Consider the following 56,946-nt stretch of genomic DNA (forward strand, 5'->3'; position numbering starts at 1 on the left):
CCAGCAGCCCGTCACCCTGCGCCGGGGTGGCGGGCTGCTGTCATGCTCAGACCTCACACGCTTCCGCTAGGGAGCCGCGCAACCCCTCACGGGCCCCACACACCACCTCGACCCCCTCGAAGCCTCGAGGAGCCACAGGGGGGTGGGGGTGAGCCGACGCGGCAAGGAAGGCTGCCGGACCAGCCGTCCTACCGGGCGCGGTCCTTGCGATCTGGACTCCCCTGACCCCTGGCGGGGCGACTCTCGGGCGGCCATGGGCCGCGCGGACGGCGGCGTTCGCCCGTTGGCGCACCCGGCACGTGGTCAGTGTTCTCGGCTCTGCACACGTCGCCATTGTTGTACCTAGCCCAGCGACGGCCATGCACGTCGGTGAACTCGATCCAGCACGGCATGGGCACCAACTGCCTCGCGGACAACTCCAGTGCATCGCCAGGAGCCAGTTCCGCCCTATGGCCGAGCCCGTGAACTGGCGCTTCCTCACTGATGCCCTCGGTCCATACCCACAGGTCATGGACGGGGTCGTCACTGCGGTTAGCGACGTGAACCACGACCTGTTGCTCCGTTCGGGTACCCCGGCTGACGTTCGGGTCCACTACCACCACCGGCTTACTGCCATTCCAGATACCAACCCGGCGCACCTGGGCTTCCAACTCAGCCCGTTCGCGCCGCTCTGCCCGCTTCGCCTGCTCTCGCAGTTGGTCATCCAAATCCCGCTGCGCACGTTCACGGTCAGCCCGCTCGCGGATTCGCTCTCGCCGCTCCAGCAAGTACAGCCCCGCAGGCACCGCCGCCGCCGCGATGGTGCCGACGGCTGTTGCAACTGCCCACCCATCCATGGTGCAGAGCCTAGAGCCTAGAGCCGCATGGCGAGGGAGGACCGCGTCAGGTGGGCCACGCCTCGGCGATGGCCTCCAGGTCCATCCCCTGCCGTGCCTCCTCGGGGATGAGCATGGTGTGCACCAGCAGCTTCACCAATTGGTCGTCCTGCAGACGCTCGGCCAGCAGCTCCACGGCTGCCCGCGCGATGAAGGTGTGCTGCTCAGGGCGGTCAAGCCACTCGTACAGAATCTCGTAGTTCACCTCGCGGGCGACGTCTGTAGTAGTCATGGTGGTTCCTTTCGGGTTGTGCAGGTGGCCCGTTGCCGCCTGCACAACCCGAGACTGCACCAACTGCGCGGGCCCGTACAGCGTCTCTTGGAGATAGGAGTTTGCCTTGACAGCAAGCCGTTCAGGGCTACCCCGGGCCGCGATTTAATGTGCCTGTTCCGTGCCAGGTGTTGTCGCCCCACTGACGAGCACGTTCAGCCCGCTGGCTACGGACGCGTGCAGGAACGCGGCGGCCTCGTCCGTGAGTGACCCGAGTCCGACCAGATCGGTCACGCGGCGAGCCCGGACCAGGAACTTGCGGATGTTGACCGCCCAATGACGGCGGGTGACATCCGGGATCACGACGTGCAGGCGCTCGCCACCGGGGAGGCTCGCATCCACGAACGGGGTACTCAGGTCCAGTCGACGCCCAGACGTGCGCAACATGCGCTCGACCAGGTCGCGCACCTCCTCTTCGGTCAGGAGCGTGGTCGTCAGCTCGGGGCGACCACGGCGAGCCACGAAGACCTGGTTGGGGCCGTTGATCCAGATCTCCTCGACCTCCGGGTCGTCAAGGTAGCGCTGCAGCGGACCCAGCCCTGAGATCGCGTCGTGGAGCTGCTTGGATGTCAACTCCAGGTCGGCCAGCCGCGGGACCAGCCCACGCATGGACCGGTCCTCGTAGTCTGCGACAGCATCGGCGATGAGTGTGCGCAGATCGGCATCATCCGCGGCCGGGTCGAGTCCTCGACGGCGGATCAGTTCCCGCACCTCGGACTCCAGCAACGCCGTCCCGTTCGCCATCACTCCCCCTCTACGCTCCCGCCGGCACCCGATGACGTTCCCCACACGCTAGCGACTATCCGGATCTCCCGGGTGTGCTTGTGGAAAAGGTCCGTCGAATGGAACGCCCGTCGCGTCACGGCACGACAGTGACCATGGGTCGCGGGAAGCCGTCTGGGCCGCCCCGCGGTTGCTGGACGGGGAGGGCCCCAGAGTTCACACCGGAACGCGGGCGAGCTTGTCCGGGTTGGCGATCTGGCGGATCGCCCGGATGCTACCCGCGGAGTCGAGATCGACCGCCACCAGATCACGACGCGGCCCCAGCCGCACGTCGAGGACGGACTCGCCGTTCACGTCCAGAACCGTCACGCTCACCAGCGGAGGTGGGCTCCCGGCCGTGGCCTTCGCGAACACCCCGGCCATGAACCGGGCGATCCGCTCGCCGCCGTAGATCGGATTCAGGGCTGCACGCACCCGTCCGCCACCGTCGGTCCAGAGGATCGCATCATCGGTCAGCAGGTGCAGGATCTGGTCGATCTCCCCGGTCTCGATCGCCTGAACGAGCTCGGCGAGTACCGCCGGTGTGGCAGCAGGCGGGATGCTCGCGCGGGAATCGATCCGCAGCCGGCGCTCGGCACGCGAGATGAGCTGTCGGACGGCGGCCGGGCTCCGCTGAAGGATCTCGGCGATCTCGACGGCGCTCATACCCATCGCGCGGTGCAGGACGAGTGCTGCCCGCGCTTCCGGGCGGAGCTGCTCGGCCATGTGCAGCAGCGCGATCGAGAGCAGCTCCCGGTCGGCGACGACCTCCTCCGGCAGCCGGTCCGTGGCGACCGGTTCCGGCAGCCATGGACCGGCGTAGTCCTCCCGCGTGGTGACGACCTGCCGGAGACGGTCGATGGATCGGCGTACACACACCGTGGTCAGCCACGCCGGCCAGATGCGGACCGTACCCTCCCGTTCCGCGCGGACCGCCGCCAGGGCAACCTCGGACACCACGTCCTCGGCGAGACCGTAGTCCCCGAGCATCCGGTAGGCGATGCCTGTCAGGCGGTGCTGCTCACGGCTCCATGCGTCTGCGGCCGGCGAGGCATGGGTCATGCAGGCCACGGTACTGCGCACCTGCCGGGCTCATTCCACCGGGTGCTTGGCGTCGACCGGAGGTGCCATCTCGGTGGCGATGGCTAGCCGGTTCCAGACGTTGATCGTGGCGATGGCGAAGACGATCCCGCCGAGCTCGCCCTCATCGAAGTGCGCGGCCGCATTCGCCCAGATCTCATCGGTGACCGTGTCCGGACCCAAGCGGGTCACGGCGTCGGTCAGTGCGAGCACCGCTCGCTCACGGTCGTCGAACAAGGTGGGTGAGTGCTCCCAGGCGGAGACGGCGAAGAGCTTGCGAACCGGGATGGAGCGCTGGCGACCGTCGGTGGCATGCATGTCGACGCAGTAGCCGCAGCCGTTCAGGACCGAGGCGCGCAGTTTGATCAGGTCATACAGCACCGGGTCGACGGCCTTACGGGCGTAGCCTTCCAGGCCGATCACAGCCGCATAGCCGAGCTTGTTCGTCCGCGCCAGGTCGAGACGGGTCATGGCAGTTCCTCTCATCGTTGGTGCCACGTGGTGGTGACACCTGAGGTGTCGGAGGAGAGGGCCGGAGTGTGACAGTGACATGGGTGCCAGGGCTCGACATGGGTGCGAGATCGCTGAGCGCTCGGCTGCGGACGCTACGCGGTGATGAGCAGTCACGTACTGACTGCTCATCACCGCACAGCACCTCATTCGGTACGACTTCCACTCCTGGGCGCTCTGGAACTCTGATTGACGAGCCCTCGCACGTCCACCACACCCCCACCGCTTGACCGCACCGGACACATCTGCCTACTCTTTCTTCACCACTTAACAAAGGAGTGAAGATTGGCTCGGACGGCGGCACGCACCGATGTGACCCGCTCAGCGGTGCTCGCACACATCGGCGCCCACGGACCCACGTCCCGCGCTGAACTGGCGCGTGCGCTGAGCGTCTCCCCCGCGCTCATCACCGGTGCGACCAAGCGGCTCATCACCGACGGCCTGCTCACCGAACTGGACCACTCCCCCTCACAGGGGGGACGCCCGGCCCGGCTGCTCGGGCTGGCGGCCGAGAGCGGGCGCGCGATCGGGATCAAGGTGGTGGCCGACCACATCACCCTCGTCGAGGTCGGTATCGACGGCACCGTCCACCGGTCCGCCACGCGCCCCTACGACGCCGCGGTCGGAACGGCGCTCAGCGACCTGGCCACCATCACCGTGTCGTTCATCGCCGAGTGCGCCCCCGGCCCGCTGCTCGGCATCGGCGTCGGCGTACCCGGCACCGTCGACGAGCAGGACGCCGGCACCGTCGACTCCACCCAGCTCGGCTGGGTGCGCGTGCCGGTCGGAGACACCCTTCGCCGGGCGGTCGACCTGCCGGTCCTGGTCGAGAACAACGTCAACGCCCTCGCCATGGCCGAAGCGCTCTACGGCAGCGGCCGCGGTCTGGGTCACGCCCTCGTGGTCACCATCGGTACCGGTGTCGGTGCCGGCCTCATCACCGACGGCGACGTGCTGCGCGGCTGGCGCGGAGGTGCCGGCGAGCTGGGCCACATGCCCGTCCTGACCGACGGGCCGGCGTGCGTGTGCGGGAGCACCGGCTGCCTGGAAACCCTGATCAGCGAACGCGCCCTGCTGCGCCGGGCCGCCACCGAAGGCGTCCTGCCCGACGACTCCGGTATCGAGGCCTTACACGCCAGCGCCAACTCCGGCGACCCGATCGCCGTGGACATCTACCGCAGCGCCGGCACCCACCTCGGCCGCACCCTCGCCGGGGTCGTCAACCTGCTCGACCCGGAGGCCGTGATCGTGCTCGGTGAAGGCGTCACGGCCTGGGCGCATTGGCAGGCCGGATTCGAACCCGCCTTCCGCGCCGCTCTCATCCCGCACACCCGCCACGTGCCCGTCACCGTCGAGACGTGGCAGGACGACCGGTGGGCCCAGGGTGCTGCAGCCCTGGTGCTGTCCACCCCATTCGACGCCGTCGGCCGTTCCGGTGAGCAGGGTCGCCTTGTCCGCGAGCGCCTCGCCATCGGCGAGGCACCTGCCGGCGCAGCGAGTACAGCCGGCCCCGCCGGGAACGGAGCGTGAAGCGATGACTGCACCCTCCGCCGTCGGGATCTCGCGCACCACGCGCCCACTCGCGCCGCCTCGGCGCACCAGGCGCGGCAGCCGGCTGCGCTACACCCTGACCGTGCTGGCGTTCCTGCTGCCCAGCGCCCTGCCGCTGCTGGCATTCACCATCTACCCGATGATCGGGGCGTTCTGGACAAGCCTGCACTCGTGGAACCTGATCGGGGTGATGGAGTGGGTCGGGCTGGAGAACTACACCACCCTGCTCACCGATGACGCGACGAGGCGAGTGTTCGCGAACACGCTGTACTACGTCGTCGGATATCTGCCGCTGGTCTACATCGGTGGACTTGCCCTGGCGCTGGCCCTGAACAGCCTCATCCCGGCCCGGAACCTGCTGCGCGGGATCTACTTCCTGCCGGTGGTCACCAGCTGGATCGTGGTGGCGCTGGTGTGGCGGTGGCTGCTGAACCCGTCGGTGGGCGTGGTGAACGCGATGCTCGGCGGGCTGGGGATCGACGGGCCCGGCTGGTGGACCGACCCGTACTGGGCGATGCCCTCGATCATCCTCGCCTCGGCGTGGAAGGACCTCGGGTTCGTGATGATCATCCTGCTCGCGGGCCTGCAGGCGATCCCCACGGACGTGCAGGAGGCGGCCATGATCGACGGCGCCGGGCGATTCCGGCGCCTGCTGAACATCACCCTGCCGCTGCTATCTCCCTCCACCTTCTTCGTGGTGGTCATCTCCCTGATCAACGGCTTCCAGGTGTTCGACCAGGTGTATGCGATGACCGGGGGCGGGCCGGCCGGCTCCAGCACCGTGGTGGTGCAGCAGATCTATGACCTGACGTTCCGGTACAGCTCGGCCGGCGAGGCTTCGGCACTCTCCTGGCTGCTGTTCCTGCTGGTGCTCGCCGTGACGGTGATCCAGCTGATCGGACAACGGAGGTGGGTGACCTATGCCTGAGCGCATCCGCCGCATCCTGCTGACCGCCGTGGTGGCCCTCGGCGCACTGGTGATGTTCTTCCCGTTCGCGTGGACAGTCAGTACCTCCCTCTCCCCCGGTGTCGGACTCGATGCCACCCCGCAGCTCATCCCGGATGACCCGACCCTGGCGGCCTACCGCGAGCTGTTCGCGAACACCCCGTTCGCACGCGTGATCGCCAACTCCCTCGGTCTGGCCATCACGACGACGGCCCTTCAGCTGACCACGAGCTCCCTGGCCGGCTACGCCTTCAGCAGGCTGGCCTTCCCGGGGCGCGGCCTGGTCTTCGGGCTGTACCTGGCCACGATGATGATCCCGATCCAGGTGCTGATCGTGCCGTTGTTCGTGCAGATGCGCAGCCTCGGCCTGGTGGACACCTACCTCGGTGTGCTGCTTCCCGGGGTGGCCAGCGCGTTCGGGGTGTTCCTGCTGCGGCAGGCGATGAACTCCGTGCCCCGGGAGCTGGACGAGGCCGCCACCATCGACGGCGCCGGACACTTCCGCATCTTCGCCCGCCTGGTGCTCCCGCTCGTGGGGCCCGCCCTGGCGAGCCTCGCGGTCTTCGCATTCATGAGCAGCTGGAACGGCTTCCTGTGGCCGCTGATCATCCTGCGCTCCGAACACCTGCAGACCCTGCCGCTGGCACTGGCCGGGCTGCAGGGGCAGTACACCACCCAATGGGACGTGATGATGGCCGGCTCGGTCGTCAGCGTGCTCCCCATGCTCGCCCTCTACCTGTTCGCCCAGAAGTACGTCATCCAAGGCGTCGCGGGCACCGGACTGAAATGACACCTACCCCCTGCCTCACCCTGAAGAATCGAAGGAGATCCTCATGACCCGCACCCGCTGGATGGCCGGCGCCGGCATCGCTGCCGCGCTCGGCCTGACCCTGACCGCCTGTGTCTCAGGCAGCACAGACGACCCCGCCACCGAGCCTGCCGGCACCACCGACGATGGCCCGGTGACGATCACGTACACCAACTTCATCTCCGCCGGTGGCAACGAGGAGAACCTCGACACCATCGTGGATGCGTTCGAGGCCGAGCACGAGAACATCACCGTGGAGGTGACCACACTCCCCTACGCGGACTACTTCACGGCACTGCAGACCGACCTGGCCGGCGGCACCGTGGCCGACGTCTTCGACATCGAGTTCGCGAACTACGCCTCCTACCAGGCCAGCGGGGTGCTCGCCCCGCTGGCGGACGTCGACACCAGCGTCTACCAGACCTCCCTCGCCGAGGCCTACGCCACCGACGGTACGCAGTACGCCCTGCCCAGCTCGTTCTCGAACGTGGTGTTGTTCTACAACAAGGACCTCTTCGACGCCGCCGGCCTGGACTACCCCACCGCTGACTGGACGTGGGAGGACGAGCGAGCAGCCGCCGAGGCACTCACGGACGCCGACGCCGGGGTGTGGGGCGACTACCAACCGATCAGCTACCACGAGTATTACAAGGCCGTGGCGCAGGCCGGTGGGCAGTTCTTGAATGAGGACGGCACTGCGGTCGCCTTCAACTCGCCCGAGGGAATCGCCGCCGCCGAGTGGCTCGTGAACAAGTCCGGCACCACGATGCCCACAGCCGAACAGGGCGCCGGCACGCCCGACTTCGACAGCGGGCTGTTCGCAGGCGGCGAGTTGGCCATGTGGCACACAGGCATCTGGATGTTCGGCGCCCTCGCCGAGGCCGACTTCGCCTGGGACATTGCCGTCGAGCCCGGTGACGCCCAGCAGGCGAGTGCCCTGTTCTCCAACGCCGTGGGCGTCTCGGCCTCCTCCGAGAACCAGGCCGCTGCCGCGGAGTTCGCCCAGTTCCTCACCAGCTCACCCACCACCGTGGACGTGCGCCTGGAGTCAGGCTGGGAGCTGCCCCCGATCGCCGATCAGGCCCAGCTGGACACCTACCTCCAGCAGGAGAACCCGGCGAACCGGCAGGCCGTGTTCGACTCCCTCGACCAGGTGGCACTCGCCCCCTCCATCGGTGACGGTCAGGCCGAGATGCAGGACATCGTCACCGAAGAACTCACCGAGGCCGCGGCCGGGCGCACGAGCGTCGAGGAGGCACTGGCCTCGGCCGAGGAACGCGTGAACGCCCTCCTCGGCTGACCCCGCCCGTACCGACCCGACGCCGGGTGCCCTCCATTCCCGCGAGGGCACCCGGCGACCCCGTGGAGACATGCTGATGACCACCACTGCCCATGCCCCGCTGCTGGATGCCTCCCTGGCGCTGATCACTTCGCTGCAGGAACCGGGCGGCGCCTACCCGGCGAGCCCGACCTTCTCCGCCTACCGTGGGTACTGCTGGTTCCGGGATGGTGCGTTCATCGCCGACGGCGTCTCTTCCGCCGGGGAGGTGGCCTCACCTTCGGCGTTCCTGGACTGGTGCGCCGGGGTGGTCGAGGCCCATCGCACCCCGATCGAGCGGGTGGTCGCGGCCGCCGCGGCCGGTGAGCCGGTGCCGCAGGAACAGATGCTGCCGACCCGGTTCACGATGGCCGGCGCCCCCGGAGCGGACGAGTGGTGGGACTTCCAACTCGACGGGTACGGCACCTGGCTGTGGGCCGCCGCCGAGCACGCCGCGCGGCACGGGCTGGATGTCACGCGGTGGCGGTCGGCTGCCGAACTGACCGTGGACTACCTGCTCAGCTCCTGGCAGCGGCCCTGCTACGACTGGTGGGAGGAGCACGCCGAGCAGGTGCACGTCTCCACCCTGGGGTGCATCGTGGCCGGGTTGCGCGCGGCCGCCGACTCGGGCCTGGTGACCGGAACCCGGGCTGATGCTGCTCGCGATGGGGCGGATGCGGTCATGGAGGTGATCACCACCCGTGGGGTCGCCCACGGGCACCTGACCAAATGGCTCGGCACCGACGCGGTGGACGCCAGCCTGGCCGCACTGATCGGTCCGCTCGGAGTGATCGACCCGGAGTCCGAGCTCGCTGCGGCCACGATCGCCGCGATCGAGGAGCAACTGTGCACCGACGGCGGTGTGTACCGCTTCCGGGCCGACACCTTCTACGGTGGCGGCCGGTGGCCATTGCTGTCCTGCTTCCTGGGCCTGGCACACGCCCGGGCCGGGAACACCGCACGGGCCGGAGAACTGCTCGACTGGGCGGTCGGAACCGCGACTGCGGACGGTCTGCTGCCCGAGCAGGTGGACGGGCACCTGCTCGCACCGCACTACCGCACCGAATGGCTCGACCGCTGGGGGCCCGTGGCCACACCTCTGCTGTGGTCCCACGCGATGGTGCTTCGCCTCGCCGCAGCACTCTCACCCGCAGAATTGAAGGAGAACGCATGATCCGGCACCGCCCACTCGGCTCCGGCCACCCCTACGCCCACGACACCGAACAACGCTCCCCCGTCCAGCCGGTGGCCGCGGAGCTGGTGCGCCTGGGCGTGCGTACCTCCGCCGAGGTCGCCGCCGTGGAGCTGGAGTACCAGGTCGACGACGGACCGGTCACCACGGTCTCCCTGGCGCGGGTCGCCAGATCCTCGCGTGGGCAGTCCACCGACGGCGGCCACCTCGCCTCCGCGCAGGCCCGTCAGGCCCGCCAGGCGGGCGGGTGGCAGACCGAGATCATCGCACCGGCCATGGGCGCCACGCTGCGCTACCGCTTCGTCGGGTACACCGGAAGGGGCACCGACGGCACCATCGGCGGCGGCACTGACGGCATTGACGGCACCCAGCGGACCCGGTACCACAAGTGCCGGGTAGCCGCCTGGCGTGACGTAGACGGCGATGCCAGCGACAACAGTGGTGACGTGCTGGACCTGGCTGGGGACGCCGTCGGGATCCTCCCCGGTACCCAGGTGCTCGACGACGGCGAACGGGTGCACCAGGTGCGCTTCGCCCTCCCGCTCGCACCCGGCGAGCACGTGACCGGCTTCGGGGAGCGCTACGACGCCCTCGACCACCGCGGCACGTCACTGGATTCGGTGGTCTTCGAGCAGTACAAGAGCCAGGGCGCGCACCGGCGCACCTACCTGCCGATGCCGTTCGCGCACGTGGTCGGCGGCGCCGGGTGGGGCTTCCATGTGCAGACGTCACGCCGGGTGTGGTTCGACATCGGCGAAGCGAGCCCGGACCGGCTGACCATCACCGCGGAGGTGGATGCGCCGTCGGGGACCACGCCGTTGCTGGGTGTGGCGACCTACGCGGGCGAGCCGGCCGCCGTCCTGGACGCCTTCCTGGACGAGGTAGGCCGCCCCACCGAGCTGCCGGACTGGGTGTTCCGGCTGTGGGCCAGCGGCAACGAGTGGAACACCCAGGCCGAGGTGGAGCGGCAGCTGGCGCTGCATCGCGAGCACGAGATCCCCGTGGGCAACGTAGTGATCGAGGCATGGAGCGACGAGCAAACGTTCACCGCCTTCCGCAACGCCGAGTATGAGGTACGTGAGGACGGCGGGCCGATGCGGCTGGCGGACTTCACCTTCCCGGCGGACGGCGCCTGGCCGGACCCGAAGGGCATGGTCGACGCCCTGCACGCCCATGACGTGCGGGTGCACCTGTGGCAGATCCCGCTGATCAAGATGCGCCCGCACCCGGTCGGTCAGGCGAAGGCGGACGCGCGGGCTGCGATCGAGGAGGGTGTGCTGGTCCGGGAGGAGGCCCCAGACGGGACCTTGCGGCCCTACCGGAACCGGGGCTGGTGGTTCCCGCTCGGGCTGATGCCGGACCTCACCGACGAGCGGGCCGCCGACTGGTGGACCGCGAAGCGCCGGTACCTGGTGGAGGAGGTGGGCATCGACGGGTTCAAGACCGACGGCGGTGAGCATGCCTGGGGGTCGGACCTGGTGTACCTGGACGGGCGGCGCGGCGACGAGGGCAACAACACCTTCGCGACCGGGTACGCGGCTGCCTACGGACGGCTCCTGGAGTCGTGCGGGAAGGCGCCGGTGACGTTCAGCCGGGCCGGGTTCACCGGGTCGCAGGCTCACGGAGCGTTCTGGGCCGGGGACGAGAATTCCACCTGGGAGGCGTTCCGGTGGTCGATGCTGGCCGGGCTGAGCGCCGCGGCCTGCGGGATCGTCTACTGGGGCTGGGACATCGCCGGATTCTCCGGGCCGATCCCGGAGCCGGAGCTGTACGTGCGGGCGATGGCGGCGAGCGTGTTCGTGCCGATCATGCAGTACCACTCCGAGTTCAACCACCATCGCACGCCCTCGGTGGACCGCACGCCGTGGAACATCGCCGACCGCACCGGGGACTCCCGCGTGATCGACGAGGTGCGGGCGCTGGTGGAGCTGCGCGAACGCCTGGTGCCCTACCTGGCCGCAGCGGCACGGCAGACCGTGGCGACCTCCCGTCCTCTGATGCGGCCGCTCTACTTCGACCACCCGGGGGACGCCGCCGTGTGGGAGCACCCGGTGCAGTGGCTACTCGGGGACGACCTGCTGGTAGCACCGGTGCTGGAACCGGGCGCGCGGACCTGGCCGGTCTACCTCCCAGAAGGGGTGTGGGTGGACGTGTGGTCCGGGCGGGCCCACGACGGCGCAGCGACGGTGGATGCCGACGTCTCCCGGCGCGACCGGGTGCCGGTGTTCGTGCGGGAGGCCGGGTGGGAGGGGCTGCGGGAGGTGTTCTCGGCGCCAGCTGCCGAGCGGCCTGTGTAGACGAGGCACGGTAGACGAGCGGCACGACCCCTTCTACCATTGTAGAACTGCTATCTACCATGGTAGAAGGAGTGACCGATGAGCCTGAACATCAAGAATGAACGGGTGCATGAACTCGCACGCGAGGCAGCACGGCGGGCTGGCACGAGCCAGACAAGCGCGATCGAGGCCGCCCTGGAGCAGTACCTCCGCAGCTTCGACGCGACAACGGCAGCGGCAAGATCCGCAGATCTGGACTTCCTGCTCCACGACGTGCGCACCCGCCTGCATGCGGCGGGCGCTTCCCTCTCGACTGACGACCTCTACGACGATCAGGGCCTTCCCCGATGATCGTCGACACCTCAGCGATCGTCGCGATCCTGCAAGGCGAGGAGGAAGAATCCGCCTTCCGGGAAGCCCTTGCAGCAGCCGAGCACGCCTACCTTTCGGCCGCGAACTATCTCGAGCTCGCCATCGTCACCGACCGGATCGGTGATCCCGTCCTTGGACGCAGGCTCGATGAAGTGCTCGACACGCTCGACATCACTGTCGTGGACGTCACGGCGGAGGACGCCAGGACGGCACGCCAGGCGGCCCGCGACTACGGGCGTGGTTCAGGACATCCAGCTCGGTTGAACTTCGGCGACTGTTTCAGCTATGCCCTCGCCGCGCGTACCGGTGAACCCCTGCTGTTCAAGGGAGACGACTTCTCCCGTACTGACCTTCGCCCTGGTGCTCCGCAGCCCTGAGCGCTGCAGCGCCCGGTGTCGTCGCACCCGCGCCGGGAAGGAGACGTCGGCTATCACCCCGTCGCACCCCGCCATCCCGGTCGATTCGGCCCGCCGCCATCGGGATTCCGATACCGTCGGGAGAACCCGACCCGGAACGTGCGATGACGAACCAGCCCTATCAGGTCCACGAGTATCACGAGCAGACGGCGCGAAACTATGTGAGCGCTGGGCGCTTCAAAGGTGAAGTCGTCTCGATCCGTGGCGGACCGGGCGCAGTGGAGGTGAGCGGCGTGCAGGGCACGATCACCACCATCGCCGGCGACGGGGAGATTCTCCAGCGCAAGGGCGACGCGGGGCCCCGGTTGCGTGTTTTCGAGACGCCGCTGCACCCGGAGTCGCTCACCTACGGCCGGGTCCGGCACGACTTCTACGGCATTCCCCGCTGGGCGCGCAACCTACGGACCATATGGATCGTGGTGCTCGTGCTCGCAGTCCTGACGCTGAACGGGATCGTCGTGGGCGAGATCGGCGCCAATGTCCCGCTTCCCTGGGCAGTGGCCATGGTGGCGGCTATTGCGATCGGCGGGCTACCACTGCTGCTGAGCATCCGGGCCACCCGCCGGGGTCTGGCCGATGCAGATCCGGTCGAGCAGGTGATCGACGTCTTCGAAACGTCCGGGATGCCCATGGAGGACGAGGCGACGGCCTCGCTCTACCGGGGAACCACCTGGACGTTCTCGGGGCCCATGCGCGTCTATGACTACACCCTGCACCGGTTTACCCGGGCCGGCTTGGTCGGCAGTCAGCTGATACCTGGATTCGCCGGCTACGTCCTCGGCTTCGCACCGCTAGCCGCGATCGCCTTCGGAATCTCCCGGATCGTCCCGGACGAGTCATGGCGGACGGTCGCCGCGGTCGTCATCGGGATCGGTCAGCCGATCTGCGCCGTGCTGATCTGGCACCTGCTGCTCTGGTGGGTGGCGAGAACGCGCTACCACTCGCCACTCAAGGAACGCGCCGTCGCCTACTACCGGCGGCCGCAACGATCGACAGCGGCCTGGCTCGGCATCTACCTGCTCCTCACCGGTGCCCTGGTGCTGGCCGCCTGGTAGGCCACCGCGAATCGTGCATCCACAGGTGGTTCAACAACAGGCCACGAGCACGACCGTCGTCTCCGGGCTCACCACGGTCGCAATCCGGCCCGGGATGCCGCCTCGGCTTCGCGGCGACGGGATCGAATCACCTCAGGCGTGTCGCGCCCGGTGTCGCCGCACGGCGGCCCGGTTCGCGCACCGTACCGAGCAGTAGCGTTGTCTGCCGTTGCGCGTCACGTCCACCACGACGGCGGAACACGGGTCTCCCGGGACCTCCCCCGCCGCGCATCGGCTCAAGCGATGCATGCCGCGAGTGGTCAGATGCAGGGCGGTGCCCACGCTGATCACGGCCGCCAGCACATGCGGCAGGGAGTTGCCGTCGTCGCGGTAGTGCAGATGCCAGCCCTCGTCGTCGTGATCGGTCAGGCGAGGGTAGGCGGTCACAGCGGCCATCTGAGCATTCAGGGTGGCGGCGCGGCTGTCCTCGTCCGGAGCGTCCACGACCTCCAGCCACTCATCGATCACGAGCCGGGTCCGGGCGTGGTCGTCCGGAGCTTCCGGGAACGGCTGGGTCATGCCGAACTCCCGCGTCCGGGCCTCGATACCGGCGCGGTCTGCAGGCCAGTCATTGGCGAGCGAAGCAGCCAGCACCACCGCATACTCGCCGTAAGGGTTGAGATGCATAAGGACATTACATCAGGCTTGCTCCATGACCACCACACCAGCCATGATCCAGATCAATCAGCCACTCACCCAGCACGAGCACGGCTGGCATGTCGAGTCCCGCCACACGACCACGATGGGCACCGTGCTCTACGTGCGCTGCGGCTGTGGCGCGCGTCGGGTGGACCTGCAAGGACCGGGCGAGCCGGCGCCGTCGGGGATCAGCGCGACCATCGAGAGCTGATGGTCTCCAGGGGGTCCGAAACTCAGGTTTGATACCAAGAAGGGGCCGAAAGTTCGGCCCCTGGGCGGGCCGGGCCATCGCCACCCGTCGACCCCGAGCCATCTACGCTCGATCAGCCACGTCCCCGGGCCCGAAACTCGGGGTTGAACCCGAGAAGGGGTCGATTATTCGGCCCGTGGAGGGTCGGTGGGCAGAGCGCCGGCGGGCCGGGCGGCTGGGCGGCCAGTCGGTCGATCAGGCAGGGCCGACCGTCCGGAACCCGGCATTCGACATCGACGAGTCCGGCGTGTTCGAACTGCGGGCGGCGTTGCGGTACCGGTTGCAGTAGGAGTCGTGGCACAGGAACGACCCGCCGCGCATGACGCGCGCCTGCCCGTGGTCGGGACCGGCCGGGTTCTCGGCCGGCGACTGGGCGTAGTAGCGCGGGTCGAACCAGTCCGCGCACCACTCCCACACATTGCCCACCGTCTGCCACAGTCCGTACGCATTCGGTTCGAAGGTGCGCACCGGCGCGGTCGTGAGGAAACCGTCCTCCACCGTGTTGTCGACCGGGAAGCGCCCCTGCCAGATGTTCGCGCGCCACTGCTTCTTCTCCCCCGGGAACCTGCTCCCCCACGGGTACCGCTTGCCGTCCAGGCCACCGCGTGACGCGGCCTCCCACTGAGCCTCCGTCGGTAGCGCCCGACCGGCCCACCGGCAGTACGCCTGGGCGTCATTCCAGGAGATGTGCACAGCCGGGTGATCCTCGCGCCCTTCCCAGGTGGAGTCCGGCCCTTCCGGGTGCGCCCAGTCGGCGCCCTTGACCCCGAGCCACCACGGGGTACCCGCAGCCTGACCCATGATCGCTTCCTGCGGCGCCGCGAGCGCCAGGTGGAAGACCGCGGAGAACCCGAACGTCTCGGCCTCGGTGGCATACCCGGTGGCCTCGACGAAACGTGCGAAGTCAGCAGTCGTCACCGAGGTGGCATCGATCGAGAAGGCCTCCAAGGTCACCGGGTGCACGGGCGTCTCACCGTCGGCGGGGTAACCGACACCGTCAGCGTCTCCCATCTGGAAGGTCTGCGCCGGCACTGCACACTGCTCGACCGAGTGCTGGTCACGGCCGGCGCCGGGCACCACCTCCCCACGGTCGCCATCGTTGGGAGCTCCTGGCGTCTCGCGCGCCGGTGCGCAACAGGTCTTCGGCTGGTCCACGTCGTCCTTGCTCATCGGTTGAGATCCTACGACGTGCGTGCGGAGCACCTCAGCGCAGTCTCACGATCCCGGGCGTACGCGCGCCACCCGACGGCGGAGTACAGCTCCACGAGTTCGTCACGGCCCAGGGTGGTCGCCCCGCCCGCACTGATCTCCATGCTCGCCGAGGTTATCCCTCCCCGGCCGAACCCCCGGTCGCCAGCACCCGGCGCAGCCCACGCTCCCCCGCAGCCATCACCCGGGCATGCGACCACGCGAAGAACGGCGCGACCAGAGGTTGTGCGTGGCGCATCCACGCGCGCTGCACCTGAACGTCCCAGACGATGGTCATCGCGGTGGCATCGCCGTCGCTACGTGCTGACCAGCAGCCGATACCGCTCAGGTCGCCGACCACACGAGCACGGGCCGACCGTCCCGGGAGGGAGGAGGTGATCTCGGTGCCGAACACCAGCCGGTAGCCCACGTCGAGGGTCAGCTGCACCCGCATACCCTCGCCAGCGTCGTCTCCCGATCGCACCAGCACGACGTGGCGAAAGCAGCGCCACCATCGCGGCCACGATTCGACGTCACTGAGCACCGGCCACACTGACTCTGGTGGTGCATCGACGTGCCAGGTGGTGACGAACCGCGGCATCGGAACCTCCTGTCAGAATTCACACCTGTGAACCATGCTGACGCACGACCGCGATGACTACGATCTCAGCCAGCGTTGCCATCGCGGCCCGTCCGAGCGCTCCGTCTGCCCTGACAGGGCGAATGCCCCTCAACTCGTGCGATTCTGAAGCCATGTGCGGTCGATATGCCTCGTTCCGGGAGGCGCAGGCGTTGGCGGATGCGTTCGACGTGGAAGAGATCACCGAGCGCGCCGCGCAGTTGCCGGCAAGCTACAACGTCGCACCCACCGACGGCGCGCGCATCGTGGTCGATCGCGTGCCGAAGCCGGCATCCGAGGCTCCCGACGACGCTCAAGCCCGCCAGCCGGCCCCTCCTCCACGACGCGAGCTGCACGTGGCCCGGTGGGGACTGGTGCCCGGGTGGGCGAAGGACGTCAGCGTAGGCGCGCGGATGTTCAACGCCCGCAGCGACAGTCTCGCGACCAAGTCAGCGTTCGCGAAGTCTTTGCGCGGCCGGCGCTGCGTGGTGGTGGCCGACGGCTACTACGAGTGGTTGAAGGAAGACGTGCCTGGGCAGCCCAAGCCGAAGCGCACTCCCTTCTACATCCACCGCAGCGACGACCAGCCGTTGGCGTTCGCCGGCCTGTACGCCTGGTGGCCGGACCCGGCCAAGAGCCGCGATGACCCTGACCGGTGGGTGCTCTCGACCACCATCGTCACCGAGGATGCACGCGGTGGCCTGGAAGAGATCCATGACCGGGAGCCGGTTGTCCTCTCCCAGGAGGCGATCGGGCCCTGGCTCGACCCAGCCATCACCACGCCGGACGAAGCACTCGCCGCCTTGACGCTCCCCACTCCGCCGCTGAGCTGGTACGAAGTGGACTCACGAGTGGGGTCGGTGCAGAACAACGACGCGAGCCTCATTCAGCCCTCCTGACCCATCAGCACCGACGTGCTCCTACCAACTCATGCGGCATCGTCCAACGTCATCGGCAGGATCCTGCCGGCACAGGCGACGAAGAGGGCCTGCACCGGGATGCCACACGTCCGGGCCTCCCCTCGCACCGCCTCGTTCCACTCACGATCCGCGGGCGTGCGGTGGGGCGTGCCTGGTCGCTCCAGCATGGCCACCATCGACCCGCCAGGGGCGATGGTGGCGAGCTTCACTTCCACCAGCTGCAGCAGATTGGCGACGAAGACCGGATGCGGCCCCGGCTCGACGTCATCGATCGCGATCAGCTCCGGCAGCGACCGTCCGTCGCGATCGAGCAATAGCAGCCACAAGGTGGAGCGGGACGAGCCTCCCTGGTGGATGAAACTCGCCCAACGCGCGAGGTCAGCCTCGGTCAGCAACCGCTGCGCAGGTCCCAGGCCGAGGTCCGCGGGGTGGGTGAGGTCGGGCAAGTCAGTCGGATCAGTGGGTTCTGGAATCTCCTCGTTCATCGGCCCAGCATCGAGAGACATCGACCACGCTCGCTGCCGACCATTGGGGGGTTGTGGACACGGCTGCACCCGTGGGCCCACTCACGGCGGCTGGCGTCCGCCCACGGTCGGACGCCGGCCCATGCCGGGCACGCCTACGCTGACAAGATCATGACCCCCGTCGACCCGCCCCCCAGCCTGCCCGTACGGCGATACTCACCGTTCGCCGTCGATCTGGTGGCAGCATTCGTGCTGACCGGGACCCTGGGCATGCTCTCCCTCGCCATCGGAGTGTCGACCAGTGTCTCCTGGCTGGGCGCAACCGTCAGCGTGCTCACCAGCATCGGAATGCCGATGGCACTGGCATGGCGGCGCACCCGGCCGGTGGCCTCCGCCGTCGCGGTCTACGCGATGGCCCTGCTTCACGTGCTCAGTGGCGTGATCCTCACCGCCTCCGACCTGACCATTTTCGCGGCGCTATACGCCGTCACCGTCTACGGTCCACGCTGGGCGCGCCGCACCGCCCTCTACAGTGCGCTCTTCGGATGCGCGATCGTCACCGTCTGGTTCACCATCTACAACGGCCCCTCCAGCCTGGAGGCTGCGGTCTTCAGCAGCACCACGGTCTTCGGACTGCTCGCGGCGATGGTGCTCAGCTCCTGGGCGCTGGGCCTGGTCCGGCGTACCCGGGTGCAGCAGCGCGAGACCCTCGCCGAGCGTGCCGCGCGCCTGGAGATCGAGCGGGACCAGCAGGCGCAGATCGCCACCCAGGCCGAACGCGCCCGGATCGCCCGGGAGATGCATGACATCGTCGCCCACTCGCTGTCCGTGGTGATCGCCCAGGCCGACGGCGGCCGCTACGCCGCCGCACACGATCCCGAGGCGGCGGCGAAGGCCCTCACCACGATCTCCGAGACCGGCCGCGCCGCGCTGGCGGACATGCGCAAGATCCTCGGCGTGCTGCGCAGCGATCAGGCCGACGGTCCGCTCACGCCGCAACCGGAGTCGCAGGACCTGGAGTCGCTGGTGGAGCAGGTGCGCGACGCCGGGCTCGCGATCTCCCTGGTCCGGATGGGCCAGTCCCGGCCGCTGCCACCGGGAGCGGGACTGACGGTCTACCGGATCGTGCAGGAATCGCTGACCAACATCCTCAAGCACGCCGGGCCGGACGCCCATGCCACCGTTCTCGTCCAGTGGCAGCATGCCAGCCTCGTGCTCCAGATCGACGACGACGGCCGCGGTGCGGCCGCAGGCTCCGACGGCGCCGGGCAAGGGTTGCTCGGGATGCGCGAACGTGCCGGGATGCTCGGAGGCACCCTCAGCGCCGGACCGCGCCCCGGCGGCGGCTTCCGGGTCCGGGCCGAGATCCCCGTCCCAGCCGCACACCCGCAGACCTGGCACACTCCTGCACAGCAGGCACCGCTCGGCCACGAGGGCAACCCCCAGGCCGGACCACCCGAGCAGCACCCCACCTTCCAGCACGACCAGCAGATCGACCAGCAGATCGACCAGGACAGAGAGGACAACCGTCCATGACCGACGTACCACCCTCCGCACCGATCCGGGTGGCACTGGTGGACGACCAGCAACTCGTCCGCGCCGGGTTCGCCCTCGTCATCAACTCCCAGCCGGACATGGACGTGGTGATCGAAGCCGGAGACGGTGCGCAAGCAGTGCGACTGCTGTCAAGCCACGAGGTGGACGTCGTGCTCATGGACGTGCGGATGCCGCAGATGGACGGCCTGGCCGCCACCGCCGCGCTCACCGACCCGGCCACCACTCGCGTGGGAACCGCGCCGAAGGTCGTCATCCTCACCACCTTCGACCTGGACGAGTACGTCCTGCGCGCCATCAAGGCCGGTGCCAGCGGGTTCCTGCTCAAGGACACGCCGCCGGAAGAGATGCTGACCGCCATCCGCACCGTGCACCACGGGGAGGCCGTGATCGCACCCTCGAGCACGCGCCGTCTCATCGAGCACCTCGCGACCGTGCTGCCGGATGAGCAGAAGGCACCGGCCGCCGTCCTGGACACCCTCACCGACCGGGAGCGGGAGGTCCTGACGCTCATGGCCCGCGGACGCTCCAACACCGAGATCGCCGCCGAGCTGTTCGTGGCGGAGGCGACCGTGAAGACGCACGTCGGGCGTGTGCTGGCCAAGCTCGACGCGCGCGACCGGGTCCAGGCCGTCGTGACCGCCTACGAAACGGGTCTGGTCAGTCCGGGAGCCTAACCACCGACCACGAGGGTGGGGTGTCGCACCGCCGCACGCTCGTGAGACGCAGGCCAGCCTCGCGGTCTGACGTGCGCTCCCCTGGGGTCAACCCACAGGATGATCCGAGAACCCACCCACAGCCAGACGCGCCCGCACCGGCCCGGCACCTACGGTCGAAATATGACCACAACACCACCGCCCGCTACCCCGGGCACCCCCGTCAGCGACGCGAGTGCCGTGAGCGCCGTGAGTGCCCGCCACCTCACCAAGGTCTACGGCAGCGGAGATATCGCCGTGACCGCTCTGGACGACGTCTCCATCCAGTTCGAGTCCGGCCAGTTCACGGCCATCATGGGTCCCTCCGGCTCCGGGAAGTCCACCCTCATGCACCTCCTCGCAGGTCTGGACTCGGCCACCTCCGGGCAGGTACTGCTCGGGCGGACCGACTTGACCGCACTCGGAGACAACGAGCTCACAAAGCTGCGCCGTGAGCGCATCGGTTTCGTCTTCCAGTCCTTCAACCTGCTGCCCATGTTCACCGCCTACCAGAACATCACCCTGCCCTCCGAGCTGGCCGGGACGAGCCCGGACCAGAACTGGCTGGACACCCTGATCGACACCTTCGGCATGCGTGACAGGCTGACGCACAAGCCGCACCAGCTCTCCGGCGGGCAGCAGCAGCGGGTCGCGATCGCGCGAGCCTTGAGCACCCGGCCGGACGTCATCTTCGCCGACGAACCCACCGGCAACCTCGACTCCCGCTCGGGCGCGGAGGTGCTCTCGTTCCTGCGCCGCAGCGTCCGCGAACTCGGGCAGACGATCGTCATGGTCACCCACGACCCGACGGCCGCAGCCTACGCCGACCAGGTGGTGCTGCTCGCCGACGGGAAGATCGCCGGAACCATCGAGTCCCCCACACCCGAGTCGGTCATGTCAGGGCTGGACGCACTGCGCACGATCGATCAGACGGCGGTGGCCGGCTGATGCTCAGGCTCACCCTGCACCAGATGCGCGCCTCGGCCGGCCGGCTGGTCGCCGCGGGGATCGCGATCATGCTCGGGACGGCTTTCGTGGCGGCCAGCCTGCTCGCGACGGCAACGATTGAACGCACCACCTACAACTCGGTCAGTTCGTCCTATTCCGACGCCGATCTCGTGGTCGTCGCATCCGGCGGTCTCACCGACGACGAGCTCGCCTCGATCGCCGCGGTCGAGGACGTTGACGCCGTGCACACAATGGCACTGCTGGGAGCCGAGGCGAGCGGTCCCAGCCGCACCGAGTACGTCACCCTCGGCGGAGCAGCCCCCGACAGTTCCCTCGAATCGGCCGATCTGGCCGAGGGAGAACTTCCGACGGCGCCTGGTCAGGTGGCGCTGACCACCGCCGTGGCCGAACGCCTGCAGGTGGGTATCGGGGACGAGATCTCCTCCTCCGTGGAGCAGTGGGAGGCCGATCCGGACTCCCCCGACGGCGGAACGAGCCAGTCGCAGACCGCCACCTTGACCGTGGTCGGCTTGCTGAACGAGCCCGATGCGTTCCTGTTCAATCGTGCCTCGGCTCTCATCGAGCCCGATCAACTGAGCGAGCTGCTCGCCCTGGCCCGGGGCGGGGAGCCGGCGCACTACGAGCTGACCCTCGCCCTGGCCGCCGGTGCCGATCTGGAGGAGGTGCGAGACGCCGTCGGTGGCCTGGTCGACCCGAGCGCCCACGTGCGCACGGTCGAGGAGCAGGCGAAGATCACGACCGCCCAGCTCACCGGCAACGACCAGATCATGACCGTGCTGCTGCTCGGTTTCGCGACTGTCGCCCTCGCCGTGGCGGCCCTGGTGATCACGAACACCTTCCAGGTGCTCGTCGCCCAGCGCACTCGCACCCTGGCGCTGCTGCGATGTGTGGGGGCGGCGAAGGCGCAGGTGCGCCGCTCGGTGCTGCTGGAGGCCGCGATCCTCGGCACTCTCGCTTCGATCGCCGGGATTGCGCTCGGTAGCGGCCTGGTGGCCGCTGGGCTCGCAGTGCTCTCCACGCTCGAGCTGGACGTCCCCATCGACTCCGGGCTGACCCTCAGCCCGGCCGTGATCCTCGCACCGCTGATCACCGGCGTCCTCGTGACGACGGCCGCCGCGCTGGTCCCCGCCCGCATGGCCACCCGTGTGGCTCCACTCGCCGCACTGCACCCGATGGAAGGCCGGGACGCCCCCAGTGCCGGGCGGGCGCGGGCAGTGCTCAGCACTGCACTCCTCGTCGGCGGTTTCGGTCTGCTGGCCCTGGCCATGGTCGTGGTCCGCTCGTCGGGGTCGGACTCCGAGGACACCATCCTGCTGGCGCTGGGGGTCGGCCTGCTCGGCGGGATCGTCTCCCTCGTCGGCCTGCTCGTGGGGAGCGTATTCGTCGTGCCTCGCCTGATCCGGCTCGTCGGGCGGCTCGCCGGGCAGGGAGTCACCGGGAAGATCGCGATCGCGAACTCCGTGCGCAATCCGAAGCGGACCGCGTCGACCGCGAGCGCCCTGCTGATCGGGGTGGCCCTGGTGACGATGATGAGCACCGGTGCGATGTCCGCACGCGAGACCCTCACCAACGAGCTCGACTCGCGGTTCCCCGTGGACCTGAGCGTGGCCACGGGAGAGTCCCTCTCGGACGTGCAGATCAGCGCCGTCGAAGGAGTGGACGGGGTCACCGAATCGGTGCTGCTGAGCCAGAGGGATGTGGATGCTGCGAACGAGGACGGCACCAGCACGTGGCTGACCGTCGCGGCAGTCGAGGATGGCGAACTGCAGAACGTGCTGCGCGATCCTGCCGCGGCACAGCCGGAGCCCGGGATCGTCGTGGTACCGAGTGAGATGGCCAGCTGGCAGGGCATCGAGGATGGGGACCGACTCAGCTTGAGCGGGTCCGGTCCCGAGGCAGGATCGACCGAGGTGACGGTCACCGCCCGGGTGACGGGTCTGGACGGGATGGTCGCGCTACTGGACCCGGCGACCTTCGCCGAATTCGGCGAGGTGGCACCCGCCTCGATGCTGTGGGCACGACTTGCCGACGATGCGAACGAACGTGATGCCGTGCGCAGCGTGCAGTCCACCCTCACCGACCTTTCGGAGAGCGTGGAGGGGTTGCAGGCACCGGAGATCAGCGGTGCAGCGGTCGAGCGCGCCGCCTACGGGCAGGTCGTGGACACACTCCTCGCGGTGGTGGTCGGACTGCTCGGAGTGTCCGTCGTGATCGCCCTGGTGGGCGTGGCCAACACGCTGTCGCTGTCGGTGATCGAACGACGGCGGGAGTCGGCCATGCTGCGCGCCCTCGGTCTGACGAAGGCTCAGTTGCGGGGCATGCTGGCCCTGGAGGGAGTACTGATCGCCGGCGCCGGAGCGCTGATCGGTGCGATCGCCGGACTGCTGTACGGCTGGGCGGGCTCGACCGTGATGCTCAGCTCGGTGGCCGAGGTCCCGCTCATGGTCCCCTGGCGCGACCTGGCCCTGGTGGCCGCCGTGGCACTGGTAGCCGGCCTGCTCGCCTCGGCTCTGCCTGCCCGGTCGGCGGTGCGCACCTCCCCGGTGGCGGCACTCGGGGTGGAGTGAGGTCGGCCCGGTCGGCGCCGTGCCATACCCGGCGCGGCGCCGACCGGTTCACGTTGGACAGTGGATCGTGGCCTTCAGGCGCGGGCGGGCACGCTGTCGGTGATGGCGGCATCCGTGGTGGCTCGGGCACAGTGGCTGCAGCAGAACATCGTTGCGTTCACGGCCACACCGTGCCCGATGATCGTGGTGCCGCAGTGAGCGCAGCGCGGAGCCATCGCCTGAATCGCGCACTCGAAAGAGTCGAAGACACCCCGGGTGCCGTCAGCGGCAGTCACGGTGAAGGCCTGGTCGTAGTCATGACCACAGGTCGTGCATTCCATCATCGTCCCCATTCTGTCGATCGGGTACATGCGCCACGATACGACCACCGCTGAACGGATGCAGAGGGGCACCCGAGGTGGCGGGGTCTGGGATTGCCGCACACGGGAGGGCGGCCTATCGGGGCCACCGCATCCAGTCCTGGTGCGAGATCGGGCGGGTCTGGTTAGCGTGGACAGGGCACGCACTGACCAACCGCGCTCCAGCAGCGCCGATGGGAGTGGACAAGATGCACGACCCGAGAACTGCCTACCACTCCGGGGAGTTCCCCGGGCAACGACAGGACTCACCGGGCAGTCACGAGGCGATGAATCCCGTACCCGACAGTGGTGCCGAGACGTACGTCGGGCACGGGCGTCTTGCCGGCCGCCGCACCCTGATCACCGGGGCCGACTCGGGGATCGGACGAGCTGTGGCGATCGCGTTCGCCCGCGAGGGCAGCACCCTGGCCATCAACTACCTCCCCGAGGAGTCCGACGACGCAGCCCGGACGGTCCACCTGATCGGCTCAGCCGGCCCGCCAGTCGTGCAACTGCCCGCCGATCTCCGTGACGAGAGCGCCAACACCGAAGTGGTGGCCCAGTCGCTCGATGCCCTCGGCGGGCTGGATGTCCTGGTGCTCAACGCCGGATATCAGCACGACGTCGACGACATCACCGCTCTGGAGACCTCCGAGATGCGCCGGGTGGTCGAGACGAACTTCATGGCACCGCTGATCACGATCCGCGCGGCGGCCGAGCATCTGAGCCCGGGCTCGTGCATCATCATCACGACATCGATCCAGGCGTCCGACCCCAGCCCTGGCCTGGTTGACTACGCGATGACCAAGGCGGCCCAAGTCGCCCTGGTGAAGGCTCTGGCCCAGTCGCTCGGTGAACGCGGGATCCGCGTGAACGGGGTGGCCCCTGGGCCGATCTGGACGCCGCTGATCCCCAGCACGGGCTGGTCGGAGGACCACGTGGCCTCCTTTGGCCAGGACACCCCGCTGGGCCGCGCCGGGCAGCCGGCCGAACTCGCCGGCGCCTACGTCTACCTGGCCTCCGACGACGCCTCCTACACCAGCGGCTGCATTCTCGCCGTCACCGGCGGCAAGTCGCTGTAGCACGAGAGCAGCAGCACCACGAGGAAAGGAGTGACATGCCCGAACGCGATGTACCTTCATCGATCAAGAATCCCGAGATGTACGAGGAGCTCCGGGAGGACGGTGCCTCCAAGGAGAAGGCTGCACGGATCTCCAACGCCGCTGCCCAGGAGGGCGAGTCGGAGGTCGGGCGCCGCGGTGGCGAGGCCACCGACTACCAGGACCGCACCGTTCCCGAACTTCAGGACCGCGCCAAGGAGCTCGGGCTATCAGGCTACTCGGACATGACGAAGGACGAACTGATCGACCTGCTTCGCGACCACTGAGCCCGAATCGCGCGAGGTCGATGGTGCGTCATCCACAACCCGGTGCGCTCCTCGCGGCCGATGCCCTGGACTGCGCGGATCGTGTGATGTGTGCCCGCTCTTGAACGCCATCATCTCGCCGTCGTCTCCGGCCCTGGTCTGGGCTGGGTAGTGCCGCTGGGCGCCGAACAGGTCATCGTGGGGCGGGCGGGGCATGTGGACCTGTCCGTACCGGACCCACTGCTCTCGCGAGAGCACCTGGGCGCGCGGGATCGAGGAGGTCGGGTCCGCGTGCGTGACCTCGGTTCAGCCAACGGCACGATCCTGCGGCCCGCGCGCCGGTCCTCGCCCGGGTCAGCCGGGTCGCCCGGGTCGGCCGGGTCAGCACGGTTGGCGCGCAGGCGGCGCCTGGGTCCCCGGTGGCAGTCCACCCCGGTCGGGAGCCTGGTGATCGCTGGGGCCACCGTGCTGCAAGTCCGGGCCCATCCCGCGCTGCGCGACCTGCCCGAGCCTGAGCAGCCTGTCTCCGACGGTCTGCTGGGCCGGTTGCTGCTGCCCGTGCTGATCTCGCTGACCATGATCCCGCTACTGCTGTCCGGTGGAGGTGGTGGCTGGCGCATCCTGCTCATGCTCGCGATGCCGCTGGCCATCGTGGCGGCCGCGCTCTGGCCGGTACTACGCGAGCGGGCACGCCGCCAGCTGCGGCGGCCCGGTCCAGACCCCGTCCCGGCACCTCGGGTGGCGTTCGCCGATCCCGCCGAGGCGCTCGCCTGGCCCGGCGCGGCCCCCGGGCCTGCCGAGCCGGGCTGGGAGCTCGGGAACGCCGACGAACGCGCACCACGCCCCACCCGACCGGGCCGGGCGCTCTCGCCCCGGCGCCTCCGCCTCGCCGAGGCACTGCGGCACTGTCAACCGCCGGGAGTCGGTCAGGGCCTCGCCCTCGTGGGCGAACCGGCAGCGGTGCTCGGCCTCGGACGATGGGTGGTGGCGCGTACCGCTGCCACGCGCGCTTGCGCCGTCCTTGCACCCGAGGGCTGGGGCTGGGCGGCCCCTCTCGCCGAGCGCACTCCCGACGGCGACCCCTCGCTGCGGGTGCACGACCTCACCTGTACCGGGCTCTCACCGACGTACGACCCTGACGCCGCTCACCTGGTGCTGGCGGCACGGCTGACCGACGTGCCACCGTGGTGCACCACCGTGATCGCGGTCCGACCAGCTCACGACCGGCTGGTGAGCGAGCAGTGGGCGGATGAGTTCGCGGCGGCGCTCGCCGCGCACCTGCCGGACTCCGGGCAGCTGCCCGCGCAGGTCCATCTGGGCACGATCCTCGGCCCGGCGGAGCACACGCACCTGCTGGACAACTGGTCCCGGAGCCTGCCGGGCCTGCCCGGGATCATCGGGATCGGGCAGCAGGGTCCCGTCGAGCTCGACCTCGCCCAGGACGGACCGCACGCACTGGTGGCGGGTACCACCGGTTCTGGCAAGTCCGAGCTGCTGGTGGCGTGGATCCTTGCGATCGCGCACGCGCGCTCACCCCAGGATGTCTCGTTCGTCCTCATCGACTACAAGGGTGGCGCCACCTTCGGCCCACTCCGGACGCTGCGCCACGTCGTCGGTCTCGTCACCGACCTGGATGCGGCCGCGACCGCACGGGCGCTGGCGAGCTTGCGAGCGGAGCTGCGCCACCGTGAGCGACGACTCGCCGCGGTCGGCGCGAACAACCTGACCGACTACCAGCGGCTCCGACCCGACGGATCCGAGGCGATCGGCCGGCTGGTGGTGGTCGTGGACGAGTTCCGGGCGATGGCCGATGCCCACCCTGACCAGCTCGATGCGCTGGTCCGCCTGGCCGCTCAGGGGCGTTCGCTCGGGATCCACCTCGTCCTGGCCACGCAGCGACCGGGGGGCGCGATCACCGCGGACATGCGCGCCAACCTCACCGCTCGGCTGTGCTTGCGGGTGCTCGAGGAGTCTGACGCCCAGGATGCGATCGGAGAGTCGACGCCTGCGCGACTCCCCCGGATCCCCGGGCGCGCGGTGCTGCGCACGGAGGGTAGGCAGGTGCTCCAGGCCGCGTGGTGCGGACCGGCGGAGACGGGCTGGTTGACCGAGCGGGTCGCGCAGCTGAACGCGGCCGCCGAGGCGCTCGACCGGCGGCAACCCTGGCGTCAGGGGCGCCGATCGCCATGGGCGCCGCCGTTGCCGGAGCGCTGCACGTCCGCCGAGCTCGCCGGCCACGCCGGATCGGCACCAGCGGGCGCCCGGTTCCCGTTGCCGATCGCCCGGACAGACGTGCCTGAGGAGCAGCGCTTGGGGACCTGGTACTGGCCCGGTGGCACCCTGCTGATGTCCGGGCCGGCAGGGACCGGACGCACCACCGCACTGCAGACCGTGGTCGAGACATCGCTTCGCGCGGCCACCGCCACACACGTGATCGCTGAGGGAGCGGACAACTGGGACGGCGCATCGGCGCCGGCGGCCGGGACCTGGTGCGACCCGGTGGATGTGCGCCGCGTGCGCCGGATGCTGGTCGGGCTCGGCCGCGGCGAAGGGCCGGCGTTGCTGGCGATCGACGACATCGACACCGTCCTGGCGGCCCTGGAGGAGACCGGAGCTCCCGGGGAAGGTGCAGAACTGCTCGGCAACCTTCTGCGGCGCAGCCGCCGCATCGGGCTGGACCTGCTGCTCACCGCACCGGCGCCAGCCCATCGTTGGGCGGGTGCGGTGGACCGTCACCTCGTGCTGTGCCCGCGCGACCAGGCCGACGCTGTGATGGCAGGGGTGCCGCGAGAGCTTGTCGGCACCGGGTGGCCACCGGGCCGCGGAGTGCTGGTCGAGCGGGGTGGAGCAGTGACGATGCAGGTCGCAGTGGCAGAACTCGACGACGGAGCCTGGGGCCACCCGCCCAGCCCACCCTGGCGGATCCGTCCGCTGCCCGACACAGTGCCCCTCCCCTCCGGCCCGGATCAGGGTGAGTGTGACGCTGCGGACCACGGCCTGATTCTCGGACGAGGCGGCGACGACGCCGGACTCCTGCGTCTCCACCCACATCCGGGGCAGACCTGGCTGGTGGCCGGGCCACCCGGCTCCGGCCGCACCACCACCGTGCTCACTCTCATCACACAGCTACGAGCGCTGGGCTGGCGGATTGATGGGGAGCCACGGACGGTGTGGCAACCCCAGGCCACGACGACAGCCACGGACGGGGTGGGGGCCGCCGTCGTGATCGACGATGCCGACCGGCTCACCAGCGGCCGGATACCGGACGGGGCCGATGATCCACAGACCCTGCTGATCGCGACAACACGGCCCGACGGTGCACTCACCGCGACGCATCCACTGGGCGCTCGGCTGCGGGAGGCGGACGTGACGATCGCCCTCGCCGGGGTGCCACTCGGGCACCTGCCACCGGCGTTGCTGCGGCCACACCAGGAGCCGGAAGGCCCGCCGGGGCGCGCGGTGCTGCTGCATCGCGGACGCGCGACACCGCTCCAGGTCGCCACGGTGGCGGGCGCCGACCCAGGAGAATCAGAGGACGGCGTCGGGATTGCCCGAGCCGGAGGTGGCAGCCAGTGAGGTCGGCAGCAGCAAGCACACGGTCACCGCGATCGCAGACGCGATCCCGGGAATGGTCAACCACCAGGGCAACTGCGCGAACGAGGAGACGAGCACCGCGACCTGGAGCAGCTGCCAGGTGACGACCGGGCCGCGCCCCCAGCGGCGTCCCTGGTGCAACGCACGCACCGCCGCTGCGAGGAGCAGCGCGAAAAGCACCAGCACCACCAGCACGCCAACGTTGACTGCGAGCATCGCGCCACCGGCGAGGGCCGAGGAGACGACCCCGGTCACACCAACGAGGATCAGCACGGCAGCTTCGAGAACGGCGAGCAGCAGGGCGACCCGCAGCGGGACAGTGTGAGGCTCAGAGGTCGTGTCGGGCACCTGATCAGCGTACGTGCTGTGACAGATCTCTCAGCGCTACCAACACGAAACTGTGACGTAACCCCTTGTGCACATTTGGGGGCTCGTGTGAGAGTTAATGCAGTGAAAGAGCGCGTACGGCGCGGACCTCCCCACCCCTGCACGGAGTGAATCCGGTTCTAGCGCGCCCGCACGCCTGGCGAAGGAGTATACGCATGGATTGGCGTCACGAAGCCGCGTGTCTGACCGAGGACCCGGAACTGTTCTTCCCCATCGGCAACACTGGCCCTGCTCTGCAGCAGATCGACGAGGCGAAGGCCGTGTGCCGTCGTTGCACCGTCGTGGACACGTGCCTGAAGTGGGCCATCGAGTCCGGCCAGGATGCTGGTGTCTGGGGCGGGATGTCCGAGGACGAGCGCCGCGCGCTCAAGCGCCGCACCGCCCGCGCTCGCCGCGCCAGCTGACGCGACAACCCCACGATCGAGGCTCTGACGGCCGGTCACCCGAACGGGTGGCCGGCCGTCGGCATGTTCGACCCCGCTGACGGTCAGTTCTCCCTCGTCTCCCCCAGCCTCGCCTTGAGAATCACTGCGGTCCCCCCGGTCGGTACCGGCTCCCAGGTGATGGTGCCGTCGAGCTCGGTCGCCACCAGGGTGCGCACGATCTGTGTGCCGAGACCGTTCATCGCAATCTCGGACTCCATCCCCCGGCCATCGTCGGCCACCCGTACCTCGAGGTGGTGACCGGACCGGTCAGCGTCGATCGTGACCGTCCCCCCGATGCCGGCGAGTCCGTGCTCGACGGCGTTGGTCACCAGCTCCGTGAGCACCACGGCGAGCGCCGTCGCATCGGTGGCGGGCACCCGTCCGAAGGTGCCGTTGCGGACAGTCTTGACGTGCGTCTCCCCTGAGGCGACGTCGGCGGCCAAGCGCAGGGTGCGGCCGAACACCTCGTCGAAGTCGACGATCTCGTCGATGGTCTGCGAGAGCGCCTCGTGCACGGTGGCGATCGTGGCCACGCGGCGCATCGCCTCCTCCAGCGCCGACCGAGCATCGGTGGAATCGGTGCGTCTGGCCTGCAGCCGCAGCAGCGCCGCCACCGTCTGCAGGTTGTTCTTGACCCGGTGATGGATCTCCCGGATGGTGGCGTCCTTGGTGAGCAGCTCGCGTTCGCGGCGACGCAACTCGGAGACGTCGCGCACCAGCAGCACCGCGCCGACTCGCTGCCCGTACTCGGTGACCGGCAGCGCCCGCAGGGACAGGCTCACCCCGCGTGCCTCCATCTCGGTGCGCCAGGCGGCGCGCCCCATCACCACCAGGGGCAACGACTCGTCCACTGGCGAGTTGACCTCCACCAGGGGCGTGACGACCTCCGCGAGGGTACGGCCGACGATCTCGTCAGTGACCCCCAACCGGTGGAAGGCACTCAGCGCGTTCGGGCTGCCGTAGAGCACCTCTCCCTCGCTGTTGAGCCGGACCAGACCGTCGCCCACCCGCGGAGCGCCACGCCGTGGACCGGTCGCCGCGTTCGCGAGCGGGAACTCGCCCCGGGCGATCATGCCGCAGAGCTCGTCCGCGGACTCGACGTAGTTGAGTTCGAGCCGGCTCGGAGTACGGCTCGCCCCCAGGTACGTCTCCCGCGCGATCACGGCCAAGGTGCGTCCGGCGCGCACCACCGGGATAGTCTCCTCCCGGATCGCGAATGTGCCGTTCCAGCGCGCCTCCCGGGCCCGGTTCACGGCCTGCGCACCGCGCGCGTGCCGTAACGTCTCCCGCAATCCCGCTGGAGCGCGCTGGCCCACGACATCGTCGTGGTGCACCGTGGCGCCGGTGGAGGGTCGAGCGTGCGCGACCGCGACGAAGTCGTCCTCGGTGGTCGGCAGCCACAGCACCAGGTCGGCAAACGCGAGGTCGGAGATCACCTGCCAGTCGCCGACAAGAAGATGGAGCCACTCGGCGTCCTGTGTTGCCAGGTCGCTGTGCTGGTCGATCAGATCACCCATCGTGGACACGGGTTCCACCTTACGGCCGCCACGCGATCAGCCAGCACACTGGCTCGACCGCAGGGCAGATCAGCGCCGAAGCGCCTTGCGCGCGAGGGTGTTACCCAGCCACTGCACGGCGTGGACGATCACGATGATCACGAGCACCACCATCGCCGTGACGCCCCAGTCGAACTGGCGGTACCCGTGCACGATGGCGAAGTCACCGAGGCCACCGGCGCCCACGTAGCCGGCGACCGCGGAAGCGTCCAGGACGGCGACGAACAGGAACGTGAAGCCGAGGATGAGCGGTGCCAGTGCCTCCGGGATCAGCACCGTTGCGATGATCCGCACCGGACCCGCGCCCATGGCACGCGCGGCTTCCACCACACCCGGATCGATCCCCAGCAGGTTCTGCTCCACCAGCCGCGCGAACACGAAGGTGGCCATGAACGCTAGCGCGAACGTGAACGGTTCGATCCCGATGGTGCTTCCGGTGACCAGCCTGTTCAATGGTCCGATCGCCATCAGGAAAATGATGAACGGGATGGGCCGCACGATGTTCACGGCCACGTTCAGCACCCCGAAGGCGATCCGGTTCGCCAACAGGTTCCCGGGTCGGAACAGATACAGACCCAGACCGATCGCCAGCCCGCACAGGCCTCCCACGGCCATCGCAATGAGCACGATGAACGCCGTTTCACCGGCTGCGGCGATCAGCAGCGGTGTGAGTCGCTCCCAATCCATCAGCGACTACCCTCCTCGATCGGTGCCATCGACGGGTCCTCGTGCGGATCAGACGCAGTCCCCAGGTCCACCACATCGGAGAAGGCGCGCAACGCCGTCACCCCCTGCTGGATGCGGACCGGCTCCCCGATGAGTTCCAGCGTGAGCGAGCCGTACGGGCGCCGGGCGACCTCGGTGATCCCTCCGTAGACGACGGTGGAGTCGACTCCGGCATCTCGCAGCACCTCGTTCAGCCGGGAGGTGGAATGGCCGGCATCGTCCACGCCGACCGTCACCAGCCGCCCAGGATGACGAACGCGCAGCCGCTCCAGCACGTCCGCCGTCGGGCGATCCTTGAGCGCCGATGCCACGAACCGGCGACTCACCGGGTGCTGCGGGGCCGAGAACACCCGGTAGGTGTCGTCCAGCTCCACCACCCGGCCGTGCTCCATCACGGCGACGCGATCACACAGTGAGCGCACCACGTCCATCTCGTGCGTGATCACCACCACGGTGATCCCGAACTCGCTATTCACCCGCCGCAGCAGGGCGAGCACGTCGGCAGTGGTCTCCGGGTCGAGTGCCGAGGTGCACTCGTCGGCCAGCAGGATGCGCGGATTGGTGGCCAGCGCGCGAGCGATACCCACCCGCTGCTTCTGCCCTCCGGAGAGCTTGGCCGGGTAGGCCCCGGCCTTGTCGGTGATCCCGACGAAGTCGAGCAGTTCGGCCACCCGCGCGTCCCGCTTGGCTCTGGGCCAGCCGGCCACCTCCAGCGGGTAGGCCACATTCGCCGCGACGGTACGCGAGCCGAGCAGGTTGAACTGCTGGAAGATCATCCCGATCCCGGCGCGCACCTCCCGCAACCGCGACTCCCGGAGCGCGGTGACATCCACCCCGTCGACCACGACCGACCCGGAGGTGGCGGGTTCGAGGGCGTTGATCAGCCGCACCAGCGTGCTCTTGCCCGCACCGGAGTAGCCGATCACACCGAAGATCTCCCCCGGCTGGATGTCCAGACTCACCCCGTCGACGGCGCGGATCTCGCCATGGCGTGCGGAGAAGACCTTGTGCGCCTCCCTCAGGGAGATGATCGGTTCACTCATGCGTCTCCTCGACGACCGTTCCCCGAGCGAGCCTTCGCTCGCCCGGGGAAGCAGTGTGCCAGAGCTGACGACCGGGCGCTCCGGCCGTCAACTGACTACGTGGCCTGGGTCACTCGGCGAAGTCGGACTCGATCTGCGCCAGGATCTCCTGCAGTTCATCCGCGGGGTTGTTCACGAAGACCGCGCTCCCACCAGAGGACTCGAACGCCGCCTCTTCCACCTCGGGTGAGTGGTACAGCTCGACGAGCTGGGCGAAGGTCTCGTTGTCGGCTTCCTCCGCGTCGGCGACCCAGATGTTGATGTACGGAGCCGCAGCGTCCGAGGCGGGGTCGTCGGAGAAGATCGCGTCCTCGGCCACCAGGCCCGCATCGGCCACGAAGTCGTTGTTGATGATCGAGGCGGCCACATCCTGCAGGGCGAGCGCCGTCTGGGCGGCGTCCACGGGCGTCACACTCACCCGGGACTCCTCGGCGATCACGTCGGCCGGGGTGGAGAACGCACTACCACCACCCTCGAGGGTGAGGAGACCCGCCTCCTGCAGCACCAGCAGGGCGCGGGCCTGGTTGGTCTCGTCGTTCGGGATGGCGATCTCGCCACCTTCGGGGATCTCCTCCACGCTCGCGTAGTCCAGCGAGAACAGGCTCAGCGGGTACACCGCGGTGGCGCCGATCGGGGTGAGGTCGCTGTCGGTGTTGACGTTGTACTTGGCCAGGAACTGCAGGTGCTGGAACTGGTTCAGGTCCAGGTCGCCGTCGCTCAGTCCCTGGTTCGGCAGCTGGTAGTCGGAGAAATTCACCATCCGCACCGTGATGCCCTCGTCGGCTGCGGCCGACTCGAACACCTCCCACTGCGGTTCGGAGGAGTTCACCACGCCGATACGAATGGGGTCGTCCTCGGAACCGGAAGCTGCGCCGTCGGCGGCACCTCCGCACGAGGCGAGGGTGAGCGCGGCGGTCGTGGCGAGGGCGGCGACGCCGACATGGCGACGGGACAGGCTGGACATGGGTGGTCCTTTCGATGAGGAGAGGGGGCACAGGTGTGCCGGGTGTGTCGGCAGGGACGTCGGCACGGCCGACGGCGCAGGTGGTCCCACACGCGAACAGATCAGTCGCGCATTCGCTCCGGGGCGGGTGGGATCGCGGTCATGCCGCCATCATGAACGACCGCGGCCAGAGCCCACCAATCCATTCCGGTCGCGTCCAGCATCCGGACATTATCGTGGGTGCGGTGTGGTGCCGACCGGACGTGCCGCTGCTGCGGGCCACAGAACGCCGCCAGCGGTAGCGTCCTGTCATGGCCCGCACGTCCCGTTCCTCCCCTGCACCGGCTGCCGGTCTCACCGCCGATCAGGTGCTGCGTTTCCGCATGGCCCGCCACGGCCTGACAGCCGCTCCTGGCACGGTCACCGACCCCGGCGATGCACCCATCCTCAACCTCGGTGTGCAGGACACCGGGCCTGACGGCGCAGCCTGGGCACTGCGGGTACGCGGCCTCCGCGCTCGGCTCACCGACGATCCGCGCGGCCCGTTCGCGCTGGCGTGGACACTGCGCGGCGCCCCGCACGCCTACCGCAGAGACGAGCTCGGGCAGGTGCGGCGCACCGTCTCCCCGTTCTCCGAGGCAGATGCGGGCAAGCGCATCTTCGACGCCGCCGCACCGCTGCGCCGGGCCGGGATTGCCGTGCTCGATGCCCTCGACCGGGTCGCCGGCGAGATGCGTGACATTGCCACCGGTCCGATCGTCAAGGGAGAGATGTCGGCCGAGCTCACCCGGCGGCTCCCGGAGCCGTATCTGCGCGAGTGCCGCCCGTGCCAGGCGATTCATACCTACGAGCAACCGTTCCGCCTTGCGGCTCTGTTCGCCGGCCTGGAGCTGGTGCCCGGTACCTCACCGCCGGTGCTCCGCCCGATCGCGGACTGGCCCAGCAGCGACGTGCCCGGACCCATGCGGGAACCCGACGGCGCCAGTTCCGCCTCCATACACCTGCAGCCCATCCGGGTATACCTCTCGCTCTTCGGTACCGGGACGATGCAGGAGGTCGCTGCCTATCTGGACGCCCCGGTCGCAGACGTGCGCGCCAACTGGCCCGACGACGCCGTGCCTGTCACGGTCGATGAGGCGGCCACATTCGCTCTTGCCGGGAATCTGGCAGCGCTCACGGGCGGCGAGGAGAGCGGAGTCGTGCGCATCATCGGCCCCTACGATCCGTTCCTGCAGGCGAGGGACCGTCACCTCCTGGCTGCCTCGGCGACCGAACGGAAGGCATTGTTTCCCGTGCTGGGGCGACCGGGCGCCGTCGTGCGGGACGGACGGGTCCTTGCCCTGTGGCGGCCCACGACGGCGAAGGGGCACCTTCGCCTACGCCTGACGGAATGGGTACCGCTCACCCGGGCAGACCGGGACGTCGCGGCCGAGCAGGCGACCGCGCTGGCCGACTTCCGGGGCGTGACCTTCGACGGTTTCGCCTGACCTCAGATCGCGCGGCCCAGGCTGCGCCGCAGCAGCAGCGACCCCAGCAGCAGTGCGCCGACCGCAAAAGCAGCGAGCACGCCTAGGTGCGGGAGGATCTCCGCCACCCCGGCATCGTGGCGCTGCACCTCGGCGAACGCCCGGTACCCCCACCCGTGCGGGGTGAAGGAACTGACGGTTCGCAGCGCATCGGGGAAGAGCTCCTGTGGGAACATGCACCCGCCGAGGGCAGCGAGCACCAGGGATAGCCCGACGCCGAGGCCGGTCGCGGCACCCTCGTTGTCCAGCAGCGAACCGATCACCATGGCGAACCCGGCCGCCACAGCGGCGAACACAGCGAGCACCAGCAACGCGACCGGCAGGTTGCCCCAGGTGACGCCGAACAGCAGCGAGGTCCCGGCCATCACGTACGCCCCTTGGAAGACTGCGATCGTCCATCGGCCCAGTGCCTGGCCGGCCACGACGCTCCCCGTGCCGACCGGTGCGGCGAGGGTGCGTGCGATCACCCCATTGCGGCGCGCGTCGATCAGCGTGCCGGACCCGGCCAGTGCCGCCATGAACACGAACAGCAGCACCTGCGAGGCGGCCCCGACGTCGAAGCCGGTCACCCCGGCGAACGCCTGACTGATCTCGTTCACGTCAACCACGTCGACCTGCAGCGGTGGCACCTCCTCCTCGGCGGCCGCGAGTGCCTGACTCGCAACATCCGGCGCTGCGCCGGCGCCGGTCAGGGCAGCCAGTTGCGCGCGGGTGGTGGCCAGTTCGCTCAGCGCGGTCTGCACTCGCTGCGCCGCAGTCTGCGCGCCGTTGGTGGAGGCCTGGATCACCTCCACCCGCACCGGTTCCCCGGCCTCGTAGGCGGCTGCGTCCTCGGCGGTGAGCACGATGGCCACATCGGCCCGGCCCCGGGCGAGGGTCTCGGCGGCAGCATCGGCCGTCGAGGCGTCCACGGTCACGTCGGCCGCGGTGAGCGTGGCCCGCAGATCCTCCCCAAAACTCGACTGTGCCTCGGTGAGCAGTACCCGGCCATTGCTCGCGCCACCGCCGAACTGGGCACCGATCACCACCACGAGCAGCAGCGGGAAGATGAAGGTGAAGAAGATGTTGGACCGGTCCCGCAGGAACCGGCGCAGCTCGACTCCGGCGATCGCGCCTACGGCCCTCATCGGGTCTCCCCCCGGTCCGGGATCGCCCGGGAGACCAGCAGGCATATCGCGGCGAACGCGAGCAAGGTGAGCACGGGCGCCGTCAGGTCGCTGAGCCCGCCGCCTCCGGCGGTGATACCCAGCCCGCGGGTGAATGCGGCGATCGGGTTCACATCGAGCACCGCCCCGAGTGCGCCGCTCGCGGCGATCGGGAAGAACGCCCCGCCGGACATGCCCAGGACCAGGGCGAGGATGGTCTGCACGATGTTCGCCTGTTCCGCGGTGCGTGCCAGGCGCACCACGATGAAGGTCAGCGAGGTCGCGGCAGCCACCGCGCACAGCACCAGCACACCCACGGCGCCCACATTGCCGAAGGCGACCCCGAACATCAGTGACCCGGCGGTCAGCAGCACCGCGGTGGCCAGCACCCCGAGCACGAACGCACCGAGTGCCTTGGCCAGGACGATCGAACCGGGCCGGATGGGCATCGATCGCAGCCGCGCGAGGGTCCCGCTCTCTCGCTCGGCGACCATGGAGAGCACCCCGAATCCGACGGTGAACATCAGGAACAGGCCCGCCTGGCCGGCGATCAGCGCTCCGCCGGCAGTGAGCTGCTGGTCGGAGGCCTCTCCCTCCTCGGCGGTGATCGCACCGGCGGCATCCACCTCCTCCTGTGCGAGCTGAGCCGCGACGTCGGGGGCGAGTCCCGCCTCGATCGCCGCGGCGGCGGAGACGCTGCGCGAGCGCATCTCGCTGAGCAGCCCATCGGTGACAGCGATCAGGATGTTCGCGGACAGGCCGGCGCCGTCACCGATCACCATCTGCACGGAGTGCTCGGTGCCCGAGCGTAAGTCCTCGGTCAGGCCGGGCGGGATGATCAGACCGAGATCCGCATCCCCGGCATCCACCGAGGCTCGAGGATCTTCGCTGTCGGCCACAGTCACCTGGAAGACGCTCAGGCCGGCCAGGCTGGAGACCACCACATCGGCGAGCTCGTCATCGGCGTCGATCGAGGCGGCCATCGTCACCGGTTCCAGCTCCACGTCGTCGGCGCTGGTGGGGATCACCAGGTTGAGCACGGTCATGAGCGCCAGCGGGACGGCGATGGAGAAGATCAGCACCGACTTGTCACGCAACCGCTGCTGCAGGTCCTTGGTGACGATCGTCCACACGGCACCCATGTCAGTCCCGCAGTGCTTTGCCGGTCAGGTGCAGGAAGACCTGCTCGAGGTCCGGGCGGGTGATCTCGACGTCGGCGAGTTCAAGGTGGGTACTGGCCGCGGTCACGATGGCCGCGAGCGCAGCGGGTGCGTCGGCCGCGGTCACCAGCACCTCACTGTCGGTCACGTCGGCGCGTTCCACCCCACGCACCTGAGCCACGGCGGAGGAGGCGGCGCGCAGATCACCGGTACCGCTCAGGCGCACCTGGTCGGAGGAGCCGAGGAGCCGGATGAGCTCGCTGCGGGTACCCGCAGCCTGGATCCGTCCGGTGTCGATGATGGCGATCCGGTCACAGAGCCGTTCGGCCTCTTCCATGTAGTGCGTCGTGTACAGCACCGCCATACCTTCACCGGCGAGGGCTTCAACGGATTCCAGGATGGCGTTGCGCGACTGCGGGTCCACCCCCACCGTGGGTTCGTCCAGGATGAGCAGGCTGGGCCGGTGCAGCAGTCCGACGGCAATGTTCAGCCGCCGTTTCATGCCGCCGGAGTATTCCTTCACCGGGTCCTTGGCCCGGTCGGCGAGCCCCACCACCTCCAGCACCTCGTCCACGCGATGCTTCAGGTCTGCCCCACGCAGGCCTTGCAAACGGGCGAAGTAACGCAGGTTCTCCCGGCCCTTGAGGTCCGGGTAGAGCGCCAGGTCCTGCGGGACCAGGCCGATGTGGCGCTTCACCGCGACCGCGGAAGGGTGCATCCGCTCTCCCGCGACCTCGATCGTGCCGCGGTCCGGGGCGAGGAGCCCGGCGATCATCGTGATGGTGGTGGTCTTACCGGCCCCGTTCGGTCCGAGCAGCCCGAAGGTCTCACCGGGGCGGATGCTCAGCGAGACCCCGTCAACGGCCTTCAGGTCACCGAAGCGGCGTTCGACGTCGGTGACGACAAGCACGTCCTGCTCGCTCGGAGTTGGCGCGGCCGGACTCGACGTCGCGGTTCCTGGTTCGTCGCTCACCCGATCAGCCACCATCGATTCCCCGTTCGGTCATCCGCTCGGACTCATCCTGGCACACGTAACCCTCCCCAGAATCCCCTTCCGGTGGACGAACCCCACCGCGCCGAGGAGCCAACCTGTGTGGGTCACAGGCGTCCGGCCGCACTGCGAGCCTGTCCGGGCGCAACCCCTAGGATGCCTGTGTGCCGCATGCCGCGCTGACCGACCTGCACGAGCTTCTGGCGCGGGTGCACGAAGGGCGCTTCGTCCCGCTCGCAGGACCGCATGCCGACGACGCCCGGCTCGCCGCCACGTTCCGTCGTGCCGCCGTCCTGGCCCTGTTCACCCCGGGCCAGACCGAAGGCGACACACAGCCACCGGCCGTGGATCTGTTCCTCGTCCAACGCTCCCCGGCGCTGCGCCAGCATCCCGGTCAGATCGCACTCCCTGGCGGCCGGATCGAGGCCTCCGACGACGGACCGACCGGTGCCGCCCTCCGGGAGACCGAGGAGGAGACCGGGATCGCCCGGCACCATGTGGAGTTGCTCGGCGCACTCCCCCAGGTGCTCGTTCCCGTCAGCTCCTTCGCGGTCACCCCCGTGCTGGGATGGGCCGACGCGGTACCCCCGACGGCGCCGAGCACGGACGGCGAGGTGTTGCACACGCTGCGAGTTCCGGTGGCACGGCTGCTCTCCCCGACGGCGCGGGCGAACGTCCTGCTCGCGGGTCACCGTTCCGCCGGGTTCCGGGTGCCGAGCGGCTGGGTGTGGGGATTCACCGGCAACCTGCTCGACCATCTGTTCACCGAACTCGGGTGGACCCGCCCGTGGGACCGGGCAGCAGAGCACCTCATGACGTGGGACGAGGCTCGCGGCGCCAAGCTACGCGAGTGATCCCTTCCCGGCCACGACCGGCACGCCTCGACGGATGCCTGCGCAACCGTGCCAGAGGTCAGCGACCATCCACACCGGCAGCCGTCCCGGTCGGTGAGGACGTCTGCGCTGCGACATGCCCGAAACGGTGCATGGTGCGGCTGACGGCCTGCTCCCGCAGCACCGTCAGCAGTTCCCGCCGGCCGGAGGCAAGAACCTCACCGTGGAGCAGCGTGGCATCGGCGGTCTCGGCGCAGGCAGCCTGCACGAGGCCCTCCTGATAGCCGATCACGCGGATGCGCCCGGCGACCTCCCCACGCGAGACGCGCGCCGCGAACGCTTCGTCGGTCTCGGTCTGCCATCCCCAGCCGACGGCGTCGAGCCCGAGGCGGGCGTCGGCCACCTGCCCGACATCGGGATGCATCGAGACATCCACCGGCACTCCTGCGCAGGCCGCGGCGAGCGCCATCCGCCCGACCTCCACGGGGACGGCGGATGCGCTCGCCCGCACCGTCACCATCGGCACCGGGCGGTACCGGAACACGTTCGCCTCGGCCGCGAGTCCGGTCCGGTCAGTCTCGCGCTGGAAGACCTGGTCTCGCGCCCACGCATCGCTCAGCGCCGAGACCCACAACCACTCCTGCTCGGCCGGATCGTCGCTCAGCCGCAGGATCGCTTCCAGCTGCGCACGTACGCGACGCCCCACAGCACCCTCGCCCACGGGGCGCTGCACCGTGGACCAGGTACCGAGCTGAGCGACGTAGTTCGGGCCACCGGCCTTCGCACCCGGGCCGATCGAGGAGCGTTTCCACCCGCCGAAGGGCTGCCGCTGCACGATCGCCCCGGTGATGTGGCGGTTCACGTAGGCGTTGCCCACCTCCACATGAGCGAGCCAGTGCCGGATCTCGTCCTCGTCCAGGCTGTGCAGGCCTCCGGTGAGGCCGTAGCCAGTCGCGTTCTGCCACTCGATCGCCTGCTCCAGCGAGTCGGCAGCCATGATGCCGAGCACAGGGCCGAAATACTCAGTGAGGTGGAACGGCGATCCGGGCTGGACCCCGATCTTGATCCCCGGTGACCACAGCCTGCCCTCATCGTCGCGCTGGCGCGGTTCGATCAGCCAGGACTCGCCTGGCTCCACGGTGGTCAGAGCTCGCGCCAGCTTCCCCTCGGCCGGGCCGATCAGCGGACCCATCGCCGTCCCGAGGTCCTGGGCCCATCCCACCCGCAGCGAGCCGACAGCGTCCACCAGCTGCCTGCGGAACCGTTCCGAGCGTGCCATCGGCCCGACGAGGATCAGCAGGGACGCCGCCGAGCACTTCTGCCCGGCGTGGCCGAACGCCGAGCGCATCACATCGGCGACAGCCAGGTCGATGTCGGCGCTCGGGGTGACCACGAGCGCATTCTTCCCGCTGGTCTCGGCCAGCACCCCGGCCCCGGCGGGGCGGTCACGACGCCACCGTTCGAACATCCGTGCCGTCTCGTAGGCGCCGGTCAGGATGACCGTGTCCACTCCGGGATGGGCCACCAGATGCCGGCCGATCTCGCCCTCGTCGGTGCGCACGATCTGCACCAGCTCATCCGGGGCCCGGTGTGCGGCGAAGGCGGCGTGGATGGCCTCCACGACCACTTCCGCCACACCGGGCACCGGTGGTGCCGGTTTGAGGACCACGGCAGCCCCGGCGGCCAGAGATGCAAGGACGCCGCCTGCAGGGATCGCGATCGGGAAGTTCCATGGCGGGGTGATCAGCACGAGCGTGTCGGGGGTGAAGCTCAGCCCCTCGTCGTCGGCGATCTCGTCGAGCTCTTCGGCACGGTCGGCGTAGTAGCGGGCGAAGTCGATCGCCTCGGAGACCTCGGGGTCCGACTCGGCGACGGTCTTGCCGCCCTCGTGTGCGGCGGCAGTGACCAGCTCCCCACGACGGCGCTCGAGTTCGTCGGCGATCGTGCGCAGCACCGCGGCACGTTCGGCCGAGCTCCGTCCGGCCCACCCCGGCTGCGCGAGCCGGCCCCGCTCGACGACCTCGTCGACGGCCCCGATCGAGACGAGTTCCGGGGAGGTCAGTTCCCTGGCTGGCTGGGTGACCCATTCCTGCGCCGCCCACCGGACCTCCGGCAGTGCCGGGTCGGAGTCGGTGGTGTTGGCGAAGAACGCTCCGGCCGGCGGGCGCGCGCGACTACGGCGCGGGGTTGCCGAGACACTGCCGGAATCCTGCACCGAGGCGCGGAAGCGTTCCTCCTGTTCGAGCATCGGGGAGTGGTCCGGCGCGTCCCCGGCGTGCGGTGCGAAGACCGCATGGATGAAGTTCTCCGGTGCCGCGTTCTCCTCCAAGCGCCGCACGAGGTAGGAGACCGCGACGTCGAAGTCCTGGGGGGCCACCACCGGGGTGTACAGGATCAAGGGGCGGTCAGATCCGACGTCCCGCGCCACCGCCCTCGCCTGCGCCGGCGCCATCCCGTGCAGCATCTCCACATCGACGGCGTCACTCACCCCCCGCTCGGTCGCCAGCTGGTGCGCCAGGGCGAGGTCGAACAGGTTGTGTGAGGCGACCCCGGTGCGGACGGCAGCGGCCACCTCCGGGCGCAGCAAGGTCTCGAGCATGCGCACGTAGTTCGCGTCGACCTCGGCCTTGGTGGCATAGGGCGCCTGCACCCACCCGTGCAGCTCGGCCCCGACCCGCTCGATCGCGAGGTTCGCCCCCTTGACCAGGCGGATCTTGATCGGAGCCCCACCCGCGGCGCGGCGGCGACGTGCGAAGTCGACCAGCCGCTGCATCGCCAAGTAGGAGTCCGGCAGGTAGGCCTGGAGCGCCAGCCCCATCTCCAGACCGGTGAACTCGGGCTCGGAGCAGATGGCCTCGAAGACGCTCACGGTGAGATCGAGGTCGCGGTAGGACTCCATGTCCAGGTTGACGAACGCCGTCGGGCTCTTCCGTGCTGCGGTGCGGTACAGGGGCCGGAGCCGGTCGACCACACGCGGCACCATGGCCTCGGTGTCCCAGGTGCTGAGCTGGGAGACGAGGGCGGAGACCTTGATGGAGACGTAGTCGATATCGTCCCGCTCCAGCAACAGACGGGTGCGGGCCGCGCGGGCTGCGGCCTCCTGCTCCCCGAGCACCGCCTCACCGAGGAGGTTGACGTTCGAGCGCCGCCCATGGGCACGGGCTTGGGCCAGGTGGTGACCGAGCGCGGGGTCGGACGCATCCACGACGAGATGGCCCACAAGCTGGCGCAGACGCAGGCGAGCCAACGGCACGACGACCGACGGGGCAAGACGTGCGACCGCTGATCCCAGGCCGAGCATCGCCCGGTCAGGTGCGGAGAGGAATCCGCTGGCTGCCTCGGTCGAGAGGCGTCCCAGTTCTCGTGCGGCGACAGTGAGGTCGTCCGGCCTGGCGACCCGGTCGACGAAGCGCACCGCCAGGTCGAGACCCGCCGGGTCCGAGACCAGCCCCGCGAGGCGGGCGGAGGTACGACTCTCCGCCGAGGTCGATCGCGCGGACGTGGCGCCCGCCCACCGGTGGGCTAACGCCACGGCGGGATCGACAGCTGAGGTCAGGTCGGCCACGGTCATTGATCCATCTTGCGTCCCCACGCCCCTGATCGTCTCCCCGAATCGCCATGTACGTCCCTACCCATCTTCCCCTGTTGAACTCGCTGCTGTGTGCTGCAAGCAGGAACCGATCAACGATGCCTCGCCCACCCACTCCTGGCCAGAGGTCCGCCGACGAGCAGAGACTCCTCAGATGTCGGTGTCCGGTTCGGCAGATCGACAAACCTCGGGGCCCGGACCAGTGCGATGATCAGACGATGGAACTTCCCACCTCAGGACTTCGCATCGAGCGCACCGGCACCCGCCAGTACGTCGCCCGGAACGACCGCGGCGGCGAGGTGGCGATCGGCCCCCGAGAGATCGAGGGGGTGTTCAACCCCGGCGAACTCATGGCGCTGGCTCTCGCTGCCTGCACGATGATGAGCGCGGACCTGCCGATCGGGCGGCGCCTCGGCGAGGACTTCACCGGCGGCGCCGTCGTACGCACGGAGAAGGACGAGCAGCAGAACCGGTACACCTCGGCCGAGGTGGACGTGCTCCTGGAGACGGATTCCCTGACCGATAATGAGACCGAAGCGCTGGTCCGGGTGATCACGCGCGCCGCCAAGCAGGCGTGCACCGTGGGCCGTACATTGGACGCTGGCCTTCCGCACGATGTGCGCCTGGTCGAGACCAGAAGGGACTGACCCCATGGCCCGCCTCCACGACCTGATCGATACCGCGACCACCATCCCGTCCTCCCAGGTGCGCCGCTACGTCGACGATCTGCGGGCCACCCATCGCGACGCCACGCCCACCGAGCTGATCGAGCTACTCAAGCGCCGCTACCTGCTGGCTGTCAGTGCGTCGGGCGGTGCCGTCGGGGCGGTGGCAGCCTTCCCCGTCGTCGGGACCGGGGTCGCGTTGACCCTCACCGCCGGTCAGGTGGCAGCGTTCATGGCAGCATCGGCCGCCCTGTGCCTGGCCGTCGCGGAGGTGCACGGGATCGCCACCGACGACGTCTCCCGCCGCCGGGCCTTGCTGCTGACCACGCTGCTGGGTGAGAACGGGCCCGAACTGCTCGAGCACCAGCTCGGCCTGTCCACAGCGACCTGGGCGCAGGTGCTGCTCACCCGACTGCCGGTCGCCACGGTCAAGACGGTGAACAAGACGCTGCGGGGCAGGATGGCCAAGGCCGTGGTCACCAAGAGCAGTTCGGTGATGCTCGGGCGCCTGCTGCCGTTCGGGATCGGCGCCGCGATCGGATACCTCGGCGGCCGCGTGATGGGCAAGAGCCTCATCGAAGGACTGGATGCCGCCTTCGGGCCAGCACCGGTGGAGTTCGGCCGGGGTCTCGAGCACGGCGGGCCCGCGCTCGCCTCCGGCCAGCCGGACCTGTTCAGCGACGCCTCCCGGCTGGTCGAGCAGTCCGACCAGCCCCGACCCGCCGGAGACTGACCAAGGAGCTGCCATGCCACAGACACCAGATTCCTCACAGGCACCGGAGGCCACGGTCACATCTGCCACACCCGGCAGTCACGACGCACCCGACACCCAGTACGAGGACCTGCTCGCGCACGTCCTCGCCGCCGGCACGCCCAAGTCGGACCGGACCGGGACGGGGACCCGCTCCGTCTTCGCGCGCCAGCTACGGTACGACCTCTCCCGCGGGTTCCCGCTGATCACCACCAAACGGGTCCACCTGAAATCAGTGGTCCACGAGCTGCTGTGGTTCCTGCGCGGGGAGTCCAACACCGCCTACCTGCGCGAACACGGCGTGAAGATCTGGGACGAATGGGCCGACGCCGACGGTGAGCTGGGCCCCATCTACGGAGTGCAGTGGCGTTCCTGGCCCACCCCCGACGGCGGGCACATCGACCAGCTCGCGGGCGTGCTGCGCCAGCTGCGCGAGCAGCCGGACTCGCGACGCATTCTCGTTTCCGCTTGGAATGTGGCGGAACTGGACAAGATGGCGCTGGCGCCGTGCCACACGCTGTTCCAGTTCTACGTGGCCGACGGGCGCCTGTCCTGCCAGCTGTACCAGCGCAGCGCCGACCTGTTCCTCGGCGTGCCGTTCAACATCGCCTCCTACGCTCTGCTCACGCACATGGTCGCCCAGCAGAGTGATCTGGAGCCGGGCGAGTTCGTCTGGACCGGCGGCGACTGCCACATCTACGACAACCACATCGCCCAGGTGCGCGAGCAACTCACCCGGGCGCCCTACGCGTTCCCGGCGCTGCACTTGCACCGCGCCGCGGACCTGTTCTCCTACACCTACGACGACGTCGAGGTGCTCGACTACGTCCACCACCCGGCCATCAAGGCTCCTGTGGCTGTGTGAACGAGGAGCGGTGACGATGAACTGCAGGCACGACCGGAGGGGGAACCGATGCTGGGGATGATCTGGGCACAGGCTCACGACCGGGTGATCGGCAAGGACAACGACCTGCCATGGCACCTGCCGGAAGACCTGCGCCACTTCCGCGAGTCCACGTCCGGTGACGCGGTCGTGATGGGGCGCAAGCAATGGGAGTCGCTGCCGGAGAAGTTCCGCCCGCTGCCCGGCCGGCGCAACATCGTGCTCACCCGCAACCCGCAGTACCGGGCTGAGGGGGCCGACGTGGTCGGAACACTCGACGAAGCACTCGCCCTGGTGGCACAGGAGGACGCCTGGATCTGCGGCGGCGGCCAAGTGTACGAACAGGCCATCGACGCCGCCGACGTGCTCGTGGTCACCGAGATCGACCTGGTCGTCGACGGAGACACCTACGCTCCGGTGATCGGAGCACAGTGGGTGGCCGAGCACGGCCCTTGGCAGACCAGCCGCACCGGGATCCGGTTCCGGATCGTCACCTACCGCCGCTGACAGCCTGTGTCCACTGCTCCTTCGGGCGACCGCGCCAGCCCTCGGCCCGTCAGCGCCGAACGAGCCCGCCCGGCCCGCCGTCCGATGGGCTCCGTCGCCCGGACAGCGGCAGTCGGAGCCCTGCTGACGGCAGCCGTCCTGGCCTCAGCGCTCACCGGCCCGTGGCAGTTCACCCCACGGTTCGACTCCGACCGGGGCGAGCCCACGCCGCCGGCGGCTCCTCCCAGCGCTGAGATGCCCACCGCGACCGCAACCGAGACGCCGCCGCCGCTCGACACCGATCTGCCTGCACCGGACCTGGGCTGGCTGCTCTGGGTGGGAGCGGGACTACTCGCCGTCGTGCTGCTCGCCCTGCTGCTGCGCTGGGTGTTGTGGATGCGTCGTCCCCACCCACCCGAGCCCGAGCCACCTGCCACTCTCGCCGGCACCGGAGCCGTCGAGAACGAGCCCGACATCCCGGCACTGCACCGGGGAGCGCAGGCGGCAGTGACGCAGCTGGAGCAGGCCGGCCCGCCGCGGGATGCGATCGTGGCGGCGTGGCTCGCCCTGGAGGAGGCAGCGGAGGCCTCGGGCGTCCACCGTCGCCCGGCTCAGACCCCCACGGAGTTCACGACCTCCGTCCTCGCGCGTACGGGTGCCGATGAAGCCGCCGTGACCGCGCTGCTGGGTCTGTACCACCAGGCGCGATTCTCCACCCGGTCCCCGGGCACAGCCGAGGTACACGCCGCCGCGGCAGCCCTGACGCAGATCACCGAGAGCTGGCCCGTGCCAACCGCCGCCGAGGCGAGCCCAGGCACCCGACCGGGAACGACCCCGGGAGCCGGCGCATGAGTGATGCCCTGGGCACGCGAGCCACACGTGCTGCCAGCACTGTGAGTCGCTATCGGCGCCGTGGGTGGTGGCTGGTGGCGGCCGCTGGGCTCACCGCCGCCTCCTGGGGCATCGGGGTCGACCTGCCACGGGCACTCCTGCTGAGCGCATGCGTGGCCGCCGTTGCCTTGCTCACCGGATGGTTACCCTTCGCCGCCCGCTCCCCCTGGCCCGTCCTCCCGTACGGTCGACGCGACGGCGCACGCCGGGACGTCTCCAGCCTCACCTGGATGCTGGCCTCACGAGGGCACCTGTCGACCACCGGCGCCGACCGCCTGCACCGCACCCTCGCCGGGGTGCTCGAGCTCACCGAACACCAGCGTCGCCGCACCGCCGAGGACATCTTCGGGCCGGAGATCGCCCAGTGGCTGAGCGCTCCCGAGCAGGTCCCACCACCCGCCCGAACCGCGGCTGAGAACGCCATGGTCGCGGCCGAAGCGTTGCTGCACCCCACACCGAAAGAGACACGATGAGCCAGACCGAGACCCGCCCGATCTCCGTCCCCGAGGTGGCCCGGCTGGGCGGAGACGTGCTCGCAGAGGTGAGCACCGCCGTCGTGGGCATGGCCGGGCCGCTGCGCACCGCCCTGGCGACGATCCTCGCCAGTGGCCATGTGCTCTTCGAGGACGTTCCTGGCTTGGGTAAGACTCTCGCCGCCCGCTGCCTCTCCCAGGCGCTCGGGCTGGAATTCGCCCGCCTGCAGTGCACCCCCGACCTGCTGCCTGCGGACATCACCGGCTCCTACGCCTACGACCCCGGCCAGGCCCAGTTCACCTTCCGCCCGGGACCGGTGTTCACCGGTCTCTTCCTCGCGGACGAGATCAACCGCACCGCACCCAAGACTCAGTCCGCAATGCTGGAGGCGATGGCCGAGCGGCAGGTGACGGTCGAGGGCACCAGCTTCCCCCTGCCGGCTCCCTTCCATGTGCTCGCCACGTCCAATCCGGTCGAGTACGAGGGCACCTATCCGCTGCCGGATGCACAGCTGGACCGCTTCATGGTGCGTCTGGCCGTCGGGCACCTGCCGGCCGAGGCGGAGGCCGAGGTGCTGACGCGCCGGCTGGTGCGCCGCAGCGAGCGGGCGAGCGTACGCCAGGTGACCACACCGGAGACCGTGCTTGCCATGCAGGCAGGGGTGGAGGCGGTCGATGTGGATCCGGACGTGGTGCGCTACTGCGTGGACCTTGCGGCAGCCACACGTGCACACCCGGCGGTCGAGGTCGGCGCCTCACCCCGGGGATCGCAGGCGTTGCTGCTGGTGGCCCGGGCGCTTGCGGTGCTGGACGGGCGCGAGTACGTCACCCCGGAGGACGTCAAGACGGTAGCGGTGGCTGCCCTGGCGCACCGCCTCACGCTCACCCCGGCGGCCTGGGCGGCCGCGACCACCGGGGCGGATGTGGTCGACGAGCTCCTCGACCGGGTACCCAGCCCGGCTGCGACCGCCGGCCGGTCCGCGCACGCGTGAGCGAGCGGTCCGGTGCTCGCCCCGCACAGACCGGGCTCGCCACGGGGATGGCCGCGCTGACTTGCGCGGCAGCGGGCGCGGTGGCGCTCGTGCTGGGTCTGCTCGCCGGCCGGCCGGACGTGGCAGCGATCGGAGTACCGTTCCTACTCACCTTCGCCTGGGGCTGGTTCACCGGCCCGACGGCGCCCGGCCGGGTGGCGATCGAGCGGGCCACCGGCCGGCTGGAGGCAGGGACGGTCGCCGGAACCATCACACTCCAGCCCCCGCCCGGAGCCGAGACGATACGAGTCCGGGTCTCCTCCCCCGGTCACCGCTCGACCGAGGCGTTGCTCGCAGCTGACAGGCCGCGGCAGGTCCCCGTGGAGGTGACCACCGCCCGGACCGGCATCAGCCACCTGTTCCGCACCGACCATGTGCTGTCCGGCTTCGATTCCGTCACGCACACGCACGTACGTCAGTCCGGCCCGATCCCTGTCGTCGTCTATCCGGCTTCCCGGGAGCTGGCCGGACTACCGTTGCCGCCGCGGCTCCAAGGTCTGACCGGTCCCCACACCTCCCGGCGCGGCGGCGACGGCGACGACGTGCGCGACGTGCACCCGTTCATGCCCGGCGACCGGCTGCGGCGGATCGACTGGCGCGTGACTGCGCGCCGATCGTATGACCCCCGTACCGGACGGCTGGACACCCTCTACACCCGGCGCACCTTCGCCACGGCCGACGCAACGGTGATGCTGGTGGTCGACTCCCGGGACGCCGTCGGGCCGGATGTGTCCACCTGGGGCGGCGGGCGGGTAGCGGCCGTGGACGAGGCGATCTCGCTCGACGTGGCCCGCGAGGCGGCCACGGCGGTCGCGCGTGCAGTGGTGGCGGCCGGGGACCGGGTCGGCCTGGACGACCTCGGGCTCCGGCGACGCCCCGTTCCACCAGCCGGGGGACGCCGTCACCTGGACCGGATCACGAGCCGGCTCGCCCGGATCGCACCGGAGAGCTTTCCCAGCACCCGGGTGCGCGCTCCGCAGGTCTCCGCAGGCGCCCTGGTGGTGCTGTTCTCGACCTTCCTCGACGACGAAGCCGCACGCGTGGCCCAGCAGTGGCGCGCCCACGGCCACCGGGTGATCGCCGTGGACACCCTGCCGCCATTGCGCACCGGCACCCTGGACGCGAACGCACTCGCAGCCTTCCGGTTGGTGCGGCTGGAGCGCACGCTGCGGCTCGAGCGGCTGCGCCGGGCGGACGTGGAGGTGGTGCACTGGGCACGAGAGCGGGGCACCAAGCACGACATAGCGGCCACATGGCGGCTGCTCGTGCGACCGAGGAGGTGGCGTCGATGACAGGCGATGGCACTCACTCCAGTGCCGTGCTCGACTGGTTCGCAGCGGCCCGTGAGCCGCGGCAACGCCCCGATCCCGTGGTACAGGTGCGCACCCGTCACGCCGTGCCCGCATGGTCGTTGCGGGTGCTGGCAGCTGCGGCCCTGGCCGTGGTCGGCGTGGTGATCGCCGACGGCGCAGCCACCCTGGTCATCGCCGCGATGCTGGCCGTCGTGGTCGCCGTGGTACCGCACGGGCCCGTACCCGCCATCGGTGTGCTGGCGGTTGCCGTGCACCAGGTCACGCGCCCGGCTGACGCCGAGACCATGCTGGGCACGCCGGAGATCGCACGCACCGCCGTCGTGCTCGCAGGACTGCACCTCATGGTGCATCTGTGCCGGCGCGCCGGCGATCTGGGCCCGAGGGCAGCGGTGGAACTGACGGCGCTCCGCGCGGGGGTGGCGCCGGCGCTCGCAGCCCAGGCCGTGGCCCAGGTATGCGGCGCGCTGGCGGTGGTGGACGTCGACGGCCCGGTATGGCCCAGCCTGGTCGTGATCGGCGTGGGCCTGGTCGTGATCACCTTGACCGGACGGGCGCTGCACCGCCGCGAACGCGCCGACCTCGCGGCCGAGCGATCCACCAGCCGGATCGACGAGACATGGACGTGGTCGAGACTGCAAGACTGAGGCGCGCACTTGAGACGAGGACGTGAGATGACTGAAGAGAACTGGGCCGGCTCCTACACCTACCGGGCCGGGCCGATCCACCAGCCGGACACGGTGAGCGCGGCGCGCCGGATCGTGGCCGAGACGCCGAAGATCCGGGCCCTGGGGTCACGGCACTCCTTCCACGACTTGCCGGACTCCCCCGGCGAGCTCATCAGCATGGAAGCGCTGCCCCGCACCGTACACGTGGACGCCGAGGAACGGACGGTCACGGTCAGCGCCGGTACGCGCTATGGCGACCTCGCCACCGAGTTGCACCGGGCGGGGTGGGCCCTCGGTGCGATGGCCTCGCTCCCGCATATCGCCGTGGCCGGGGCGATCGGGACCGGGACGCACGGATCCGGCGACCGCGTGGGCAGCCTGGCCGCCGAGGTGGTCGGGCTCGAGCTCATCGACGCCGGTGGTGAGCTGCAGACCCTGACCGCGGACGACGATGACTTCCTCGGTGCCGTGGTGCACCTGGGGGCACTCGGAGTGCTGACCACGGTGACCCTGCGCGTGGAACCGACCTACGACGTGGCGCAGTACGTCGTCGAGGAGGTGCCGTGGGAGTACGTACTCACCGAGTTCGACCCCCTCACCTCGGCGGCCTACAGCGTGAGCGTCTTCACCCGCTGGAACGAACCGACGGTGAACGTATGGCTGAAGAGTCGCGAGGGCGAGGTGGGGCTGCCGGTGGGCAAGGCGGCCGTACGCAAAGCTCACCCCGCGGGCCGCGATCCCGTGAACTGCACCGAGCAGCTCGGTGAGCCCGGGCCGTGGCAGGACCGGCTGCCGCACTTCAAGATGGGGTTCACTCCGAGCAGCGGGCGGGAGATCCAGGCCGAGTACCTGCTGCCGCGTCACCACGCGGTGGCGGCGTTCGAGGCGTTGCGCGAACTGGGGCCGATTATCGCGCCACTGTTGCAGACGTGTGAGATCCGCACCGTGGCCGCCGACGAGTTGTGGCTGTCGGGCTCCTACGGGCGCGACACCGTGGCGATCCACTTCACGCTGCATCCGGAGCCGGAGAAGGTCCGGGCGCTGCTCGGCAAGATCGAGGAAGCGCTGGCCGGGCTGGAAGCACGCCCGCACTGGGGCAAGTGGTTCACCATGGACCCCGATCGGATCGCCGGCATGTATCCGCGCATCGGTGACTTCCGGTCACTGGTGGCCCGTTACGACCCAGAGGGAAAGTTCTCCAACGACTTCCTGGAGCGCATCGTCCTGGGCGGGTGAGCCTGGGGCAACTCCGGGCGAGTACGACGAAGGGCCCCGATCCGTGGATCGGGGCCCTTCGTCTTCTAGTGGCGGGGGGAGGATTTGAACCTCCGACCTCCGGGTTATGAGCCCGGCGAGCTACCGAACTGCTCCACCCCGCGTCGGTGAACACCACTCTACGGGGCGAACCCAGGGGGATCAAATCCTGCCGGTGTACGCCCGATCACACCGCCTCACCGTCGAACGCTGAGTTGCTCGGCATCTCATGCGAGAACCCCGAGCAACTCAGCGTTCGGCGGAGCGGGGATCAGCCGTCCGTGGGTTCGTCGGTCGGTTCGTCCGTCGGAGCATCGGCCGGAGTCTCGCCACTGATCTCGGCCTCGGCAGCGATCGCGTCCTCCAACGCGGCCTGCAACCGATCCTGGGCTTCGCCGTAAGCGGTCCAGTCGCTGTTGGCGAGCGCAGTGTTGGAGTCCTCGATCGCCTGTCCGGCCTCGGCGAGCGCCGCATTGAGACGCTGCTGCGCGTCGGCCGGGATGTCGCCAGACCCATCATCGGTGCCGTCACCGGACCCGTCATCCGTGCCGCCATCGGTGCCGTCAGGCTCCGGATCGACCTCGGCGTCACCCGCGTTCGCTCCGGAGTCGCCCTGGAAGACCTGGTCGAGCGCCTCGTCCAAGGTCTGGGCGAACCCGATCTCATCACCGAATGCCACGAGCACGCGCCGCAGCAGCGGGAACTGCGTTCCACCCGTGGATTGCACGTAGACCGGCTGCACGTACAGCACACCGCCCCCGACGGGCAACGTCAGTAGATTGCCCTGGATGACATTCGAACCACCGCGGCCCAGAATGTTGAGCTCGTTCGCTGCGGCTGTGTCGGAGTCGAAGTTGTTCTGCACCTGTCCCGGCCCGGGCACGGTGAGGTCCCGTGGCAACTCCAGCACTGTGATCGTGCCGTAGTCCTCGTCAACCTCACCCGCTGTATCCCCCGGTTCGGCGTTGACCGCCATGAACCCGGTCAGCACGTTCCGCTCATCGCTGTCGATGATGAACGAGGAGGTGAGTGAGAAGTTCGCCTGCTCCTCCTCCGGCATCGCCAAGGTGAGGTAGTACGGCGGCTGCGGTACTCCCTCCTGCGCCGGGTCGTCCGGAATCCGCCAGAAGTCACCACCGGTGTAGAACGTGGCGGCGTCGGTCACGTGGTATTCGGTGAGCAGTTCGCGCTGGACCTTGAACAGATCCTCCGGATAGCGCAGGTGGCTCATCAGGTCCCCGTTGATCTCCTCCATGGGGCGGATCGTGCCGGGGAAGATGTCCATCCACGTCTGCAGCACCGGGTCCTGCGGATCCCACGCGTACAGCGTCACCGACCCGTCATAGGCGTTGACCACGGCCTTGACGGAGTTACGGATGTAGTTGATGTACTCCGGGAGTGCTGCGACCGCGAGCTGATCGGACTCGGTGAGGGAGTCGGTGATCGCCGACTCCAGCTCCTGCCGGGCCGAGTACGGGTATTCGTTGGTCGTGGTGTAGGCGTCCACGATCCACACGACCTCACCCACCCCATCGTCATTGGCATCGACGACGGCCGGGTAGGTCGACCCCTCGGTGGACAGGAACGGCGCCACGCGGGAAACACGCTCGATGGGGTCCCGGTTGTAGAGAATCTGCGACTCCTCGGTGACGCGGTCCGAGAACAGGATGTCACCGCTGCCGAAGCGGGCCGCGTAAAGGAGCTTGGTGAAGAATCCACCGATCGACGGGCCGCCGTCACCGGAGAAGGTGGTGTTGACCTGCCCGTTGGGGGCGGCGTCGTCGGGGTAGTCCAGCTCCCACGGTTCGGTGCCCTCCGGAGCCCCGACGATCGAGTAATCCGGGGAGTTGGGGCTGAAGTAGATGCGCGGTTCGTAGTCACCGAGCACTCCGGTGCTCGGGATCCCGCGTTCCATGAACTCCGGCCGCCCGTCGGAGGTGATGGTGTTGCCCTGAGCGGCCACCACACCGAAGCCGTGGGTGAAGACGGTGTGGTCGTTGACCCAGGTGCGCTCCTGCGACCCCTCCAGGTTGAGTTCCCGGGCTGCGATCACCGTGTCGGTGCTCTGCCCGTCGACGTCGTAGCGGTCCACCGAGAGGGTGTCCCGGAAGTCGTAGTACTGCCGGTTCTGCTCCAGCTGCCGGAACGTCGGGGAGACGATGTTCGGGTCGAGCAACCGGATGCTCGCAGTGGAGTCCGCGTCCTCACGGAGCGCACCGGCCTCGGCCACCGTGTTCGCCTCGTAGCGCTCGATCTCGACACTGTCGAGATCGTAGGCATCGTAGGTTGCTTCGATATTGCGCTGGATGTACTCGGCCTCCAGCGACTGCGCGTTCGGGTTGACCCGCACCGACTGCACGATCGCCGGGTAGGCGCCGCCGACGAGGATCCCGGAGACCACCATGAGAGCCACACCGACGGCCGGGAGCCGCCAGTTGCCGCGAACCCCGGTCCACACGAACAGCAGCGCGACGAACACCGCCACGGCGGCGAGGATCGCCTTCGCGGGAAGGACAGCGTTGATGTCGGTGAAGGAGGCGCCGTCGAACCGATCGCCCTCGTTGGACAGGATCGAGTACCGGTCCAGCCAGTAGTTGGCGGCGATCATCGTGACGATGACAGCGGCGAGAATCGCCGTGTGGATCCGCGCCGCACGGGTGATCCGCTCGCCGTTCCCCGCAGGCTGCAGTGCTCCGTAGAGGTAGTGGGTGAAGACCGTCGCGATCGCGGTGATGATCGCCGTGGTCATCAGGAACGAGACGACGAACCGCACGAACGGGAGCACGAAGACGTAGAACGACAGGTCGATCCCGTGCTGCGGGTCAGCCGACCCCCAGCTGTTGCTGTTGAACGCCAGGAGGGCGTTCTGCCACTGCGCCGTGGCGGCCGAGCCCGCGAAGAAGCCTGCCACGATCGGTCCACCGATGAAGACCACCCGACGTAGTGGCTCAAACGCTTCGCGATAGCGGTCGAGATCCTGCTGCTGCGGCGTTGTCGGCACGTACATCGGGCGGTTGCGGTACGCCAGGCGCAGGTTGATCCAGATCGCGCCGCCCATCAGCAGGAAGGCGATGACGAACAGTACTGCCCTGCTCAGCCACTCGGTCCGGATAACTTGGCTGAACCCGAGCTGCTCGAACCACAGCCATTCGGTCCAGAACCGGGCCAGGATCAGGAATGCCACCACGATGCCGGCGATGACCAGCAGAGTGGGCAGGAGCGGTCCACGGCGGCGTGCCCCGGTAGGGGCTGTGGGTCGGCTTGCGGCGGATGACACGAACTACACCTCGTGGTCGTCGTCGGAGTCGGTCGGCTCGGCGTGAGGACCGGGGCGGCCGGGCACGACCACGTACGGACCCTCACTGCTACCAACGCATGAGCCGTCCATGAAGTTTCGCATACCTGCACCCGCCTGCGACCATGGAACCATGACGTCTGAGCTGAGCGCACGTACCCGCTCCCTCGCCGTGGCCACCACCGAGATCGAACGGCACGTCGCCGGCCGTGGCTGGGATGCCGAGATCGCCGTGTTCTCCCTGGTGCGGACCAGCCAGATCCTCGCCACCAGCCCCCAGCTGGCCCACGAGCTCCCCGCCGGAGCCGGTGAGGATCCCGAACACCTCACCTCGATCGAGCAGGACGGTCTGCCGGAGGCCGCAACTCTGGAGGATCTACTGGCCCAGCTGGCGTGGCCGGAGACTGTCGACGGTGCGGCGATCGTGGTCGAGCGCATGGTCGTGCCCCCGGAAGCGGAGGCGCAGATGCCGCAGGACCCGGAGGAAGGGCTCGCCTTCCTCATGGCCCATCCCGCGCGGCAGGACGTCCGCATCGCCGTCGGGGTGCTGCGCACCGGGGAGACCTGGTGCGCCCTGCGTTCGCGAGCGAACGACTCCGATGACGCCGTCGGTGGGGGCCCGGAGGCAGTACCAGGCCTCGCGCAGGCGCTCTCGGCCACACTCGCCTAACGAGAACGGAATCGCTCGTCGATTTGGCGGCTCTCAAGCCGCCAAATCGACGAGCGATTCCGTCAACAGGAGGGCAGGCCGTCCGTCTGACCGTCGCCGATGGCCTCGACGGCGTCCCTCGCCTCCTCCAGTGTGCTCACGCTGACCACGTGGAGGCCGTCGGGGATGTCCTCGGCGGCTTCGGCGCAGTTGGCGGCCGGAGCCAGGAAGTACTCGGCGCCGTCGCGTTCGGCGGCATACATCTTCAGCGTGATCCCGCCGATCGGGCCGACCGTGCCCTCCAGGCTGATCGTGCCGGTACCGGCCACGACGTGCCCCCCGGTCATCTCCCCCGGGGTGAGCTCGTCGATGATCCCGAGCGCGAACATCGTGCCGGCGCTCGGGCCGCCGACGTTGTCGATCTGGATGTGCACGTCGATCGGATAGCTGAACTCGGCGTCGAGGAACACCCCGAGCACGCTGCCGCCGTCCCCGTTGCCGGTGGTGACGATCTCCAGATCCGTGGTCTCGCCGTCCCGGTCGACCTCCAGCAGGACCGGCGTTCCACCCGGCGTCGCAGCGAGCACCTCCGCGAGCTCCTGATAGGTGGTCACCGTGGTGCGCTCCGATCCCACAGCGATACCGGTGAGCACATCTCCCTCACGCACGATCCCGTCCGCGCCCAGCTGCGGATCGGCCCCGACGATGGTCAGCTCGGCCGGCACGTCGTACCCGAGGGCAGTCAGGGCTGCGACAGTCGCGTTCTCCTGAGACGAACTCATCTGCTGCTGGGCGAGCCGGTCTTGCTCCTCGGCGGTCACGTCCGGATCGATCACGGCTTCGACGGGCAGCACCCGGCGTCCCGGGTCGAGCCATCCCCGCACCACGCTTCCGGCATCGACCGGGAATCCCGGCCCGCCGGCGGTGGTCACCGTGGTCAGCAGCAGCTGCCCACTCGTCTGGTACGTCTGCGCACCGGAGACGGTAATCAGCTCGGTCTCCTCGAGTGCGCCGAGCGCGTCGAACGTGGGGCCGGCACCCTGCACTGCGTACGGCACCGGTGTGAGAAGCATGAGCAGCAGCAGCCCGAGCGTGGCGAACCCGGAGATCGTCATCGTGATCGACCGCGTCCCGATCCGATCCAGTACACGCGGCCCCTCGGGCGTTCCCGTCGCAGACATGCCCCCTATCATCCACGGTCGGCGGGTGCGCCCTGAGCGAAAGGCGCCACATCGACGGTGCCGCATACAGCACGGTGTGGTTACCGTGAGGCATGGCCGACGAGAACGCGCGGGAACAGCTACGCCGGATGCTCGAGCAGTTGCTGGGGGCCGAGGGCGCCGAGGAGGCGATGCGAGCGTTCGAGGCGAGCGGGATCGATCCGGCGCAGCTCGCCGGTGCCGGGATGCCGACCGATCCGGCGCAGGTGCAGGCTGCGATGGCACAGATGCAACAGCTGATGGCCTCGGGCAACGACTCCGACAGTCACTGGCGGATGGCCAAGGATGTCGCACGTCAGGCCGCCCACGCCAGCGGCGACGCCAGCGTCAGCTCAGCCGACGCCGCGCGGGTCCGTACGGCGCTGTCGGTGGC

The 56,946-nt window shown here is 69.4% G+C and carries 53 protein-coding genes, 1 tRNA gene and 1 pseudogene (1 of these 55 only partly in view); 33 read left to right on the plus strand and 22 right to left on the minus strand.

Annotated features, from left to right (window positions below; translation table 11 throughout):
• Positions 1-882: 882 nt before the first annotated feature.
• From FV560_RS17035 to FV560_RS17050, 4 genes and pseudogenes are all read right to left on the minus strand, one after another.
• Positions 883-1,107, minus strand: coding sequence for a hypothetical protein (locus tag FV560_RS17035; RefSeq protein WP_159622775.1), 225 nt, complete (start codon positions 1,105-1,107; stop codon positions 883-885).
• Positions 1,108-1,269: 162 nt separating this feature from the next.
• Positions 1,270-1,890 (minus strand): annotated as a pseudogene (locus tag FV560_RS17040) (ATPase, T2SS/T4P/T4SS family); the annotation flags it as partial.
• A gap of 195 nt (positions 1,891-2,085) precedes the next feature.
• Positions 2,086-2,970, minus strand: a complete 885-nt coding sequence (locus FV560_RS17045; protein ID WP_159622777.1) for a sigma-70 family RNA polymerase sigma factor — start codon at positions 2,968-2,970, stop codon at positions 2,086-2,088.
• Positions 2,971-3,000: 30 nt separating this feature from the next.
• A complete protein-coding gene (locus FV560_RS17050) occupies positions 3,001-3,459 on the minus strand; it encodes a carboxymuconolactone decarboxylase family protein (RefSeq protein WP_159622778.1) in 459 nt (152 codons plus the stop codon).
• Positions 3,460-3,783: 324 nt separating this feature from the next.
• On the opposite strand from FV560_RS17050, the gene FV560_RS17055 reads away from it, so the two are divergent.
• The 9 genes from FV560_RS17055 to FV560_RS17095 all read left to right on the plus strand — a co-directional run bounded on the left by FV560_RS17055 (position 3,784) and on the right by FV560_RS17095 (position 13,432).
• On the plus strand, positions 3,784-5,028 hold the full coding sequence (locus FV560_RS17055; protein WP_159622779.1) for an ROK family transcriptional regulator: 1,245 nt from the start codon (positions 3,784-3,786) through the stop codon (positions 5,026-5,028).
• A 4-nt stretch (positions 5,029-5,032) separates the two neighbouring features.
• A complete protein-coding gene (locus tag FV560_RS17060; protein ID WP_159622780.1) occupies positions 5,033-5,977 on the plus strand; it encodes a carbohydrate ABC transporter permease in 945 nt (314 codons plus the stop codon).
• Positions 5,970-6,785, plus strand: a complete 816-nt coding sequence (locus FV560_RS17065) for a carbohydrate ABC transporter permease (RefSeq protein ID WP_159622781.1) — start codon at positions 5,970-5,972, stop codon at positions 6,783-6,785. Before FV560_RS17060 ends, FV560_RS17065 begins: the two co-directional genes overlap by 8 nt.
• A 43-nt stretch (positions 6,786-6,828) precedes the next feature.
• Entirely contained in the window at positions 6,829-8,103 is a 1,275-nt protein-coding gene (locus tag FV560_RS17070; protein ID WP_200837758.1) for an ABC transporter substrate-binding protein, read from the plus strand.
• A gap of 76 nt (positions 8,104-8,179) precedes the next feature.
• Entirely contained in the window at positions 8,180-9,295 is a 1,116-nt protein-coding gene (locus FV560_RS17075; protein ID WP_200837760.1) for a glycoside hydrolase family 15 protein, read from the plus strand.
• Positions 9,292-11,610, plus strand: a complete 2,319-nt coding sequence (locus FV560_RS17080; protein WP_159622783.1) for a glycoside hydrolase family 31 protein — start codon at positions 9,292-9,294, stop codon at positions 11,608-11,610. Before FV560_RS17075 ends, FV560_RS17080 begins: the two co-directional genes overlap by 4 nt.
• 78 nt (positions 11,611-11,688) lie before the next feature.
• Positions 11,689-11,940 carry a type II toxin-antitoxin system VapB family antitoxin gene (locus FV560_RS17085; protein ID WP_159622784.1) on the plus strand — a complete coding sequence of 84 codons (252 nt, stop codon included), beginning with the start codon at positions 11,689-11,691 and terminating at the stop codon, positions 11,938-11,940.
• On the plus strand, positions 11,937-12,338 hold the full coding sequence (locus FV560_RS17090; protein WP_159622785.1) for a type II toxin-antitoxin system VapC family toxin: 402 nt from the start codon (positions 11,937-11,939) through the stop codon (positions 12,336-12,338). The genes FV560_RS17085 and FV560_RS17090 overlap by 4 nt, the downstream gene beginning before the upstream one ends.
• Positions 12,339-12,481: 143 nt before the next feature.
• Positions 12,482-13,432: a hypothetical protein gene (locus FV560_RS17095; protein WP_159622786.1), complete on the plus strand. Its 951-nt coding sequence runs from the start codon at positions 12,482-12,484 to the stop codon at positions 13,430-13,432.
• Positions 13,433-13,564: 132 nt separating this feature from the next.
• Here the strand turns inward: FV560_RS17095 and FV560_RS17100 are convergent, their stop codons facing one another.
• Positions 13,565-14,098: a CGNR zinc finger domain-containing protein gene (locus tag FV560_RS17100; RefSeq protein ID WP_159622787.1), complete on the minus strand. Its 534-nt coding sequence runs from the start codon at positions 14,096-14,098 to the stop codon at positions 13,565-13,567.
• Positions 14,099-14,123: 25 nt separating this feature from the next.
• On the opposite strand from FV560_RS17100, the gene FV560_RS17105 reads away from it, so the two are divergent.
• Positions 14,124-14,321, plus strand: coding sequence for a hypothetical protein (locus FV560_RS17105; protein ID WP_200837762.1), 198 nt, complete (start codon positions 14,124-14,126; stop codon positions 14,319-14,321).
• A gap of 234 nt (positions 14,322-14,555) precedes the next feature.
• Here FV560_RS17105 and FV560_RS17110 read toward each other — a convergent pair whose 3' ends face one another.
• The 3 genes from FV560_RS17110 to FV560_RS17115 are packed head-to-tail and all read right to left on the minus strand — an operon-like array spanning position 14,556 to position 16,149.
• Positions 14,556-15,530, minus strand: coding sequence for a formylglycine-generating enzyme family protein (locus FV560_RS17110; protein ID WP_159622788.1), 975 nt, complete (start codon positions 15,528-15,530; stop codon positions 14,556-14,558).
• A gap of 11 nt (positions 15,531-15,541) precedes the next feature.
• Entirely contained in the window at positions 15,542-15,673 is a 132-nt protein-coding gene (locus tag FV560_RS20575; RefSeq protein ID WP_275401917.1) for a hypothetical protein, read from the minus strand.
• An 11-nt stretch (positions 15,674-15,684) separates the two neighbouring features.
• Entirely contained in the window at positions 15,685-16,149 is a 465-nt protein-coding gene (locus FV560_RS17115; protein ID WP_159622789.1) for an SRPBCC family protein, read from the minus strand.
• Between the two features lie 152 nt (positions 16,150-16,301).
• Here FV560_RS17115 and FV560_RS17120 point away from each other — a divergent pair, with 152 nt between their 5' ends.
• On the plus strand, positions 16,302-17,066 hold the full coding sequence (locus FV560_RS17120; RefSeq protein WP_159622790.1) for an SOS response-associated peptidase: 765 nt from the start codon (positions 16,302-16,304) through the stop codon (positions 17,064-17,066).
• Positions 17,067-17,095: 29 nt separating this feature from the next.
• Here the strand turns inward: FV560_RS17120 and FV560_RS17125 are convergent, their stop codons facing one another.
• On the minus strand, positions 17,096-17,572 hold the full coding sequence (locus FV560_RS17125; protein ID WP_159622791.1) for a hypothetical protein: 477 nt from the start codon (positions 17,570-17,572) through the stop codon (positions 17,096-17,098).
• A gap of 150 nt (positions 17,573-17,722) precedes the next feature.
• Here FV560_RS17125 and FV560_RS17130 point away from each other — a divergent pair, with 150 nt between their 5' ends.
• The 4 genes from FV560_RS17130 (at position 17,723) to FV560_RS17145 (ending at position 23,336) form a co-directional block, all read left to right on the plus strand.
• Positions 17,723-19,087, plus strand: a complete 1,365-nt coding sequence (locus tag FV560_RS17130; protein ID WP_235020192.1) for a DUF7134 domain-containing protein — start codon at positions 17,723-17,725, stop codon at positions 19,085-19,087.
• Positions 19,084-19,782, plus strand: coding sequence for a response regulator (locus FV560_RS17135; RefSeq protein ID WP_159622792.1), 699 nt, complete (start codon positions 19,084-19,086; stop codon positions 19,780-19,782). The genes FV560_RS17130 and FV560_RS17135 overlap by 4 nt, the downstream gene beginning before the upstream one ends.
• A gap of 162 nt (positions 19,783-19,944) precedes the next feature.
• Complete coding sequence (locus FV560_RS17140) at positions 19,945-20,748, plus strand: ABC transporter ATP-binding protein (RefSeq protein WP_159622793.1); 804 nt, start codon at positions 19,945-19,947, stop codon at positions 20,746-20,748.
• A complete protein-coding gene (locus tag FV560_RS17145; RefSeq protein WP_235020193.1) occupies positions 20,748-23,336 on the plus strand; it encodes an ABC transporter permease in 2,589 nt (862 codons plus the stop codon). The genes FV560_RS17140 and FV560_RS17145 overlap by 1 nt, the downstream gene beginning before the upstream one ends.
• A gap of 74 nt (positions 23,337-23,410) precedes the next feature.
• Here FV560_RS17145 and FV560_RS17150 read toward each other — a convergent pair whose 3' ends face one another.
• The gene (locus FV560_RS17150; RefSeq protein ID WP_159622794.1) at positions 23,411-23,659 is read right to left on the minus strand and encodes a hypothetical protein; all 249 of its coding nucleotides are present in this window, start codon (positions 23,657-23,659) and stop codon (positions 23,411-23,413) included.
• Between the two features lie 224 nt (positions 23,660-23,883).
• Between FV560_RS17150 and FV560_RS17155 the strand changes: the two genes are divergently transcribed.
• The 3 genes from FV560_RS17155 to FV560_RS17165 all read left to right on the plus strand — a co-directional run bounded on the left by FV560_RS17155 (position 23,884) and on the right by FV560_RS17165 (position 28,616).
• Positions 23,884-24,756, plus strand: coding sequence for an SDR family oxidoreductase (locus tag FV560_RS17155; RefSeq protein WP_159622795.1), 873 nt, complete (start codon positions 23,884-23,886; stop codon positions 24,754-24,756).
• 35 nt (positions 24,757-24,791) lie between these two features.
• Positions 24,792-25,061, plus strand: a complete 270-nt coding sequence (locus FV560_RS17160; protein ID WP_159622796.1) for a DUF7218 family protein — start codon at positions 24,792-24,794, stop codon at positions 25,059-25,061.
• Between the two features lie 90 nt (positions 25,062-25,151).
• On the plus strand, positions 25,152-28,616 hold the full coding sequence (locus FV560_RS17165) for an FtsK/SpoIIIE domain-containing protein (RefSeq protein WP_159622797.1): 3,465 nt from the start codon (positions 25,152-25,154) through the stop codon (positions 28,614-28,616).
• Here FV560_RS17165 and FV560_RS17170 read toward each other — a convergent pair.
• The gene (locus FV560_RS17170) at positions 28,569-28,982 is read right to left on the minus strand and encodes a hypothetical protein (protein ID WP_159622798.1); all 414 of its coding nucleotides are present in this window, start codon (positions 28,980-28,982) and stop codon (positions 28,569-28,571) included. The two genes, FV560_RS17165 and FV560_RS17170, sit on opposite strands and share 48 nt — an antisense overlap.
• A gap of 194 nt (positions 28,983-29,176) precedes the next feature.
• Between FV560_RS17170 and FV560_RS17175 the strand changes: the two genes are divergently transcribed.
• Positions 29,177-29,425: a WhiB family transcriptional regulator gene (locus FV560_RS17175; protein ID WP_159622799.1), complete on the plus strand. Its 249-nt coding sequence runs from the start codon at positions 29,177-29,179 to the stop codon at positions 29,423-29,425.
• Positions 29,426-29,508: 83 nt separating this feature from the next.
• Here FV560_RS17175 and FV560_RS17180 read toward each other — a convergent pair whose 3' ends face one another.
• The 4 genes from FV560_RS17180 to FV560_RS17195 all read right to left on the minus strand — a co-directional run bounded on the left by FV560_RS17180 (position 29,509) and on the right by FV560_RS17195 (position 33,774).
• Positions 29,509-30,963 carry a sensor histidine kinase gene (locus FV560_RS17180; protein WP_159622853.1) on the minus strand — a complete coding sequence of 485 codons (1,455 nt, stop codon included), beginning with the start codon at positions 30,961-30,963 and terminating at the stop codon, positions 29,509-29,511.
• Between the two features lie 69 nt (positions 30,964-31,032).
• The gene (locus FV560_RS17185; RefSeq protein ID WP_159622800.1) at positions 31,033-31,689 is read right to left on the minus strand and encodes a methionine ABC transporter permease; all 657 of its coding nucleotides are present in this window, start codon (positions 31,687-31,689) and stop codon (positions 31,033-31,035) included.
• On the minus strand, positions 31,689-32,771 hold the full coding sequence (locus FV560_RS17190; protein WP_159622801.1) for a methionine ABC transporter ATP-binding protein: 1,083 nt from the start codon (positions 32,769-32,771) through the stop codon (positions 31,689-31,691). The genes FV560_RS17185 and FV560_RS17190 overlap by 1 nt, the downstream gene beginning before the upstream one ends.
• A gap of 109 nt (positions 32,772-32,880) precedes the next feature.
• On the minus strand, positions 32,881-33,774 hold the full coding sequence (locus FV560_RS17195) for a MetQ/NlpA family ABC transporter substrate-binding protein (protein WP_159622802.1): 894 nt from the start codon (positions 33,772-33,774) through the stop codon (positions 32,881-32,883).
• A gap of 290 nt (positions 33,775-34,064) precedes the next feature.
• Here FV560_RS17195 and FV560_RS17200 point away from each other — a divergent pair, with 290 nt between their 5' ends.
• Positions 34,065-35,240, plus strand: a complete 1,176-nt coding sequence (locus tag FV560_RS17200) for a DNA glycosylase AlkZ-like family protein (RefSeq protein ID WP_159622803.1) — start codon at positions 34,065-34,067, stop codon at positions 35,238-35,240.
• Positions 35,241-35,242: 2 nt separating this feature from the next.
• On the opposite strand, the gene FV560_RS17205 is transcribed toward FV560_RS17200, so the two are convergent.
• The 3 genes from FV560_RS17205 to FV560_RS17215 are packed head-to-tail and all read right to left on the minus strand — an operon-like array spanning position 35,243 to position 38,557.
• Positions 35,243-36,406 carry an ABC transporter permease gene (locus tag FV560_RS17205; protein WP_159622804.1) on the minus strand — a complete coding sequence of 388 codons (1,164 nt, stop codon included), beginning with the start codon at positions 36,404-36,406 and terminating at the stop codon, positions 35,243-35,245.
• The gene (locus FV560_RS17210; protein ID WP_159622805.1) at positions 36,403-37,566 is read right to left on the minus strand and encodes an ABC transporter permease; all 1,164 of its coding nucleotides are present in this window, start codon (positions 37,564-37,566) and stop codon (positions 36,403-36,405) included. Before FV560_RS17210 ends, FV560_RS17205 begins: the two co-directional genes overlap by 4 nt.
• A 1-nt stretch (position 37,567) precedes the next feature.
• Positions 37,568-38,557, minus strand: a complete 990-nt coding sequence (locus tag FV560_RS17215; RefSeq protein ID WP_235020194.1) for an ABC transporter ATP-binding protein — start codon at positions 38,555-38,557, stop codon at positions 37,568-37,570.
• A 182-nt stretch (positions 38,558-38,739) separates the two neighbouring features.
• On the opposite strand from FV560_RS17215, the gene FV560_RS17220 reads away from it, so the two are divergent.
• Positions 38,740-39,429 carry an NUDIX hydrolase gene (locus FV560_RS17220; RefSeq protein WP_159622807.1) on the plus strand — a complete coding sequence of 230 codons (690 nt, stop codon included), beginning with the start codon at positions 38,740-38,742 and terminating at the stop codon, positions 39,427-39,429.
• 58 nt (positions 39,430-39,487) lie between these two features.
• Here FV560_RS17220 and FV560_RS17225 read toward each other — a convergent pair whose 3' ends face one another.
• On the minus strand, positions 39,488-42,979 hold the full coding sequence (locus FV560_RS17225; protein ID WP_159622808.1) for a proline dehydrogenase family protein: 3,492 nt from the start codon (positions 42,977-42,979) through the stop codon (positions 39,488-39,490).
• A gap of 236 nt (positions 42,980-43,215) precedes the next feature.
• Between FV560_RS17225 and FV560_RS17230 the strand changes: the two genes are divergently transcribed.
• From FV560_RS17230 to FV560_RS17275, 10 genes are read left to right on the plus strand one after another with little or no spacing between them, the layout of a single operon-like run.
• Complete coding sequence (locus FV560_RS17230) at positions 43,216-43,644, plus strand: OsmC family protein (protein ID WP_159622809.1); 429 nt, start codon at positions 43,216-43,218, stop codon at positions 43,642-43,644.
• A 4-nt stretch (positions 43,645-43,648) separates the two neighbouring features.
• Positions 43,649-44,395, plus strand: coding sequence for a hypothetical protein (locus FV560_RS17235; protein ID WP_159622810.1), 747 nt, complete (start codon positions 43,649-43,651; stop codon positions 44,393-44,395).
• Between the two features lie 13 nt (positions 44,396-44,408).
• Positions 44,409-45,278, plus strand: coding sequence for a thymidylate synthase (locus tag FV560_RS17240; protein ID WP_159622811.1), 870 nt, complete (start codon positions 44,409-44,411; stop codon positions 45,276-45,278).
• Between the two features lie 48 nt (positions 45,279-45,326).
• The gene (locus tag FV560_RS17245; protein WP_159622812.1) at positions 45,327-45,803 is read left to right on the plus strand and encodes a dihydrofolate reductase; all 477 of its coding nucleotides are present in this window, start codon (positions 45,327-45,329) and stop codon (positions 45,801-45,803) included.
• Positions 45,804-45,809: 6 nt separating this feature from the next.
• A complete protein-coding gene (locus tag FV560_RS17250; protein WP_159622813.1) occupies positions 45,810-46,634 on the plus strand; it encodes a DUF4129 domain-containing protein in 825 nt (274 codons plus the stop codon).
• Complete coding sequence (locus FV560_RS17255; protein ID WP_159622814.1) at positions 46,631-47,146, plus strand: hypothetical protein; 516 nt, start codon at positions 46,631-46,633, stop codon at positions 47,144-47,146. Before FV560_RS17250 ends, FV560_RS17255 begins: the two co-directional genes overlap by 4 nt.
• On the plus strand, positions 47,143-48,138 hold the full coding sequence (locus FV560_RS17260) for an AAA family ATPase (RefSeq protein WP_159622815.1): 996 nt from the start codon (positions 47,143-47,145) through the stop codon (positions 48,136-48,138). Before FV560_RS17255 ends, FV560_RS17260 begins: the two co-directional genes overlap by 4 nt.
• Positions 48,135-49,469, plus strand: a complete 1,335-nt coding sequence (locus FV560_RS17265; RefSeq protein ID WP_159622816.1) for a DUF58 domain-containing protein — start codon at positions 48,135-48,137, stop codon at positions 49,467-49,469. The genes FV560_RS17260 and FV560_RS17265 overlap by 4 nt, the downstream gene beginning before the upstream one ends.
• Positions 49,466-50,134 carry a hypothetical protein gene (locus tag FV560_RS17270; protein WP_159622817.1) on the plus strand — a complete coding sequence of 223 codons (669 nt, stop codon included), beginning with the start codon at positions 49,466-49,468 and terminating at the stop codon, positions 50,132-50,134. The genes FV560_RS17265 and FV560_RS17270 overlap by 4 nt, the downstream gene beginning before the upstream one ends.
• 27 nt (positions 50,135-50,161) lie before the next feature.
• Positions 50,162-51,391 (plus strand): D-arabinono-1,4-lactone oxidase, encoded by a 1,230-nt coding sequence (locus FV560_RS17275; RefSeq protein WP_159622818.1) that lies wholly within the window; start codon positions 50,162-50,164, stop codon positions 51,389-51,391.
• Between the two features lie 69 nt (positions 51,392-51,460).
• Here FV560_RS17275 and FV560_RS17280 read toward each other — a convergent pair.
• Together FV560_RS17280 and FV560_RS17285 are read right to left on the minus strand one after the other, a co-directional pair.
• A tRNA-Met gene (locus tag FV560_RS17280) sits at positions 51,461-51,534 on the minus strand.
• Between the two features lie 146 nt (positions 51,535-51,680).
• Positions 51,681-54,686: a UPF0182 family membrane protein gene (locus FV560_RS17285; protein WP_235020195.1), complete on the minus strand. Its 3,006-nt coding sequence runs from the start codon at positions 54,684-54,686 to the stop codon at positions 51,681-51,683.
• A 151-nt stretch (positions 54,687-54,837) separates the two neighbouring features.
• On the opposite strand from FV560_RS17285, the gene FV560_RS17290 reads away from it, so the two are divergent.
• The gene (locus FV560_RS17290) at positions 54,838-55,374 is read left to right on the plus strand and encodes a PPA1309 family protein (protein ID WP_159622819.1); all 537 of its coding nucleotides are present in this window, start codon (positions 54,838-54,840) and stop codon (positions 55,372-55,374) included.
• Between the two features lie 62 nt (positions 55,375-55,436).
• Here the strand turns inward: FV560_RS17290 and FV560_RS17295 are convergent, their stop codons facing one another.
• Positions 55,437-56,534, minus strand: coding sequence for a YlbL family protein (locus FV560_RS17295; RefSeq protein ID WP_159622820.1), 1,098 nt, complete (start codon positions 56,532-56,534; stop codon positions 55,437-55,439).
• 92 nt (positions 56,535-56,626) lie between these two features.
• Here FV560_RS17295 and FV560_RS17300 point away from each other — a divergent pair, with 92 nt between their 5' ends.
• Positions 56,627-56,946, plus strand: partial view of a zinc-dependent metalloprotease gene (locus FV560_RS17300; protein WP_159622821.1) — the 5' portion only. It continues 1,132 nt past the right edge of the window; only the first 320 of its 1,452 coding nucleotides appear in the window; its start codon is at positions 56,627-56,629; its stop codon lies off the right edge, out of view.

The sequence above is a fragment of the Ruania rhizosphaerae genome (assembly GCF_009805705.1).
GTDB lineage: Bacteria > Actinomycetota > Actinomycetes > Actinomycetales > Beutenbergiaceae > Ruania > Ruania rhizosphaerae.

Coding starts and splice junctions, on each gene's coding strand:
- FV560_RS20575 (WP_275401917.1), bottom strand. CDS start 15,673: ATGGAGATCAGTGCGGGCGGGGCGACCACCCTGGGCCGTGACGAACTC.
- FV560_RS17035 (WP_159622775.1), bottom strand. CDS start 1,107: ATGACTACTACAGACGTCGCCCGCGAGGTGAACTACGAGATTCTGTAC.
- FV560_RS17210 (WP_159622805.1), bottom strand. CDS start 37,566: ATGGGTGCCGTGTGGACGATCGTCACCAAGGACCTGCAGCAGCGGTTG.
- FV560_RS17200 (WP_159622803.1), top strand. CDS start 34,065: ATGGCCCGCACGTCCCGTTCCTCCCCTGCACCGGCTGCCGGTCTCACC.
- FV560_RS17290 (WP_159622819.1), top strand. CDS start 54,838: ATGACGTCTGAGCTGAGCGCACGTACCCGCTCCCTCGCCGTGGCCACC.
- FV560_RS17045 (WP_159622777.1), bottom strand. CDS start 2,970: ATGACCCATGCCTCGCCGGCCGCAGACGCATGGAGCCGTGAGCAGCAC.
- FV560_RS17095 (WP_159622786.1), top strand. CDS start 12,482: ATGACGAACCAGCCCTATCAGGTCCACGAGTATCACGAGCAGACGGCG.
- FV560_RS17175 (WP_159622799.1), top strand. CDS start 29,177: ATGGATTGGCGTCACGAAGCCGCGTGTCTGACCGAGGACCCGGAACTG.
- FV560_RS17065 (WP_159622781.1), top strand. CDS start 5,970: ATGCCTGAGCGCATCCGCCGCATCCTGCTGACCGCCGTGGTGGCCCTC.
- FV560_RS17130 (WP_235020192.1), top strand. CDS start 17,723: ATGACCCCCGTCGACCCGCCCCCCAGCCTGCCCGTACGGCGATACTCA.
- FV560_RS17085 (WP_159622784.1), top strand. CDS start 11,689: ATGAGCCTGAACATCAAGAATGAACGGGTGCATGAACTCGCACGCGAG.
- FV560_RS17060 (WP_159622780.1), top strand. CDS start 5,033: ATGACTGCACCCTCCGCCGTCGGGATCTCGCGCACCACGCGCCCACTC.
- FV560_RS17115 (WP_159622789.1), bottom strand. CDS start 16,149: ATGCCGCGGTTCGTCACCACCTGGCACGTCGATGCACCACCAGAGTCA.
- FV560_RS17080 (WP_159622783.1), top strand. CDS start 9,292: ATGATCCGGCACCGCCCACTCGGCTCCGGCCACCCCTACGCCCACGAC.
- FV560_RS17120 (WP_159622790.1), top strand. CDS start 16,302: ATGTGCGGTCGATATGCCTCGTTCCGGGAGGCGCAGGCGTTGGCGGAT.
- FV560_RS17160 (WP_159622796.1), top strand. CDS start 24,792: ATGCCCGAACGCGATGTACCTTCATCGATCAAGAATCCCGAGATGTAC.
- FV560_RS17150 (WP_159622794.1), bottom strand. CDS start 23,659: ATGATGGAATGCACGACCTGTGGTCATGACTACGACCAGGCCTTCACC.
- FV560_RS17155 (WP_159622795.1), top strand. CDS start 23,884: ATGCACGACCCGAGAACTGCCTACCACTCCGGGGAGTTCCCCGGGCAA.
- FV560_RS17225 (WP_159622808.1), bottom strand. CDS start 42,979: ATGACCGTGGCCGACCTGACCTCAGCTGTCGATCCCGCCGTGGCGTTA.
- FV560_RS17185 (WP_159622800.1), bottom strand. CDS start 31,689: ATGGATTGGGAGCGACTCACACCGCTGCTGATCGCCGCAGCCGGTGAA.
- FV560_RS17275 (WP_159622818.1), top strand. CDS start 50,162: ATGACTGAAGAGAACTGGGCCGGCTCCTACACCTACCGGGCCGGGCCG.
- FV560_RS17190 (WP_159622801.1), bottom strand. CDS start 32,771: ATGAGTGAACCGATCATCTCCCTGAGGGAGGCGCACAAGGTCTTCTCC.
- FV560_RS17145 (WP_235020193.1), top strand. CDS start 20,748: ATGCTCAGGCTCACCCTGCACCAGATGCGCGCCTCGGCCGGCCGGCTG.
- FV560_RS17105 (WP_200837762.1), top strand. CDS start 14,124: ATGACCACCACACCAGCCATGATCCAGATCAATCAGCCACTCACCCAG.
- FV560_RS17050 (WP_159622778.1), bottom strand. CDS start 3,459: ATGACCCGTCTCGACCTGGCGCGGACGAACAAGCTCGGCTATGCGGCT.
- FV560_RS17270 (WP_159622817.1), top strand. CDS start 49,466: ATGACAGGCGATGGCACTCACTCCAGTGCCGTGCTCGACTGGTTCGCA.
- FV560_RS17240 (WP_159622811.1), top strand. CDS start 44,409: ATGCCACAGACACCAGATTCCTCACAGGCACCGGAGGCCACGGTCACA.
- FV560_RS17255 (WP_159622814.1), top strand. CDS start 46,631: ATGAGTGATGCCCTGGGCACGCGAGCCACACGTGCTGCCAGCACTGTG.
- FV560_RS17100 (WP_159622787.1), bottom strand. CDS start 14,098: ATGCATCTCAACCCTTACGGCGAGTATGCGGTGGTGCTGGCTGCTTCG.
- FV560_RS17260 (WP_159622815.1), top strand. CDS start 47,143: ATGAGCCAGACCGAGACCCGCCCGATCTCCGTCCCCGAGGTGGCCCGG.
- FV560_RS17235 (WP_159622810.1), top strand. CDS start 43,649: ATGGCCCGCCTCCACGACCTGATCGATACCGCGACCACCATCCCGTCC.
- FV560_RS17195 (WP_159622802.1), bottom strand. CDS start 33,774: ATGTCCAGCCTGTCCCGTCGCCATGTCGGCGTCGCCGCCCTCGCCACG.
- FV560_RS17245 (WP_159622812.1), top strand. CDS start 45,327: ATGCTGGGGATGATCTGGGCACAGGCTCACGACCGGGTGATCGGCAAG.
- FV560_RS17090 (WP_159622785.1), top strand. CDS start 11,937: ATGATCGTCGACACCTCAGCGATCGTCGCGATCCTGCAAGGCGAGGAG.
- FV560_RS17140 (WP_159622793.1), top strand. CDS start 19,945: ATGACCACAACACCACCGCCCGCTACCCCGGGCACCCCCGTCAGCGAC.
- FV560_RS17125 (WP_159622791.1), bottom strand. CDS start 17,572: ATGAACGAGGAGATTCCAGAACCCACTGATCCGACTGACTTGCCCGAC.
- FV560_RS17075 (WP_200837760.1), top strand. CDS start 8,180: ATGACCACCACTGCCCATGCCCCGCTGCTGGATGCCTCCCTGGCGCTG.
- FV560_RS17230 (WP_159622809.1), top strand. CDS start 43,216: ATGGAACTTCCCACCTCAGGACTTCGCATCGAGCGCACCGGCACCCGC.
- FV560_RS17295 (WP_159622820.1), bottom strand. CDS start 56,534: ATGTCTGCGACGGGAACGCCCGAGGGGCCGCGTGTACTGGATCGGATC.
- FV560_RS17110 (WP_159622788.1), bottom strand. CDS start 15,530: ATGAGCAAGGACGACGTGGACCAGCCGAAGACCTGTTGCGCACCGGCG.
- FV560_RS17135 (WP_159622792.1), top strand. CDS start 19,084: ATGACCGACGTACCACCCTCCGCACCGATCCGGGTGGCACTGGTGGAC.
- FV560_RS17205 (WP_159622804.1), bottom strand. CDS start 36,406: ATGAGGGCCGTAGGCGCGATCGCCGGAGTCGAGCTGCGCCGGTTCCTG.
- FV560_RS17180 (WP_159622853.1), bottom strand. CDS start 30,963: ATGGGTGATCTGATCGACCAGCACAGCGACCTGGCAACACAGGACGCC.
- FV560_RS17070 (WP_200837758.1), top strand. CDS start 6,829: ATGACCCGCACCCGCTGGATGGCCGGCGCCGGCATCGCTGCCGCGCTC.